44 protein-coding genes (2 of these 44 only partly in view) are annotated in these 57,671 nt (G+C 67.9%); 28 read left to right on the top strand and 16 right to left on the bottom strand.

Annotated elements, in window-relative coordinates; genetic code table 11:
* On the top strand, positions 1-775 hold the 3' portion of the coding sequence (locus tag BLW48_RS25270; RefSeq protein WP_093178147.1) for an L-idonate 5-dehydrogenase. 299 nt of this gene lie to the left of the window's left edge; the window shows 775 of its 1,074 coding nt (coding positions 300-1,074); its start codon lies beyond the left edge, outside the window; the stop codon is at positions 773-775.
* A gap of 26 nt (positions 776-801) precedes the next feature.
* Here BLW48_RS25270 and BLW48_RS25265 read toward each other — a convergent pair whose 3' ends face one another.
* Both BLW48_RS25265 and BLW48_RS25260 read right to left on the bottom strand, forming a co-directional pair.
* Positions 802-3,132: a sensor histidine kinase gene (locus BLW48_RS25265; protein WP_093178146.1), complete on the bottom strand. Its 2,331-nt coding sequence runs from the start codon at positions 3,130-3,132 to the stop codon at positions 802-804.
* An 18-nt stretch (positions 3,133-3,150) separates the two neighbouring features.
* On the bottom strand, positions 3,151-4,002 hold the full coding sequence (locus BLW48_RS25260; protein ID WP_093178144.1) for a response regulator transcription factor: 852 nt from the start codon (positions 4,000-4,002) through the stop codon (positions 3,151-3,153).
* 224 nt (positions 4,003-4,226) lie between these two features.
* On the opposite strand from BLW48_RS25260, the gene BLW48_RS25255 reads away from it, so the two are divergent.
* From BLW48_RS25255 to BLW48_RS25245, 3 genes are read left to right on the top strand one after another with little or no spacing between them, the layout of a single operon-like run.
* The gene (locus BLW48_RS25255) at positions 4,227-12,284 is read left to right on the top strand and encodes an SdrD B-like domain-containing protein (RefSeq protein WP_093178142.1); all 8,058 of its coding nucleotides are present in this window, start codon (positions 4,227-4,229) and stop codon (positions 12,282-12,284) included.
* Complete coding sequence (locus BLW48_RS25250) at positions 12,281-16,555, top strand: OmpA family protein (protein WP_093178140.1); 4,275 nt, start codon at positions 12,281-12,283, stop codon at positions 16,553-16,555. Before BLW48_RS25255 ends, BLW48_RS25250 begins: the two co-directional genes overlap by 4 nt.
* 13 nt (positions 16,556-16,568) lie before the next feature.
* A complete protein-coding gene (locus tag BLW48_RS25245; RefSeq protein ID WP_093058593.1) occupies positions 16,569-16,871 on the top strand; it encodes a hypothetical protein in 303 nt (100 codons plus the stop codon).
* A 19-nt stretch (positions 16,872-16,890) separates the two neighbouring features.
* Here BLW48_RS25245 and BLW48_RS25240 read toward each other — a convergent pair whose 3' ends face one another.
* A complete protein-coding gene (locus tag BLW48_RS25240; RefSeq protein ID WP_093077247.1) occupies positions 16,891-17,901 on the bottom strand; it encodes a LacI family DNA-binding transcriptional regulator in 1,011 nt (336 codons plus the stop codon).
* Between the two features lie 278 nt (positions 17,902-18,179).
* Between BLW48_RS25240 and BLW48_RS25235 the strand changes: the two genes are divergently transcribed.
* The 4 genes from BLW48_RS25235 to BLW48_RS25220 are packed head-to-tail and all read left to right on the top strand — an operon-like array spanning position 18,180 to position 22,855.
* On the top strand, positions 18,180-19,103 hold the full coding sequence (locus tag BLW48_RS25235) for an SMP-30/gluconolactonase/LRE family protein (protein WP_093178139.1): 924 nt from the start codon (positions 18,180-18,182) through the stop codon (positions 19,101-19,103).
* A complete protein-coding gene (locus tag BLW48_RS25230) occupies positions 19,100-20,626 on the top strand; it encodes a sugar ABC transporter ATP-binding protein (protein WP_093178137.1) in 1,527 nt (508 codons plus the stop codon). Before BLW48_RS25235 ends, BLW48_RS25230 begins: the two co-directional genes overlap by 4 nt.
* A complete protein-coding gene (locus BLW48_RS25225; RefSeq protein ID WP_093058597.1) occupies positions 20,623-21,711 on the top strand; it encodes an ABC transporter permease in 1,089 nt (362 codons plus the stop codon). Before BLW48_RS25230 ends, BLW48_RS25225 begins: the two co-directional genes overlap by 4 nt.
* A gap of 28 nt (positions 21,712-21,739) precedes the next feature.
* A complete protein-coding gene (locus BLW48_RS25220; protein ID WP_093178136.1) occupies positions 21,740-22,855 on the top strand; it encodes an ABC transporter substrate-binding protein in 1,116 nt (371 codons plus the stop codon).
* 36 nt (positions 22,856-22,891) lie between these two features.
* Here BLW48_RS25220 and BLW48_RS25215 read toward each other — a convergent pair whose 3' ends face one another.
* The 3 genes from BLW48_RS25215 to BLW48_RS25205 form a co-directional block, all read right to left on the bottom strand.
* Positions 22,892-23,836, bottom strand: coding sequence for an alkaline phosphatase D family protein (locus BLW48_RS25215; protein WP_093077243.1), 945 nt, complete (start codon positions 23,834-23,836; stop codon positions 22,892-22,894).
* Positions 23,837-23,953: 117 nt separating this feature from the next.
* Positions 23,954-24,355: a phage holin family protein gene (locus BLW48_RS25210; protein ID WP_093058600.1), complete on the bottom strand. Its 402-nt coding sequence runs from the start codon at positions 24,353-24,355 to the stop codon at positions 23,954-23,956.
* Complete coding sequence (locus tag BLW48_RS25205) at positions 24,349-24,747, bottom strand: VOC family protein (RefSeq protein ID WP_093178134.1); 399 nt, start codon at positions 24,745-24,747, stop codon at positions 24,349-24,351. The genes BLW48_RS25210 and BLW48_RS25205 overlap by 7 nt, the downstream gene beginning before the upstream one ends.
* A 125-nt stretch (positions 24,748-24,872) precedes the next feature.
* Between BLW48_RS25205 and BLW48_RS25200 the strand changes: the two genes are divergently transcribed.
* On the top strand, positions 24,873-26,264 hold the full coding sequence (locus BLW48_RS25200) for a surface-behavior sensor histidine kinase ShkS (RefSeq protein WP_256216781.1): 1,392 nt from the start codon (positions 24,873-24,875) through the stop codon (positions 26,262-26,264).
* A gap of 63 nt (positions 26,265-26,327) precedes the next feature.
* On the opposite strand, the gene BLW48_RS25195 is transcribed toward BLW48_RS25200, so the two are convergent.
* The 8 genes from BLW48_RS25195 to BLW48_RS25160 form a co-directional block, all read right to left on the bottom strand.
* Positions 26,328-26,930, bottom strand: a complete 603-nt coding sequence (locus BLW48_RS25195; protein WP_093058637.1) for a LuxR C-terminal-related transcriptional regulator — start codon at positions 26,928-26,930, stop codon at positions 26,328-26,330.
* A 74-nt stretch (positions 26,931-27,004) separates the two neighbouring features.
* Positions 27,005-28,336, bottom strand: a complete 1,332-nt coding sequence (locus tag BLW48_RS25190) for a tryptophan--tRNA ligase (protein WP_093178133.1) — start codon at positions 28,334-28,336, stop codon at positions 27,005-27,007.
* Positions 28,337-28,352: 16 nt separating this feature from the next.
* Positions 28,353-29,024 carry a site-2 protease family protein gene (locus BLW48_RS25185; protein ID WP_093178131.1) on the bottom strand — a complete coding sequence of 224 codons (672 nt, stop codon included), beginning with the start codon at positions 29,022-29,024 and terminating at the stop codon, positions 28,353-28,355.
* Positions 29,025-29,065: 41 nt separating this feature from the next.
* The gene (locus BLW48_RS25180) at positions 29,066-29,701 is read right to left on the bottom strand and encodes an L-threonylcarbamoyladenylate synthase (RefSeq protein ID WP_093058605.1); all 636 of its coding nucleotides are present in this window, start codon (positions 29,699-29,701) and stop codon (positions 29,066-29,068) included.
* Between the two features lie 15 nt (positions 29,702-29,716).
* Positions 29,717-30,694: a DMT family transporter gene (locus BLW48_RS25175; RefSeq protein ID WP_093178130.1), complete on the bottom strand. Its 978-nt coding sequence runs from the start codon at positions 30,692-30,694 to the stop codon at positions 29,717-29,719.
* Positions 30,691-31,548 (bottom strand): 3',5'-nucleoside bisphosphate phosphatase, encoded by an 858-nt coding sequence (locus BLW48_RS25170; protein WP_093058607.1) that lies wholly within the window; start codon positions 31,546-31,548, stop codon positions 30,691-30,693. Before BLW48_RS25170 ends, BLW48_RS25175 begins: the two co-directional genes overlap by 4 nt.
* A gap of 97 nt (positions 31,549-31,645) precedes the next feature.
* Positions 31,646-32,698, bottom strand: a complete 1,053-nt coding sequence (locus BLW48_RS25165; protein WP_093077234.1) for a transporter — start codon at positions 32,696-32,698, stop codon at positions 31,646-31,648.
* Between the two features lie 9 nt (positions 32,699-32,707).
* On the bottom strand, positions 32,708-34,339 hold the full coding sequence (locus tag BLW48_RS25160; protein WP_093178128.1) for an inorganic phosphate transporter: 1,632 nt from the start codon (positions 34,337-34,339) through the stop codon (positions 32,708-32,710).
* Positions 34,340-34,485: 146 nt separating this feature from the next.
* Here BLW48_RS25160 and ppk2 point away from each other — a divergent pair, with 146 nt between their 5' ends.
* Both ppk2 and BLW48_RS25150 read left to right on the top strand, forming a co-directional pair.
* Positions 34,486-35,412 carry a polyphosphate kinase 2 gene (gene ppk2 / locus BLW48_RS25155; RefSeq protein ID WP_093058610.1) on the top strand — a complete coding sequence of 309 codons (927 nt, stop codon included), beginning with the start codon at positions 34,486-34,488 and terminating at the stop codon, positions 35,410-35,412.
* Between the two features lie 77 nt (positions 35,413-35,489).
* Complete coding sequence (locus tag BLW48_RS25150) at positions 35,490-36,542, top strand: extracellular catalytic domain type 1 short-chain-length polyhydroxyalkanoate depolymerase (protein WP_093178126.1); 1,053 nt, start codon at positions 35,490-35,492, stop codon at positions 36,540-36,542.
* A gap of 15 nt (positions 36,543-36,557) precedes the next feature.
* Here the strand turns inward: BLW48_RS25150 and BLW48_RS25145 are convergent, their stop codons facing one another.
* Complete coding sequence (locus tag BLW48_RS25145) at positions 36,558-37,487, bottom strand: AraC family transcriptional regulator (RefSeq protein ID WP_093058612.1); 930 nt, start codon at positions 37,485-37,487, stop codon at positions 36,558-36,560.
* Between the two features lie 124 nt (positions 37,488-37,611).
* On the opposite strand from BLW48_RS25145, the gene BLW48_RS25140 reads away from it, so the two are divergent.
* The 9 genes from BLW48_RS25140 to BLW48_RS25100 all read left to right on the top strand — a co-directional run bounded on the left by BLW48_RS25140 (position 37,612) and on the right by BLW48_RS25100 (position 47,112).
* Complete coding sequence (locus tag BLW48_RS25140) at positions 37,612-37,998, top strand: nuclear transport factor 2 family protein (RefSeq protein WP_093178125.1); 387 nt, start codon at positions 37,612-37,614, stop codon at positions 37,996-37,998.
* A 64-nt stretch (positions 37,999-38,062) separates the two neighbouring features.
* The gene (locus BLW48_RS25135) at positions 38,063-39,526 is read left to right on the top strand and encodes an MFS transporter (protein ID WP_093178123.1); all 1,464 of its coding nucleotides are present in this window, start codon (positions 38,063-38,065) and stop codon (positions 39,524-39,526) included.
* 53 nt (positions 39,527-39,579) lie between these two features.
* Entirely contained in the window at positions 39,580-39,903 is a 324-nt protein-coding gene (locus BLW48_RS25130) for a nucleotide pyrophosphohydrolase (protein WP_093178122.1), read from the top strand.
* A 123-nt stretch (positions 39,904-40,026) separates the two neighbouring features.
* A complete protein-coding gene (urtA, locus tag BLW48_RS25125) occupies positions 40,027-41,295 on the top strand; it encodes an urea ABC transporter substrate-binding protein (protein ID WP_093058616.1) in 1,269 nt (422 codons plus the stop codon).
* A gap of 92 nt (positions 41,296-41,387) precedes the next feature.
* Complete coding sequence (urtB, locus tag BLW48_RS25120; RefSeq protein ID WP_093178120.1) at positions 41,388-42,935, top strand: urea ABC transporter permease subunit UrtB; 1,548 nt, start codon at positions 41,388-41,390, stop codon at positions 42,933-42,935.
* Positions 42,932-44,152 (top strand): urea ABC transporter permease subunit UrtC, encoded by a 1,221-nt coding sequence (urtC, locus tag BLW48_RS25115; protein WP_093077222.1) that lies wholly within the window; start codon positions 42,932-42,934, stop codon positions 44,150-44,152. The genes urtB and urtC overlap by 4 nt, the downstream gene beginning before the upstream one ends.
* Positions 44,149-45,027 (top strand): urea ABC transporter ATP-binding protein UrtD, encoded by an 879-nt coding sequence (urtD, locus tag BLW48_RS25110; RefSeq protein WP_093178118.1) that lies wholly within the window; start codon positions 44,149-44,151, stop codon positions 45,025-45,027. The genes urtC and urtD overlap by 4 nt, the downstream gene beginning before the upstream one ends.
* 12 nt (positions 45,028-45,039) lie before the next feature.
* Positions 45,040-45,732 (top strand): urea ABC transporter ATP-binding subunit UrtE, encoded by a 693-nt coding sequence (gene urtE / locus BLW48_RS25105; protein WP_093178116.1) that lies wholly within the window; start codon positions 45,040-45,042, stop codon positions 45,730-45,732.
* Between the two features lie 132 nt (positions 45,733-45,864).
* Positions 45,865-47,112: an MFS transporter gene (locus tag BLW48_RS25100; protein WP_093178114.1), complete on the top strand. Its 1,248-nt coding sequence runs from the start codon at positions 45,865-45,867 to the stop codon at positions 47,110-47,112.
* On the opposite strand, the gene BLW48_RS35480 is transcribed toward BLW48_RS25100, so the two are convergent.
* Positions 47,102-47,257 (bottom strand): hypothetical protein, encoded by a 156-nt coding sequence (locus tag BLW48_RS35480; RefSeq protein WP_177142396.1) that lies wholly within the window; start codon positions 47,255-47,257, stop codon positions 47,102-47,104. The two genes, BLW48_RS25100 and BLW48_RS35480, sit on opposite strands and share 11 nt — an antisense overlap.
* Here BLW48_RS35480 and BLW48_RS25095 point away from each other — a divergent pair.
* The 8 genes from BLW48_RS25095 to BLW48_RS25060 all read left to right on the top strand — a co-directional run.
* On the top strand, positions 47,232-48,086 hold the full coding sequence (locus tag BLW48_RS25095) for a plastocyanin/azurin family copper-binding protein (RefSeq protein ID WP_256330911.1): 855 nt from the start codon (positions 47,232-47,234) through the stop codon (positions 48,084-48,086). The genes BLW48_RS35480 and BLW48_RS25095 overlap by 26 nt on opposite strands.
* Positions 48,087-48,146: 60 nt before the next feature.
* On the top strand, positions 48,147-49,706 hold the full coding sequence (locus BLW48_RS25090; protein WP_093178113.1) for an alkaline phosphatase D family protein: 1,560 nt from the start codon (positions 48,147-48,149) through the stop codon (positions 49,704-49,706).
* Positions 49,707-49,818: 112 nt separating this feature from the next.
* The gene (locus BLW48_RS25085) at positions 49,819-50,829 is read left to right on the top strand and encodes an aldo/keto reductase (RefSeq protein WP_093178111.1); all 1,011 of its coding nucleotides are present in this window, start codon (positions 49,819-49,821) and stop codon (positions 50,827-50,829) included.
* Between the two features lie 72 nt (positions 50,830-50,901).
* Positions 50,902-52,386, top strand: coding sequence for an efflux transporter outer membrane subunit (locus BLW48_RS25080; RefSeq protein ID WP_093178109.1), 1,485 nt, complete (start codon positions 50,902-50,904; stop codon positions 52,384-52,386).
* Between the two features lie 4 nt (positions 52,387-52,390).
* Positions 52,391-53,617 carry an efflux RND transporter periplasmic adaptor subunit gene (locus tag BLW48_RS25075; RefSeq protein WP_093178107.1) on the top strand — a complete coding sequence of 409 codons (1,227 nt, stop codon included), beginning with the start codon at positions 52,391-52,393 and terminating at the stop codon, positions 53,615-53,617.
* On the top strand, positions 53,614-56,784 hold the full coding sequence (locus BLW48_RS25070; RefSeq protein WP_093058626.1) for an efflux RND transporter permease subunit: 3,171 nt from the start codon (positions 53,614-53,616) through the stop codon (positions 56,782-56,784). The genes BLW48_RS25075 and BLW48_RS25070 overlap by 4 nt, the downstream gene beginning before the upstream one ends.
* Positions 56,785-56,835: 51 nt before the next feature.
* On the top strand, positions 56,836-57,558 hold the full coding sequence (locus BLW48_RS25065) for a heavy metal response regulator transcription factor (RefSeq protein ID WP_093058627.1): 723 nt from the start codon (positions 56,836-56,838) through the stop codon (positions 57,556-57,558).
* Positions 57,555-57,671: the 5' portion of a heavy metal sensor histidine kinase gene (locus tag BLW48_RS25060; protein ID WP_093077206.1), read on the top strand. Its footprint extends 1,281 nt past the window's final position; the window shows 117 of its 1,398 coding nt (coding positions 1-117); the start codon lies at positions 57,555-57,557; the stop codon falls past the right edge of the window. Before BLW48_RS25065 ends, BLW48_RS25060 begins: the two co-directional genes overlap by 4 nt.

Here is a 57,671-nt window from a genome sequence, read left to right as displayed (position 1 = left end):
GTTCTGCCTCGAAGGCCTGCCCAACCAGTGCCTCGACATGCGCTTCTACGGCAGCGCCATGCGCACGCCGCACGTGCAGGGCGCGTTCCGCAACAGGCTGCTGTGCGAGGCCACGCAGTGCGTGAAGGTGGCCGAGCATGTGCCGCTGCGCCTGGCCGCGCTGGCCGAGCCGTTCTCGGTGGGGCTGCACGGCGTGTCGCGCGCCGGTCCGCTGCTGGGCAAGCGTGTGCTGGTATCGGGCTGCGGACCCATCGGCGTGCTGGCCATTGCGGCGGCGCGCGCGCATGGCGCAGCCGAGATCACCGCTACCGATGTGGTCGACGAGCCGCTGGCCATCGCGCGTGCCATGGGCGCCGACAACGTCATCAACGTCGCGCAGGACAAGACCTGGGTGTCGCGTTATTCAGCCGACAAGGGCACCTTCGACGTGATGCTCGAATGCTCCGGCAACGAGCGCGCACTGCGCGACGGGCTGGAGGTGATGCGCCCGCGCGGCGTGGTCGTGCAACTGGGCCTGGGCGGCGACGTGAGCATTCCGCAGAACATGGTGGTGGCGAAAGAGCTCAGCATCTGCGGCTCGTTCCGCTTCCACGCGGAGTTCGCGCTCGCGGTGCGGCTCATCAACGAAGGGCGCGTGGACCTGTCGCCCGTGGTGACGCACACCTTCCCGATGCTGCAGGCGCGGCAGGCCTTCGAGCTGGCGAGCGACCGTCAGAAGGCGATGAAGGTGCTGATCGACTTCGCGGACGTGGGCGCGGAGGCCGTCGCGGCCTGACGGGTTTTCCGCAGACGCCCGCAGCGTCATCGGCTCGCGTTAGGCGTTGCGCGCGCCAGCAGGCGGATGTGTTCGAAGTCCAGCATGTCCAGCGCATGCCGCACCGCGTCGACCAGCGCCGAGTGGCGCGCGTCGGCCGCGAGCCGGTCGGCCCATTCGTGCAGGTCGCTCCAACGGCCGTCGCGCGCGAGCGTTTCGAGTTCGTCGCGCACCGATGCGGGAAGCGGCGCGATCGCGGGCACCGGTGGACGTCTCACCCTGTGGCCCGGTACGGGCACGGGCGGTGCATGGCGCGGCTGCTGCGGCTGCTGTGACTTGGTGGCCAGGGGCAGCAATTCTTTCGGCGCGTCCTTCACGATCACCGAGAAGTGCACACGCGTTCCCAGGTTGCGGTGGCTCTCCAGCAGCAGGCGCCCGCCCATGTGCTGCACGATGCGCCGCGCGATCGCCAGCCCCAGTCCGTGGCCGTTGGCGCTGGGCGCGCCCTGCGCGATGGCCTGGACGATGCGCGCCTGGTCTTCCTTGTCGATGCCGATGCCGCTGTCCCACACGTCGAACCTGAGCCGCCACGAGTCCGCGCGCGGCCGGGCCTGCACGCGCAGGCCGATCTTGCCGTCGCGCGTGAACTTCGCGGCGTTCGACAGTAAGTTCAGCAGCAGTTGCTGGAAGCGCTTGCTGTCGAGGTACACCGCGACCGGCAGCGCGCCCAGCACCTCCAGCTCGAACCGGTTGTGCTGCCGCTGCGCGAGCGTGTCTGCGTACTGCGCGATGTCGTCGATCAGCGCGCGCAGGTGCACCGGCCGGGGCTCGAAGGCGAAGGGCAGCAGCTCGCTCTTCGCGTAGTCGAGCAGGTCGTCGATCAGCGCGAGCTGGTAGGCCACGCTGCGCTCGATGGCCTGCAGCCGCTCGGGCGGCGGCGAGCTGTCGCCATGCAGCAGGCGCGCGTTGCCGATGATGGTCGACAGCGGTGCGCGCAGGTCGTGGCTGATGTAGGCCAGCAGCTGCGTCTGCTCGCGCGCCTGGTGCTCGGCCTGCTCAAGCGCGGCGTTCAGCGCGTGCGTCTTGCGCTTCACTTCTTCCTGCAGCCGTTGCTGTTCCTCGGCCTGCCAGTGCACCAGCGTGCGCTGCGCGACGCGCTGCTGCCGCGACAGGTGGTGCGCCCACGCCGCCAGCGCCACCAGGCCGACCAGCATGCCCGGGAAGCCCAGCGCATAGGCGTCGAAGCCGGGGATCGTGTGCGCCGGCATCGCGAGTTCGGTGAGCCGCAGGCACACCCCGACGGCGACGATGCTCATCACCGGAAAGGCCAGCCGCCCGCCCGGCCCCGCGCGCCGCATGTAGATGAAGGTGCCGACGGTCAATGCGAGAACCACCACCGGCGCGCTCAGCGTGCCGGCCAGCGCGAAAGGCGCGTACGGCCCCAGCAGCGTGCCCAGCACCACGACGCATTGCCCTGCCGCGAGCACCACGAAGAGCGACAGTCCGGGCGCGCGCACCGGGCTGCGCCGCGACACCGCGTACAGGTAGAACATCAGCGAGAGCACGCAGCAGCCCGCGGTGACGCCGGCCGCGCGGTAGCTCCATTCGAGGCTGTCGGGCCACAGCGCCAGCCGTGCATGGCCGCGGTAGGCGCCCTCGTAGAGCGCCACGAGCGCGAAGCCCAGGCTCTGCAGCGCCGTTGCCAGGTCGCGCGAGATGAACCACAGCGCCAGCGAATACACGGAGAGCACCAGCAGCCCGCCGATCAGCAGGCCGTCGAGCAGTGCATGGCCGCTTTCTGCTTCGCGCCAGGCGTCGGCCGAATACAGCGCCGGCGCGAGCTTGACGCTGCTGTTCGTCTGAACCCGCACCAGCACGCGAGCCTGCTCGCCGGGCTGCAGGTCGAGGGCCAGCGTCGGTACGCGCTCGCGGTCCCGTCCGGTGCGTGATCGCACCGACACGCCGGTTTGCTCATGTGTCCACGTGGCCCAGCCCGCCAGCTCGCGGCGCGCATGGAAATCAACGTGCTGCAGCCACGTGGCGTCGAGCACCAGCCGAAGCGGCTGGATCGCGCCGGTGTCGTTCACCAGCGTGAGCCGCAGCCAGAAGGCCGAACGCGAAAAGCCCGGCCGCATGCGCGCTGCGTTGCCGGGCTGGAAGCCGCCGGGCACGCCGCTGCTTTCCAGGGCATCGATTTCGTCGAGCGACAGCCGCGTGCTGGTGTCCTCGAACACCTCGGCGCGCGTGTCGAGCGCCACCGGCCAGCGGGTCGCGTCGTCGACGTGAAGCACGCCCGCCTGCGCTGTGGCCGACCCCGCCAGCCAGAAGGCGCAGCACAGCAGCAACGTGCGGATGCCGCGCAGGGCCGGGGTGGTCACCGCCTTCTCAACGCCGCATCAGGCCGACGGCACCGATGGCGGAGAGGTCGAGGCGGCAGGCGCCTGGCGAAACGCCGTGGGCGTGCGGCCGAAGCGCTCGCGGAATGCGGTCGAGAAGTTGGCCGCGCTGGAGAAGCCCACGGCCAGCGCGACTTCTTCCACGCTGAGCGCCGACTCCGCAAGCAGCCGCTGCGCCTCGGCGAGGCGTGCCTCGCGCGCGAACTCGAACACCGTGCGGCCGGTCTGTTCGCGGAACACGCGCGACAGCCGCTTTTCGTGCGTGCCCACGCGCGCCGCCAACTCGGGCAGGGTGGGCACGTTCGCCAGGTCGGCGCGCACCAGGCGTTCGATGGCCTGCGCGAGCACGCGGTCGGTGTGGTCGGCGCCCGGGGTGCTGGTGCCGCATTCCCGTTTCGCGTTTTCCACTGCGCTCTCGGCCTGCGCGATGCAGGCCTGCGCCTGTTGCCGGCTGCTTGACAGTGCAAGGTGCACGGCCACGCGCGCCAGCACTTCCGCGGGTTCGAAGGGCTTCAGGATGTAGTCGACCGCGCCTTCGCGCAGGCCGGTGAGCCGCTCTTGCACCGAGCTCGACGAGGTCACGAAGATCACAGGAATGCGTGTCGTCGCGCGGTCGGCTTTCAGCAGCCGGCAGGTCGCGAAGCCGTCGGTGGCGCCCATGCGCACGTCCAGCAGTATCAGGTCGGGCTGCAGCGCCGTGGCCCTGCGGTAGCCCTCCAGCGCGTTGAACGCCAGGCTGATGCGGTGCCCGGCTTCGCGCAGTACTCCCAGCAGCAACTGCAGTTCTTCGACGTTGTCGTCGATGACGAGGATGTGCGCGCGCCGGGGTGGCGTGGTCGACCAGTAAGACATGGACGTCGAGCGTAGGAGTGCGTCGCCGAAACGCTGTGTGATTTAGTTCACATTATGTTGCATTCGTAAACAAATGTCATTAACGGCAAAGCTTTTGTCCTGAATGCCAAAAGTGCACCGGTGAGTGGGGTCCAAGAATCGCGCCCTTTCCGGAGCACCCCGCCGCATCGAGCGGCGACAAAAGAAACGGTGCCCGGTCCATCAGAGCAATCACGAGGGACGGGATGTTCAGGACCCCAACGAATCTGTCGCACGCATCGGCGCGTCGCGACGTGCCTTCCAACGCCGCGCGCTTGCGCCGCTGCCTGACGCGCCTGGCAGCGCCTCTGGCGGGGCTGCTGTTCGCTGCGGCCGCGCATGCCGTGCCGCAGGTGTCGAGCCTTGTCCATTCACCCGACATCCTTCCCGCCGGCGGCACGGTGACCAGCACGATCACCATCGCCGAGACCGACAGCCTGCCGATCGGCGCGCCGGGCGCCTCCTTCACCTACACGATCCCCGTGGACACGGTCTACATGGGTACTGGCACGGTCCCCGTGGGCAGCTGCTCGTCCGGCGTCGCGGTGGGCGCAGCCGGCCCGGGCACGCTGACCTGCTCGGGCATCACGTTGGGTGCGAACGAGTTACGCGATTTCCAGGTACTGCTGCGCACCACCGTCCAGGGCACGCTGAGCGTCACCGCCGCGATCAGCGGGGGCAGCTCGAGCGAAACCAAGATCATCACGGTGAACCAGGGCGCCGACGTGTCGGTGGCCATCAGCGCACCGGCCACCGCGCCGAGCGGCAGCACGGTGCCGATCGTCTTCACGCTCACCAACAACGGCCCCGACACCAGCTCGGGCTCGAGGCTGACCTATTCCGTTCCCACGGGGTTGTCGGTCTCGGGCTCCGGCCTGCCTTCGGGCTGCTCGATCAGCGGCAGCCTGCTGACCTGCAACGTGCCGGCCACGCCGGCCACCACGGGCAGCAACACGCGCACCTTCACCGTCAACGGCGTGGTCACCGCGGGCGCCGGCTCCACCATCACGCACCAGCCGGCCGTGGCGCCGGCGGGTTCGATCGGCGATGGCGTTTCCACCAACAACAGCGCCACTGCCAACACCACCGTGACGGCGGGCTACGTGCTCGCGCTCGCCAAGAGCCATGACGGCGGCCAGCTGCTGGTGGGGCAGCGCTTCAACTTCCGCCTGAGCCCGAGCTTCAGCGGCACCGCTCCCACGGGCGTCACGCTGAGCGACACGCTACCGGCCAACTTCACGATCCAGCCGTTCTCCGCGGGCGGCGGCTGGACCTGCTCGGTCGCCGGCCAGACGGTCAGCTGCACGCGCACCGACATCGGCGGCACCGGCGGCGCCAACGTGGCGCTCGGCGACATCCTCATCCCCGTGATCGCCTCGTCTGCCGGCACCGGCGTCGTCAACCAGGCCACCGTGAGCGCGACCGGGCCCATCGCCAACTCCGCCACGGGCAGCGTGCCCGCCGACGTGGCGGTCTCCGCCACCGACTTCCGCGCCGACAAGCGACGCGGCTGGCCGCAGAACAACGTGCCGCTGGGCCAGGCCTTCGACTACCAGGTCGGCAGCACCAACCTCGGCAGCACGCGCCTGCTGGCGGGCAGCACCATCCAGCTGGTGGACGACCTGCCGGCCGGCGTGCAGATCAACAGCGTCACGCAGCGCGACGGCTACACCTGCACGGTGACCCAGGGCGGCACCACCGTCGTCCCGACGCCCGCCACGCCGGTGCCCGGCCCCGCGACCGTGACCTGCACGCGCACGCTCGCCACCGACATCGATGTCGACCTGTCGAACGGTGCCAGCGCGCGCAATGGCGGCTACATCATCGTGAACGCCACCATCCCGGCGCTGCCGTCGGGAGGCGGCCAGATCGTCAACAGGATGTGCGTGAACGTGGCGTTGCCCGCGAGCGCGCCCACGCTCGGCACCGACCCGGACGCCAACACCGGCAACGACTGCGTGAACCTCGGCACCGGCGTGGACGACGTCGCCACCGCCGCTGACGTGAAGGTGCTCAAGCGCGTGGTGGGCATCGGCGACAGCGCCGGCAACCGCCAGATCGCGGGCCAGGACGTCACCTGGCAGATCGAGGTGGTCAACGCCGGCCCCTCCGAGGCGCAGAACGTGGTCGTCACCGACAGCTTCGCTCAGGTGATCGGCGCAGGCAGCGTTTCGCAGACGCCCAACGGCGGCACCTTCGCGGGCACCTGCGCGCTGCCGGCCAACGGCGGCGGCTTCGGGCAGGCGTCGCTGTCGAACTGCACGCTGTCGACCCTGCCGGTCTGCCGCGCGAGCACCGACCCCGCCAGCGCCCTGCCGCTGTGCCCGGTCATCCAGGTCGTCGCCAAGCACTACGGCGACGGCGCCTCGGCCACCGACCACGGCTTCCAGATCAACAACACCGCCAATGCACTGGCGACCACGCCGGCAGATCCGGACCTGGCCAACAACAACGGCAGCGCCTCCGCCTTCCTGCTCGCGCGCACCGACGTGACGGTCACCAAGTCGGCCAGCCCCACTTTGGCACCGGTCGGCCAGGTGCTCACCTACACGTTGACCGCCGTCAACCGGAACGTGCCGCAGAGCCTGAGCCGCGCCTATGCCGTGAGCCTGACGGACACGCTGCCAGCGAACCTGATGTTCATTGATGCAATCCCGTCCGGCGGCGGCACCTGTGGCACGACACCGACGACGACGAGTCCCACCGGCGCCACGAACAACCAGCTCGTGTGCACCTGGAACTCGCTCAACCGCAACGTGCAGCAGACCGTCACGGTGCGCGTGCGGCCGCTGTACGCGCTGCTGGGAGAGCCGCCGCCCGTGACCAACAACGTGGTCGTGAAGACGGAAACGCCCGAACTCGACATGACTAACAACGCCGCCAGCGCCTCGACCTCGGTCTCCGCACCGACGTACGACCTGGCGGTGACCAAGCACGACGATGCCGACCCGGTGAACGTGGGCGACGACGTCGGCTACACCATCACCGTGTCGAACAACGCCGCATCGACGGCGGAAGGCGTGCGTCTGGTCGACACCCTGCCGCAGGCCCTGCTCTCCGGAGAAGCCGCACCCACTTTCGTGTCCGCGAGCGCGCCGGCGGGGATCCTCATCACCAGCCCGGCGGTTGGTACGTCAGGCGGGCAGGTCACATTCACCATTCCTGCGCTGGGCGGCAAGCAAAGCGAGAACGGGGCAACCGGAGAGCCCGATACGCTGCAGTTCCGCGTGGTACTGCGCGGCGTTTCGCGCGGCACCTTCCAGAACAACGCCAAGGTCGATTTCGTCCTGGCCGCGCAGAACGCCTACGACACGAAGCAGGCCAACAACGCGGTGGCCGAGAACACCACCTTCCGCTTCAAGGCCGACGTGCAGGTGGTCTCCAAGGCCGCTGTCTCCTCTGGCACTGCCACGCCGCTGGCCACCGTGTCGTCGGCCCAGACCTTCGACTGGCTCGTGCAGCTGCGCAACAACGGCCCCGACAGCGCAGAAACCACCAGCTTCACCGACACCCTGCCCGCGCCGCTGGTGCTGGCCGGCACGCCGGTCTTCACCGTCACCGGCGGCAGCTTCACGCCCGCCGCGCCCACCTGCACCGGCGCGGCCGGCAGCACGGCCGTGAGCTGCGCCATCACTTCGATGCCGGCCAACGGCACCGCCACCGTGCGCATCCCGGTGCGCTTCAGCGGCGCGGCGCCGGCCAACGGCACGGTGCTCACCAACCGCGCCCACATCGTCACCACCGGCTCGGGCGACACCAACGGCGGCAGCGATGCGGACAGCGGCAACAACTTCAACGACGGCAGCGTCACCGTGCAGAACAGCGCGCTCTCGGGCCGCGTCTATGAAGATCTGAACGGCAGTGGCGTGATTGATGCCGGCGAACCCGGCATCGCCGGCGTCACGATGCAGTTGAGCGGCACCGACAGCCTGGGCAACGCCGTCACGCAGACGACCACCACCGACGCCAACGGCAACTGGTCCTTCACCGTGCAGGCCGGCACGTACAGCGTGGTCGAGATCCAGCCTGCGGGTTACCTGCCCGGTATCACGCGCGCGGGCACTGTGGGCGGCATCACACGAGGCACAGTGCCAAGCGCGGGCGCGGGCGTCACCAATGGGCCGAACGGCTCGAACGCCAATCGCATCGACGGCATCGTGCTGGCCCAGGGCGAAGCCTCCATCGCCAACAACTTCGGCGAGGTGCGCGCGGCCAGCCTGGCCGGCCGCGTCTACCAGGATGCCGACTACAACGGCTCCAGCGCGGGCGACCCCAGCATCGCCGGCGTGACTGTCACGCTCACCGGCACCGACATGTTCGGCAATGCGGTGTCTCAGACCACCACCACAGCGGCGGGCACCGGCAACTACGCCTTCAACAACCTCGCGCCCGGCAACTACGTGCTGACCGAAACGCAGCCCGCGGGCTTCGCCGACGGCAGCGACGCGGCCGGAACCTCCGGCGGCACCGCGGGCAACGACGTGGTGAATGGCATCGCGCTGCGCTCCAACGCGAACGGCACCGGCTACGACTTCGGCGAGCAGCTCACCCGCATTTCGGTGGTCGTGTTCTCCGACGTCAACAACAACGCCAGGCCCGACACGGGCGAAGCCGGCATCGCTGACGTCAATCTGCGTCTGACAGGCACGGACGCGGCAGGCAACCCGGTGAACATCGTCGCGGTGCCTACCGGCACGGTGGGCGGCTACGAGTTCCGCAACGTGCCTCCTTCGGGCGCTGGCGGCTACACCATCACCGAAACCCAGCCATCTGGCTACGCGCCCGGGCAGGCGAGCAGCAACGGCCATCCGGGTACGGCGCAGGCTGGAGGCAACGTCATCACCGGCGTGACCGTCTCCGGCACCACCGTGCCGCTCACCCAGGGCGACTACCTCTTCGGCGAACTGCTGCCTGCCGGCATTTCGGGCCGTGTCTACTACGACCGCGACGGCAACGGCGCGCAGGGGGCACCCGCCACTGAACCCGGCATCGCGGGCGTCACGATCACGCTCACGGGCACCGACATCAATCAGCAGCCGGTGTCGCGCACCACTACTACCGACGCCAACGGTGACTACAACTTCCAGGGCATCGGTGCGGGCTCGTACACCGTGACCGAGACGCGGCCCACGGGCTACGGACCAGGCCTGACGCGTGCCGGCACCGTCGCCGGCACGGGCAGCGTGCGCGGCACCGTGCCGACCACTGGCAGCGGCGTGACCAACGGACCCAACGGCTCGACCGCGAACGTGATCCAGAAGATCGTGCTGGGCGCCGGCGTCGCCGACGCGAGTTCCACCGGCAACAACTTCTCGGCCGTGAAGCCCGCCAGCCTCTCGGGCTACGTATACGCCGACGTGGCGCCTTCCAACGGCACACGCGACACCGGCGAGCCCGGCATCGCAGGCACCACCATCCGCGTGACCGGCACCGACTTCCTGGGCAACCCGGTCGACCGCACGGTGCAGACCGCTGCCGACGGCCGCTACCTGGTCGACGCGCTGACGCCCGGCACCTACCAGATCGACGAGACGCAACCCGCCGGCGTGGCCGACGGCCCCGAGTCGCTCGGCACTGTTGGCGGCGCCGCGCGCGGCACCGTCAACCCCGGCGGCACCAACGACCGCTTCGGCGGCCTCGCACTGGTCTCGGAAGACGTGGGCATCGACTACAACTTCGGCGAGCGCGGCGGCCAGATCGCCGGCTGGGTGTACGTCGACACCAACAACGACGGCGTTCGCCAGCCCACCGAGGTCGGCATTCCCGGCGTGACGCTCACGCTCACCGGCCGCTCGGCCAGCGGCCTGGTGGTGAACGCCACCGTGGTCACCGACGCCAGCGGCCGCTACGTCTTCACCGGCCTGCTGCCGGCCGACGCGGCGGGCTACACCATCCGCGAGACGCAGCCCGTGACGTATGCCGACGGCCTCGACGCCGTGGGCACGCTCGAGGGCACGGCCAGCGGCACGCTGGGCAACGACGTCATCGGCGCCATCGCGTACCGCGGCGGCAACGGCGACAACTACAACTTCGGCGAACGCGGCGCATCGCTGGCGGGCACCGTCTACAACGACGCCAACCGCAACGGCACGCGCGAGCCGCAGGACTTGCCGATCCCGGGCGTGACCATCACGCTCACCGGCACCGATGCCGCGGGCCAGCCGGTGACGCGCACCGCCGTCACCGACGCCAATGGCCGCTACGAACTGCCCGGCCTGCCGTTGCCCGGCAGCGGCGGCTACACCGTCACCGAGACGCAGCCCACCGGCTACGACGAAGGCATTGCCGTGCCCGGCACGCTGGGCGGCACCGCGCAGGGACCGAACCAGATCCGCGTGAACTTCACCGGCCTGGACGCCCACGGCACCGGCTACGACTTCAACGAGCACAGCAACCAGCCCGCCTCGCTCACCGGCACCGTGTGGTTCGACCAGAACCACAACCGCACCCGCGAGTCGGGCGAAGGCCAGGGCGAAGGCTGGACGGTCGAGCTGCTGCGCTGCGCCGACGGCGGCAACGCCTGCGCGGAAACCGCGGCCACCGTGCTCTACACCGTGACCACGAGCGCCAACGGCAGCTACCGCTTCGGCGACCTCGTGCCCGGCGAATACCGCGTGCGCTTCCGCGCGCCCGACGGCCGCGTCGTGGGCGGCGTATGGCCGACCGATGCGTCGCAGAACGGCGCGAGCGGCCCGTATCCCACGCCCGCCGCGAGCGATCCGCGCTTCACCATCAAGGTGCGCGTGAACGCGGGCGCCAACGTGCAGAAGCAGGACCTGCCGTACGACCCGGGCGGCGTGGTGTACGACAGCGTCAGCGGCACGCCGGTGCCGGGCGCCGTGGTGCGCCTGGTCGGCCCGCCCGGCTTCGACCCCGCGCAGCACCTGCTGGACGGGCGCGACACCTACACGACCGGCCCCAACGGCTACTACGACTTCTTCCTGCTGCCGGGCGCACCGGCCGGCGACTACCGCCTGGCCATCACGCCGCCGGGCGCCTACCTGCCGTCGTCGATGTACCCGGCCGCGGCCGGCGCGCTGGGCACGCAGTCGTGCGCGGCGCCCGCCAACGGCCCGGCACCCGCGCAGACCAACCCCTGCGTGGTGAGCCCCGGCGCAGCGCTGGTCACCGGCGCGGGCTACTACCTGATGTTCAAGATGCCGGGCGGCGGCGGCCAGCACGTGGTGGCCAACAACATCCCGCTCGACCCGTCGGACGCCACGCTCATCGAGCTGCGCAAGACGACATCGAAGCTCACCGTGAAGAAGGGCGAGCTGCTGCCGTACCGCATCACGGCGCGCAACACGCGCGGCAACCCCGTGCCGGGCGTGGCCGTGGTCGACACGCTGCCGCCGGGCTTCCGCTACATCCAGGGCTCGCTCACCGTGCGCACCATGCCCGGCGGCGTGGCGCTGCCGGTGGTGCCGCAGATCAACGGCCGCCAGGTCGTGGTGCCCGGCCAGAACTTCGCGCCCAACGAGACCAAGGAATACCTGATGGTCGCGGGCGTGGGGGTCGGCGTGGGCGAGGGCGAGTTCGTCAACCAGGTCGTCGCCCTGCAGGGCGTGGGCGGCCGCACGCTGTCGAACCTTGCCACGGCCACCGTGCGCGTGGTACCCGATGCGCTGTTCGACTGCACCGACGTGATCGGCAAGGTCTACGACGACAAGAACGCCAACGGTTACCAGGACGACGGCGAACCGGGCCTTGCCAACGTGCGCATAGCAACGGTCAACGGCGTGCTGGCCACCACCGACGCCGAGGGCCGCTACCACATCGCCTGCGCCGCCATTCCGAAGGAAGGCACCGGCAGCAACCTGGTGCTCAAGCTCGACGAGCGCACGCTGCCTTCGGGCTATCGCACCACCAGCGAGAACCCGGCGGCCGAGCGCGCCACGCGCGGCAAGGTGCTGAAGATCAACTTCGGCGCCACCGTGCACCGCGTGGTGCGCCTCGCGCTGCAGGGCGCGGCCTTCGAAGACGGCAACAGCGCGCTGCGCGCCGGCTTCGCGGGCGAACTCGACCGCACCGTGAGCGTGCTCGCCGAAAAGACGGCAGTGCTGCGGCTGGCCTACAAGGCCGCGCAGGGCGAGCCCGGATCGCTGGGCCGCCAGCGCACCGACGCGGTGAAGGCCGCGGTGCTCGCGCGCTGGAAGCAGCTCGGCGAACAACGCGCCGGGCGCAACGAGCCGCCGCTTTTCAACCTGGACATCGAGGTCGAGCTGGTGCCTGCCACCGCCGCCTCGGACGAGGCGAAGCCATGACCCGCCCACAGACACCGAACCCGATCCAGCGAGCCGACATGAGAAGAAGAAAGACGCTTCCGAAGCGCATGGCCCTTGCAGGCGCCGTGACTGCCGCCTGCCTGAGCATGGGGCTGGCCGCCGCACAGGAGACCGCGGTGCGCGGCCGCATGCTCGACCAGGCCACGGCCGACCCGCGCGCCGTGGATATCGACGGCGCACGCCGCCTGCCGCGCAGCAGCGAGCGCGAGCTGCCCAAGGCCACCTTCGTGCTCGGCGATGCGGTCGAGCCCCGCGCGGCGACGGCCGCCGTGGCCGCATCGCCCGCCGAACGCAGCAACGCCAGCACGCCGCATTTCGATTCCGGCGCAGACGGCCTGCTGCCCGCCGACCGCGCGCAGCTCGACCGCATCGCCGACCAGGTGAAAGGCCGCGACGGCCTGCGCTTCGAGATCGTCGGCCACACCGACACGCAGCCCCTGAGTGCGAAGTCGCGCGAGCGCTTTGCCGACAACCACGCGCTGGGCCTGGCCCGCGCGCAGCAGGCCGGTCGCTATCTCACGCAGCGCCTGGGCCTGCCGGAGGTCGCGGCCTCCGCCACGTCGCGCGGCCCCGATGCACCCGTGGCCACGCCTGCAACTGACCCCGCCAACTGGGCCGCCAACAGGCGCGTGGAAGTGCGCGTGTACTGGCGCGATGCTGTCGTTGCGCCGGCACCCGCACCGGCCGACCCCGGCGTGTGCCGCACCTTCACCGCCTTCGGCACCGACGACGCACCGCTGCGCCTGAGCGTGGACGGCCAGCTGTTGTCCGCAGACGGCAAGCTCCCGTCCGCCGAAGGCACGACGAGTGCCGACCGCCAGCGTTGCGTCGACGTGCAGCTGGAGCGCAACCAACTGCGCCTGCAGTACGACAACCTCTCGCAGCCGCGCCGCCTGAGCGCCAGCGCATGGCCCACCACCGTGGTGGCGGGCGACACCGTGCGCTTCGCCGGCTACAGCAACTACCTGCTGTTCACCAGCAAGGCAGAACTGCGCGTGTTCACCGCCAACGACGTGATGCAGCGCCGCCTGGTCGCAACCGTGCCGCTGGACGCCGCATTGCGCGGCGAATGGCAGGTGCCCGAAGGGCTGCTGAACCGCCTCGCCGAAGGCGCGAGCGGCAAGCTGTACTACCGCGTGCGCGTGTACGACCGCCAGGGCCGCTTCGACGAAACCGACGACCTCTCGCTCACGCTGGCCCAGCGCCACAAGCCCGAGACCGGCACGCCGCCCGACCCGGTGCGCGAGCTGCTGCGCGGCTATGGCCAGAACAACATCGCCATCGCCAACATTCCGTTGAGCGCCGGCACCGTTACCGCCAGCGGCGCGGCCATTCGCCCCGGCGAGAGCGTGCGCGCGCTCGGCTTTGCGGTGCCGGTGGACGAGAGCGGCCGCTTCGTGTTCCAGCAGCTGGTGCCGCGCCGCGTGCAGACCGGCGAGATCGCCGTTACCGACGCTCAGGGCGCCACGCGTGCCTACCGCCGCGACTTCGAACTGCCCGCGAGTGACTGGTTCTTCGTGGGCCAGGCCGACCTCACCGTGGGCAGCAACAGCGTGAGCGGCCCGGCCGCGATCATGACCAACGACAAGAACCGCTACGGCGGTGGCGGCTGGAGCGAAGGCCGCATTGCCGGCTATGCGAAGGGCCAGCTCAACGACCGCTGGACGCTCACGGCCAGCGTCGACACCGAAGAGCGCCCGCTGAAGGAGCTGTTCCGCAACCTCGACCGCAAGGACCCGACCTCGCTGTTCCGCCGCTTCGACCCCGAGGATTCGTGGAGCACCTTCGGCGACGACTCCACCACCATCGAGGACGCGCCCACGCAGGGCCGCTTCTACCTGCGCGTGGACGACGGCCGCTCGCAGGCCATGTGGGGCAACTTCAAGCTCAACTTCGGCGACACCGAACTCACCCGCGTGAGCCGCGGCCTCTACGGCTTTCATGGCCGCTACCTGGGCGAGGAGTCGACCGCCTTCGGCGAGGCGCGCCTGAAGGTCGACGCCTTCGCGGCCGAGCCCGGCACGCTGGCCGCGCGCGAGGAATTCCGCGGCACCGGCGGATCGCTCTACTACCTGCGCAACCAGGACATCACGCGCGGCGCCGAGCGCGTGACGCTGGAAATCCGCGACAAGGACTCCGGCTTCGTGCTCAAGCGCACGCAGCTCGTGCCGAGTTCCGACTACGAGATCGACTACCTGCAGGGCCGCGTGCTGCTGTCGGCGCCGCTGCCCAGCCTGTCGGACGACGGCTCGCTGGTGCGCGCCGGCGGCTTTACCGGCATGCCGACCTACCTGGTGGTGGACTACGAATACACGCCGCTGACTTCCTCGCTCGACACGCTCGCCGTGGGCGGCCGCGTGTCGTGGTGGGCCAACGACCACGTGGGCGTGGGCGTGACGGCGTCGCGGCAGGACCAGATCGGCGGCGACCAGCGCCTGGCCGGCACCGACATCACGCTGCGCAAGACCGAGAACACCTACTTCAAGGGCGAGTTCGCGCGCAGCAAGGGCCCGGGCACCAGCCAGCTCGACTCGCTGGACGGCGGCTTCAGCTTCACGGGGCGCAACGGTGCCATCGGCAACACGCTGGGCAACGGACCCACCGGCAACGCAAACGCATGGCGCCTCGAAGGCCAGGCCGACCTGGGCGACTTCGACATCCGCGGCGGTGGGCGCGTGAGCGCCTACGCGCAGTCGCGCGACGCGGGCTTCTCGGCGCCGGGCCAGTACGCGAGCAACGCCACGCGCCAGACCGGCGTGCAGGCCACCGTGCCCTTCGGCGAGAAGGGCCAGAGCGGCGCAGGCGAGCTGCGCCTGAAGGCCGACCGCCGCGACGAGCGCGACGGCTACAACAGCAGCGTGCTCGACGCGCAGTACGCCCTGACCCTGTCGCCCGAGTGGAAGCTCGGCCTCGGCCTGCGCTACGACGACAAGACCGGCGACGCGCTCATCACCAGCCCGTCGCTGCCGACCACGCAGGCGGTGTCGGGTGAGCGCGCCGACGCGGCCGTGCAGCTCGAATACATCGGCAGCGATCGCTGGAGCGCCTACGGCTTCGCGCAGAAGACGCTGCGGCGCACCGGCACGCGGCTGGAGAACGACCGGCTGGGCTTCGGCGGGCGCTACCGCGTCAACGACAAGCTCGCGCTGCGCGGCGAGGTCTCCACCGGTGACGGCGGGCTGGCCGGCAAGGCCGGCGTCGACTACCAGTACGACGACCGCTCCAACCTCTACATGACCTACGTGGCCGACACCGGCCGCACCGACGAGAACCTCATCGGCCGCGGCGGCAGCCTCGTGACCGGCGTGCGCTCCCGCGTGGGCGACGGCCTCACCATGTTCACCGAGCACCGCCAGGCCACCGGCACGCAGCCGGGCCTCACGCATGCCTACGGCGTGCAGTACGCGCCCGACACGCGCTGGACCTTCGGCGTCAACTTCGAGAACGGCTGGATCGGCGCCGAGACCCTGGGCGCCACGCGCCGCGAGGCCGTGGCCTTCACCACCGGCTATTCGAGCGAGCGCATGAAGTACAGCGGCGGCCTCGAATACCGCAAGGACCGCACCACGGCCGAGACACGCACCAGCTGGCTGGTGAAGAACTCCTTCAGCTGGAAAGTGGACGACGATGCGCGCTGGGTCGGCAAGTTCAACTGGGCCGACAGCGACAGCACCACCGGCACACTGGCCGCCGCCAAGTACACCGAAGCCATGCTCGGTTACGCGCTGCGCCCGGCGCTGAACGACCGGCTGAATCTGCTCTTCAAGTACACCTACCTGTACGACCTGTCGTCGCCGGGCCAGGTGGTGTCGGGCGGGGTCGACTCGAGCCTGGGCACCGTGTCGACCACCGGCATCGACTACCAGCAGCGCAGCCACGTGTTCGCGATCGACGCCACCTACGACATCGACCCGCGCTGGACCCTCGGCGGCAAGTACGCCTGGCGCCGCGGCGAACTGCGCGCGAGCCGCGACAACTCGTCGCCGTGGTTCAAGAGCTCGGCCGAGCTTGCCGTGCTGCGTGTCGACTGGAAGCTGGTGCGCAACTGGGACTGGATGCTCGAGTGGCGCACGCTGCGCGCCAAGGAACTCAAGGACCGCAAGAGCGGCTGGGTCACCGCCGCGTACTACCACGTCAACGAGAACCTGAAGGTGGGCGTGGGCTACAACTTCACCGACTACTCAGACAACCTCACCGACATGAGCTACCGCAGCAAGGGGTGGTTCCTGAACGTGCTCGGCAAGTTCTGACGAAGCCCGTGCCATGCGCGAAGGACACGACATGCCCATCACGGTTCCGCTGGTCGACATCGCGCAGGCGCTGGCGCGGGCGGGCTGCCCCGGCAACCGTTGCGACCGCTACCGGCTCTACGAGGAGTGGGCACGCGATTTCCAGGCCGACTTCGAGGCCCGCGCCGCGGCAGGGCGCAAGCCAGGGCGCACCTACCTGCACGACGTGACGGCCTTCGCGCTGCGCCGGGCGGCGGCGTACGGGTTCGACGTGCGCTGCGAAGACTTCGGCGCGCGGCTGTGCAGCGAGGCGCGGCTGGTTGCCGGCGTTCGCTGACCCTGGAAGAACCCGGTAGCTAGGAGCTTTCGCGCTGCTCGATGCGGAACGGGATCATCACCGTCTCCGCGGGCGGCCGGTGCCCTTCGCGCGCACCGTCGATCACACGCAGCAGCAGTTCGCCCGCCGCCTTGCCGATGCCCACGCAATCCACCGCCACGGTGGTGATGCGCGGGTGGCAGGCACGCGCTACTTCGAAATCGCCGAAGCCCGCGATCGCGATGCGGCCCGGCACGTTCCAGCCGCGCCGCTGGCATTCCATCAGCGCGCCGAAGGCCGAGAGGTCGGACACGCAGATCACCGCATCCACGTCGGGCCACTGCCGCACGAGTTGCACCACCGCTTCACCGCCTTGCGCCATCGAGATCGGCGGCTGGCCGAAGCTGATGACGCGGCCGTCGGGCAGGCCCAGTTCGCGGATCGCCTCCGCATAGCCGCGTTGGCGGTCCGCGCCGCGCGTGTCGCGGTTCGAGGTGCCGCCGATGAAGGCGATGCGCCGGTAGCCCTTGCCGTGCAGGTGCCGCACCATCGCGGCCGCGGCCTCAGCGTTCGAGAAGCCGACCGTGTGTTCGATGGGCGTGGCGGGCAGGTCCCAGGTCTCGACCACCGGCACGCCGGCGGCCTGCAGCATCGAGCGCGCGGCGGGTGTGTGCGAGCCGCCCGTGAGGATCACGCCTTCGGGCCGGCGCGCGAGCATGGCGCGCAGCAGGCGCTCTTCGGTTTCCACGCGGTAGTCGGTGTAGCCCAGCAGCAGCTGCAGGCCGCGCGCTTCCACCGCCGCGGTGATGCCCTGCGCGGTTTCCGAGAAGTTGGAGTTGTTGAGCGACGGAATCAGCACCGCGATGAAGCCCGAACGCTTGCTGGAGAAGGTGCGTGCCGTCTGGTCGATGACGTAGCCCATTTCCTCGCAGGCCTGCAGGATGCGCTGGCGCAGCGCCTCGGAGGTCACGCGGTCGCTGCTCGCGCCGCGGTTGAGCGCGCGCGACACCGTCATCTTCGACACGCCGACGCGCGCGGCCACGTCGGCCATCGTCGCGGGGCGGGTGAGGGGGGCGGCAGCAGCGGTGGCTTTGTTTGGAGGCAAGGGCTTCTTTCTCTCTCGGAAATGCGGGTTCGAGGATATGCGACGCGAGGTCAGATACCGATAACCTGTAAATCGCCGATTTAGGTATGTAAAGAATACAGCGATTGATTCTTTTACAAGAATGAAAAATAGCGCAATCAGCGTACGGGAAAAGCCTAAGTTACCGGTATCTTTTCCAGTGCCACACTGCAAACCCCAAGTTCAGGGAAACCAGCGCCGTGGCCATGACCATCGAAGTCTTCGATTCCCGTTTCGCCCCCGTCGCCCGCGATGCCGGTCCGCTCGAGCGCCTGTGCACCGGCGCCGCCTGGAGCGAAGGCCCGGTGTGGATGCGCGAAGACGGCGCGGTGCTGTGGAGCGACATTCCCAACAACCGCATGCTGCGCTGGCATGCCGAAGACGGCATGAGCGTGTGGCGCGAGGGCGTGGAGTTCACCAACGGCCACACCCGCGAGGCCGACGGCGCTTTGCTGCATTGCTCGCACGGCCAGCGCGCCATCGTGCGCACGCGCTTCGGCCCGGGCCTGCTGCCGCTGGCCGACGAGGTGGTGGTCGACCGCTATCAGGGCCGCCGGCTCAACTCGCCCAACGACATCGTCGTGAAGCGCGACGGCAGCATCTGGTTCACCGATCCGCCGTACGGCATCGTGTCCGACCATGAAGGGCACAAGGCCCAGAGCGAACTGGGCCGCAACCATGTGTTCCGCTTCGACCCCGCAAGCGGCGCGTTGCGCTCGGTGAGCGATTTCGTCGAAGAGCCCAACGGGCTGGCCTTCTCGCCCGACGAAAGCGTCCTCTATGTGAGCGACACATCGCCCGCCTTGCGCACCGACGGCTCGGGGCATCACCATATCGTCGCCTTCGAGGTGATCGGCGGGCAGGACCTTGCCAGCCCGCGCGTGTTCGCGGTCGTGAACCCGGGGCTTGCGGATGGCTTTCGCATCGACGTGCACGGCTTCGTCTACACAAGCAGCGCCGACAGCGTGCAGGTCTATCACCCTGACGGCACGCGCATGGCGCGCATCGCGGTGCCGGAGAAGGTGGGCAACCTGACCTTCGGTGGCAATGACGGCAACGAGCTGTTCGTGTGCGCCTCGACATCGCTCTACCGCATTCGCCTGAACACCCGCGGGGCGGTGCGCGCATGAACGCCGCTTCTGCCTTGCTGCAGTTCCAGGGCATCAGCAAACGCTTCGGCGGCACGCAGGCGGTCGACAACGTCACGCTCGACGTGCGCGCCGGAGAAATCCTCGCGCTGCTCGGCGAGAACGGTGCGGGCAAGTCCACGCTCATCAAGCTGCTCGCGGGTATCTATCCCGCGGACCAGGGAGAGATTCTTTTCGACGGCCGACCGCAAGCCGACTGGCGGCGCAGCGACCGGCGCGAGCAGCCGGTTGCGTTCATCCACCAGGACCTGGGCCTTGTCGAATGGATGACGGTTGCCGAGAACGTGGGTCTGGGCACCGGTTATCCGCGCCGCTTCGGCCTCATCGACTGGTCCGCCGCGAACGACACGGCGCGCCGCGTGATGGCGCGCGTGGGCTGCGACATCGATCCAGGCCGCCGCGTGTTCTCGCTCACGCGCGCCGAGAAGTCGCTGCTGGCCATCGGCCGCGCGCTTGAAGTGAAGGCGCGGCTGCTGGTGCTCGACGAGCCCTCGGCCAGCCTTCCGATGAGCGACGTGGAGCGCATGTTCGGCGTGCTGCGCGAATTGCGCCGGCAGGGCATGGCAATGCTGTACGTGTCGCACCGGCTCGACGAGGTGTTGGCCATTTCCGACCGCGCGGCCGTGATGCGCGACGGCAAGCTGGTGGCGGTGAAGGACACGGCGCAGACGAACGAGGGCGAACTCGTCGGGCTGATCGTGGGCAAGGCGCTGTCGGCTTCGGTGCAGAAGGCGAAGGCACCTGAACCCGGGAGCAGCGAGCCCGTGCTGCAGCTCGACGGCGCGGCCAGCGGCAACGCCGGCCCGTTGAGCCTCGCCGTGCACCGCGGCGAAGTGCTGGGCCTCGTCGGCCTGCGCGGCGCGGGCCACGAGGCCATCAGCCGCGCGATCTTCGGCCGCGAGCCGCTGTCGGCCGGCCGCATGCGACTGCTCGGCAACGCATGCGCCTTCACGTGTTCCGCCGACGCCATCCGCGCCGGCGTGGCCTACGTTGCCGGCGAGCGCCTTGAAGAAAACCTTGCCGGTTCGATGACCGTGCTGGAGAACCTCTTTCCCAACGCCGCATTGCATGGCGACCGCGGCCTTGCCTTCGACCGCCCGCGCCGGGAGAACGACCAGGCACTCGCGCTCATCCGGCGCTTCGACGTCAATCCGCCCGCGCCGTCCGCCGAAGTGCAGCAGCTCTCCGGCGGCAACCAGCAGAAGGTGGTGCTGGCGCGCTGGTTCCACCTGGACAAGCCGCTGGTAGTGCTCGAAGAGCCCACCGCAGGCGTGGACGTTGGCGCCAAGCGGCAGATCTACGGCGTGCTGCGTGAGCGCGCCGAGGCTGGCACGGCGCTGGTCGTGGTCTCCACCGACTTCGAGGAAATCGCGACCGTGTGTACCCGCGTGCTCGTGTTCCGCGACGGCCTGATCGCGGCCGAACTCGCGGGCGACGCGATCACGGTCGAAAAGCTATTGGCATTGGCAGCAGGCGCGGCAACGCGCGAGGAGATTCACGCATGAGCAGTTCCATCCGGTCCACGGCGCTGGAGCCAGACAAGTCCCTCGACGGCGAGGCCATTTCCCTGGCGCAGAGCATCGGCCGCGCAATGCCGGTCTACGGGCTCGTGGTGCTGATGGCGGCGCTGGCGCTGCTGTTCTCGCTGCTGCTGCCCGACACCTTTCCGACGCTGTTCAACCTGCGCGCGATCCTGGCCGACAAGTCGGTGATTGCACTGCTGGCACTGGCCGCGACCATCCCGATGATCACCGGCAAGATCGATCTCACGGTGGGCTACGGCATTGTGCTGTGGCACATCCTCGCGATCAGCCTGCAGACGCAGCTCGGCCTGCCGTGGCCGGCGGCAGTGCTGGTGGTACTGGCGTGCGCGGCGCTGTTCGGCGTGCTCAACGGACTGCTGGTCGAACTGGCGCAGATCGATTCGTTCATCGCCACGCTGGGTACGGGCACCGTGATCTACGCGGTGGCCATGTGGCACAGCGGCGGGCGGCAGGTGGTGGGCGAGTTGCCCGACGGTTTTGTCGGCATCGCGGGCGGCAACCTGCTGGGGCTGCCGGTGGGCGCGTTCTATGTGCTTGCGGTGAGCGTCACGCTGTGGGTCGTCACCGAGTTCACGCCGCTGGGCCGCGCGCTGTACGTCATTGGCGCGAACCCGAAGGCGGCGCAGCTCAACGGCATTTCGGTGCGCAGGCATGTGATGGGCGCGTTCGTCGCGTCGGGGCTGCTGTCGGGCTTTGCGGGCGTGCTGCTGGCTTCGCGGCTGCAGATCGGGCAGGCGAGCGTGGGGCTCGAATTCCTGCTGCCTGCGCTGGTGGGTGCGTTCCTTGGTTCGACCACCATCCGGCCCGGCCGCGTGAACGTGTGGGGCACGCTGGTTGGCGTGGCGATTCTTGCCATCGGCATCTCGGGCATCCAGCAGTTCGGCGGCGCCTTCTATGTGGAGCCGCTTTTCAACGGCCTGACGCTGCTGGTGTCCATCGGCATCGCGGGCTGGGCGCAACAGCGGCGCAACCGTTCGATCAAGCGGCGCATTGCCGAGCGGCAGCTCGATCACGCGCAACCCGTTCCCTCAACGCCGTCGGAATGACGGCTCATCACAACGACTGGAGACAAGCATGAAGAAGAGTGTTCCCGCACGCACCGTCGCCGCTGCCGTGCTGGCCCTGTGCGCCGCCACGCTGGCACCCAAGGCCATGGCCGATGACTTTCTCGATGTTGCGAAGAAGAAGGTCGAGATCGCGACCATGACCAAGGAAAAGTGGGACGGCCCCACCACCGGCCCCAAGGCCAGCGCCGGAAAGACCATCGTCTTCGTCGCGGGCGACATGAAGAACGGCGGCATCGTCGGCGTCAGCAAGGGCGTGGAAGAAGCGGCCCGCGCCATCGGCTGGACGGTGCGCGTCATCGACGGGCAGGGCACCGTGAGCGGGCGCACCGCCGCGCTCAACCAGGCGCTGGCCGTCAAGCCGGCGGGCATCGTGGTCGGCGGCTTCGACACCACCGAGCAGAAGGCTGCGTTCGCGGGCGCCGCGAAGTCGGGCATTCCGCTGGTCGGCTGGCACTCGGGCGAGCAGCCGGGCCCGAACGACAAGGCGGGCCTGTACGCCAACGTGACCACCGTGACCGACGACGTGGCCGACGTCGCCGCCTCGTGGGTGGTGGCCGATTCGGGCGGCAAGGCCGGCGTGGTGATCTTCACCGACTCGCAGTACGCCATTGCGCTGTACAAGGCGCGCGCCATGGAGGCCGTCATCAAGAAGTGCGGCGGCTGCACCGTGCTGAGCTTCGAGGACAGCCCCATCGCCGAAAGCTCCACCCGCATGCCGCAGCTCACCACCTCGCTGCTGCAGCGCTTCGGCGACAAGTGGACGCACTCGCTGGCCATCAACGACCTGTACTTCGACTTCATGGGCCCCTCGCTCACGGCGGCAGGCAAGAAGGGCGACGGCTCGCCCAAGGCCGTGTCGGCCGGCGACGGCTCCGAGGCGGCCTACCAGCGCATCCGCACGCAGCGCTTCCAGGCCGGCACGGTGCCGGAGCCGCTGAACATGCAGGGCTGGCAGATCGTGGACGAACTCAACCGCGCCTTCGCCAAGGAGAAGTGGTCGGGCTACGTGCCCAAGGTGCATCTGGTGACGGTGGGCAACGTAGGCAAGGACGGCGGGCCGAAGAACGTGTTCGACCCGGACAACGGCTATCGCACGCAGTACAAGGCCGTGTGGGGCAAGTGACTGCCGCAAGGGTGCCGAGAGGCACCCCAGGTGCCTTCACCGGATCTCCTTGTGCACGAAGGTGGCGTTGTCGATGACGTTGTGCCTTCCGAGCCCGCGCTTGTCGAACAGCTTGATGTCGGTGCTCGCTGGCGAGTATTCGAGGATGCCGAAGTTCTCGCGCTCGCCGGTGTAGTAGTACTTGGTGACGAAGGCGCCCGAGGAGACGACCTCGAACATCTTCGTCTCGCCGGCCGGCGGCAGGAACGCGTTCTCGTGGATGTCGCCGGTCAGGAAGATCACGTTGCGCTTGTAGATGATCTCGCGGAACTTCGCGTAGTCGTCGCGGTAGCGCATCCAGCCGTTGCCGGTTGCGCGGATCGGCATGCCGGCGCAGATCAGCACGTAGCCTTGCTCGTTGGCCAGTTCTTGCTTGAGGTAGTCGAGCTGCTTCTGCCCAAGCAGCGGGCTCGCGTCGCCGGGGTCTTTGCTGTACCAGCGGGTGTCGAGAAAAATCGCCTTGCCGATGCGCTGCTGCTGGTGCATCAGGGGCACCGAGTAATAGATGCCGTCGATCTTGGGGTCGAGGTGCGCGGGGTTGCGCAGCTGCTCGATCTCCATGTATTTGGTGAACAGCCGGCGGGTTTCCTGCTTCACCGGCGCCTTGACGTCCGAGCCGTGCGCGTTGTTCCAGGCGAAGTCGTGGTCGTCCCAGGTGCCGTACACGCCGCCGCCGTTGTCCTGCCGCTGGCGCAGCGCGGTTCGCAGTGCCTTGAAATTCGGCACGTTCCATTGCGCTTCGTACTTTCCCTGCATCACGTCGGCGAACTTGGCGGCGTCCCACTTGGACGGTTCGCCCAGGTCGGGAAAGAAATCCATGTAGATCTGGTCGCCCAGCAGGAACAGGTAGTCCGGCTGCTCCTGCGCGATGCGGTCCCAGACGTGCTGGTAGCCGTCGGGGCCGGACTTGAAGTTCATGCACGACGTGAAGGCGATCTTCATGGGGGCTCCTCATTCACCGGTCTGTATGCCGGGTGAGGCGGATCATAGGCAGCCCTTGCGCGTTGTCTCTCCGCAAAACATGGGATGGCGCCGTGTGCCCAGGCGTGCGCGCTCAGTTCAGAGCCAGTTGCCGCTCTGCGGCATCTGCACCTTCTCGGCCGGGTCGTCGCTCGTCACGAACGAGCCGATGGCGATGCTCAGCAGCGAGATGAAGATGCTCGCGAACAGCGCGGTCCAGAAGCCCGACACCTTGAAGCCTTTCACCAGCGCCGCCACCAGCAGGATCATCAGCGCGTTGATGACCAGCAGGAACAGCCCGAAGGTCACCAGCGTCAGCGGCAGCGTGAGCACGATCAGCAGCGGCTTGACGACGGCGTTGGCCAGGCCCAGCAGCAGCGCCGAGACCACCAGCGCGCCGGTGCTGTCGAACTTGAGTCCGCGAAACAGGTGGCTGGCCACCCACAGCGAGATGGCGGTGATGGCCCAGTGGATGAGGAAGGGAGTCAGGTTGTTCAGCATGGGTTTGGTGTGTGGCAGCAGACGCAGAGTTTGTTTCCGTCCGGATCGCGGAAGTAGGCGCCATAGTAGTCCGGGTGGTAGTGCGGCCTGAGGCCGGGCGGGCCTTCGCACACGCCGCCGTGCGCGAGGGCGATGGCATGGGCGCGGTCCACGGTGGCCCGGTCGGCGGCCATCAGCGCCACCATCTGTCCGTTGCCGGGCGAGGCGGCCTGGTCGTCGTACGGGGTACCCACCAGGAAGAGCGGGCGGGGCGCATCAGGGCTTTGCCAGCCGGCCCATGGCTTGCCGTCATCGCGAAACCTCAGCTTGAGGCCGAGCTCGCCCATGAGCGCCGAATAGAAAGAAAAGGCGCGTTCGAAATCGTTCGCGCCGATGTAGACATGGGAAAGCATGCGAGTGAATTCTTCCTGGTTAGCGTTTGAATTGTTGAACGCTGTTTTCGATTGTTACCCTAGGAAACAACGGCGAGGACGCCGTTAAGATCGCCGCTCTTATGGCCAACGCGTCTATCGCCAGCATGACCCCCGCCCCGGCTTCGGCCGACGAGGCCGAATCGTGGGTGCGCGGCGAGCTCATCCGCAGCCTGATGCGCTCCGCGCGGGGCTCGTATTTTGTCTCGGCCGCGCTGATGCCCGCGATGGTCGGCCTGAACTGGGCCTATGTGCCCCGCTGGGAGCTGCTCACGTGGCTCGTAGCCGGCCTCATCGCCACCGCGTGCCGCGCATGGGGCGCGCGGGTCTATGCGGTGCGCTATGCCGGGCGCAGTGCGGCGGCGCAGCAGCAGTTCACCGAGCGCTACGGCTTCGTCTGGAGCACCAGCGCGGTGGTGTGGGGCTTGTCGGTGCTGCTGTTCTTCGAGCGCACGCCGCAGGTCAACCAGTTCATGAGCTGGCTCATCGTGGCCGGTGTGGGCACCTTCCCGCTCAACGGGCTGGCGCTGCATCCGCCGCTGCTCAAGCGCTACGTCAACACGCTGTTCATCACGATGCTGGGCGCGGTGGTGATACGCCTGGCGTCGATCGCGCTGCACCATCCGCAGTTCCAGTACGGCTACCTGATGCCGATCTTGCCGATCCTTCACTGGTTCCTGCTGCTGCGGGCGGGGCGGCACATTCACGAGACGGCGCGCAACAGCCTGGAGCTGCTGTTCCACAACCACATCCTGATCAAGTCGCTGACCCAGCAGCGTCAGGCGGCGGTGTCGGCCGTGGCCATGAAGAACCGCTTCCTGGCCAGCGCAGCGCACGACATGCGCCAGCCGGTGCTGGCACTTTCGTTGTACGCCGATTGGCTGCGCAACGAGCCTGAGCTGGTGCTGGAGCTCGCGCCGAAGATCGTGCGCGCCACGCATGCGGTGAATGCGCTGTTCGACTCCATGTTCGACCTGGCGCGCATCGACTCGGGCCAGGTGCGCCTGCATGTCGAGCGGGTCGACGTGCCCGAGCTGCTGCACGACCTCGAACTGCAGTACCGCCCGGTGGCCGAGAGCCGCGGCCTCGACTTCCGCGTGCACGTGTGCGAGGGCTCGTTCCTGACCGACCCGATCCGCGTGCGCCGCATGATCGGCAACCTGCTGGCCAACGCCATCAAGTACACGGCCGAAGGCGGCGTGCTGCTGGCGGCGCGGCAGACACGCGACGGTCTGCGCGTGGAAGTGTGGGACACCGGCATCGGCATCGCGCCCGAGCATCTGCGCGACGTGTTCCTGGAGTTCTACAAGGTAGCGGACCATGCCGGCACCTCTGATGGCTTTGGCCTGGGCCTGGCCATCGTCGCGCGGCTGTCGCACGTGCTGGGCCACCCCGTCAGCGTGCGTTCGCGCCTGGGCAGCGGCAGCGTGTTCCGCGTGGCGCTGCACGACGCCGACGAGGCTGTGGCGCAAGCCCGCGTGAGCGCCTCGGGCGGCTGAGAGCGACATAAAAAACCGCGCACAGGGCGCGGTTCTGGAGGTCGTCAGGCTCGCCGGCGGGAATCAGCCTGACAGCAAACCGTTGGTGCGTGCGTAGTGCAGAGCTTGGGTACGGCTCTTCACGCCGAGCCTGCGGAACAGGCGCCACAGGTGCACCTTCACCGTGTGCTCGCTGATCTCCAGGTCGGTGGCGATGTCGCGGTTGCTCATGCCCTTGTCGAGCATGGCGATCAGTTGCGTCTGCCGTTTCGACAGCTTGCCGCTGTTGGCGGCTGGCATCTCGTCGGCTTCATCTTCCGAGCCTGCCATCAGCAGGCCGCGCAAGGCAGCCGCCAGCTCGTTGGAACTGGCCGACTTCTCGATATAGGTGTCTGCGCCGGCTTCGATGCAGGCGTCCTCCATGTCCGCGGAAGGTGCTGCCGAATACACGGCAATGGGCACGTTCGGATAGACCTGCTTGACCGCGATCACGCCCGACACGCCATTGGTGTCCGGGAGCTTCAGGTCCAGGCAGAAGAGGGTGGGCGCACCACGCTGCTGCACCGAGCTCGCGAGCTTGTCGAGGCGCTCGAGCTCGACGATGTTCTCGGCCGGACGCAATCGCCGCAAGACCATCACGATCGCGTCGCGCATCAGGGGGTGGTCGTCGATGACATAAATGCTCATGTTTTCTTCCTTTGTGATCGCACCGTCTTCTCTCTTCCTGCTCATCGGCGGATAAGCCGATGGGCTTTGCCGGATCAACTCCCGCTCGTTGTGGGTGTTGCCTCCGTCAGGGCCTCCAGCGCCTCGGTGACGGCGCGTGTTCCTTCTGTGTCGATGGGTTCCAGCTGGCTGGCCAGCGTGGTCAATGCTTCGCCGCGCTGCGCCTGCAAGACCGCGATGGTACGGCCCGCTTCCTGCGGCGACGTGAATCCACGGCTTTGCAGCAGGGTTTCGCCGCGCGCATCCAACAGCTTGAAATAGAAAAGCCCGTCCGCCTTTTCGCGGTACTGCTTGAAACTTGGCTTCGCGACCTTGGCAGCCTTGGCTGCGCCCTTGTCCTTGCCGGCCGCGAGATTGCGCAGGCCGACCGCGTGGCGCAGGCTGGCCATGAACGGCTTCGACAGGGCCTGCGCTTTCTCGGCGCCGATGAGCAGGATGCGCTCGATCTCTGCCGGGTCGTTCATCAGCGCGTCGTAGCGCGCGCGCAGCGGCGCCACTTCATGGTCGATGCGCTCGAACAGCAACTGCTTGGCATCACCCCAACTAATGCCATTGGCGTACTCCTTGCGCAGCGACTCGGTTTCTTCGGCGCTGGCAAAGGCCTGGTAGATCTGGAACAGGGCCGAGCCCTCGGTGTCCTTGGGCTCGCCGGGCGCGCGCGAGTCGGTCACGATGCTGGAGATCTGCTTTTGCAGCTGCGCGCGCGGCGCGAACAGCGGGATCGTGTTGCCGTAGCTCTTGCTCATCTTGCGGCCGTCGAGGCCGGGCAGGGTGGCCACGGCGTCGTCGATCTCGGCCTCGGGCAGCGTGAAGTGATCGCCGTACAGGTGGTTGAAGCGCTGCGCCATGTCGCGCGCCATCTCGATGTGCTGCACCTGGTCGCGGCCCACGGGCACCTTGTGGGCGTTGAACATCAGGATATCGGCGCCCATGAGCACCGGGTACATGAAGAGGCCGGCCGTCACGTCGGCATCGGGGTCCTCGCCCTTGGCCACGTTCTTGTCGAGCTGTGCCTTGTATGCATGCGCGCGGTTGAGCACGCCCTTGCCGGTGACGCAGGTGAGGAACCAGGTCAGCTCGGGGATCTCGACGATGTCCGACTGGCGGTAGAAGGTGACGCGCTCGGGGTCGAGCCCGCAGGCCAGCCAGCTGGCGGCAATCTCGAGCGTGGAGCGCTGGATGAGTGCCGGCTCCTGCACCTTGATGAGCGCGTGGTAGTCGGCCAGGAAGAAGAAGCTCTGCACACCGGGCGCGACGCTTTGCCGCACCGAATGGCGGATCGAACCGACGTAGTTGCCGAGGTGAGGCGTGCCCGACGGCGTGATGCCGGTCAGGACGCGCAGGGGAGCTTGAGGAGACGGAGCCATGGGACGAAGGAGGAACTTAGCGCAGCAAAGCCACGAGCGGAATGAGGAACGTGTTGATGATGGCGTAGCCCGCAGCCATCAGCGGCTGCAGCCAGAGCTTGCCGAGGACTCCGGCCAGCACCAGCGCCATCACGATGAAGAAGCCGTAGGGCTCGATGCGCGCAAGAAAGTTCGGCACTGGTCCATTCGGCAGCAACCCGACGAGGATGCGGCCGCCATCGAGCGGTGGCAAGGGGAACAGGTTGAAGGCCCACATCACGAGGTTGACCAGCACGCCACCCTGCGCCATCTGTACGAAGAAAGGTTCGTCGATGCCCGCAGCGCGTAGCAGGACGAAGAGGATGGCCCATATGAGTGCCATTGCGAAGTTCGCGGCCGGCGCTGACAGCGACACCCAGAGCAGATCCCGCTTCGGATTGCGCAGGTTGCTCGGATCGAACGGAATCGGCTTGGCATAGCCGAACAGCAACGCACCTGAGGTCGCAAAGTACAGCACCAGCGGGATCAGCAGCGTGCCGATGGGATCGATGTGCTTGATCGGGTTGAGTGTGAGCCGGCCCATCATGGCTGCCGTCTGATCGCCGAAGTGGCTTGCCACGCGGCCCCGGACCACGGCGGGCACCGTAATGGCGAACAGCACCGGCAGCGCCAGGATCAGGACGGTTTGAATCTGACTTGAAATATCCACTGGGCGATTGTGTCAGACGGGAGTGGTTCTCAGCCCCGATTTCAGAGGCCGAGCACAGCCAATGCACCGCGTCCCTGGCGCACCACGACCGGCTCGTCGCCAGTGCCCATGGGCGTGAGGTCGACCACCGTGGTCGGCTGCGACGGGCAGGCGCCTGCGTCGATGACGCCGGCGATCTGCTTCTCGAAGCGCTCGCGGATGATCTGCGCGTCGTTCAGCGCCTCGGTCTCGCCCGGTGCGATCAGCGTGGTGGCCAGCAGCGGCGCGCCGTGCAGCGACAGCAGCTCCAGCAGCACCTTGTGATCAGGCACGCGCAGGCCGATGGTCTTGCGCTGCGGATGGCTCACGCGGCGCGGCACTTCCTTGGTGGCTTCGAGCAGGAATGTGTAGGGGCCGGGCGTGGCCGCCTTCAGCAGGCGGTATTGCTTGTTGTCGACGCGTGCGTAATTGGCCAGCTCGCTCAGGTCGCGGCACAACAGCGTGAGGTGGTGCTTCTCGTCGACCTGGCGGATGCGGCGCAACTGGTCGACCGCGTCCTTGTCGTCGAGGTGGCAGGCCAGCGCATAGCTGGAGTCGGTGGGCACCGCAATGATCTCGCCGCGCTCGAGCAGCGTGACGGCCTGCTTCAGCAGCCGCTGCTGCGGGTTCTCGGGGTGGACTTCGAAGTACTGGGCCATGAAAAAAACTCCGGATCAGGATTCGGCGGGCTCGATAGGCACGCGGCGCTCGCGCACCGTAAGCCACGCACCGGCCGCACCGCAGACCGCGATCATCGCCATGCCGATGAGCGAGTAACGGTCGGGCAGTTGGGAAAAGATGAGCCAGCCGCCGAGCATGGCAAAAGCGATCTGGGCATAAAGATAAGGCGTGAGCGTGGATGCCTGCGCGCGCTGGTAGGCCAGGATCAGGATGAAGTGACCCACCGTGCCCATGAAGCCCATCAGGCACAGCAGCGCCCACCAGTGCCACGAGTCCAGCTCGGTCCACACGAAGGGCACTGCGAGCGATGCAATCAGCGCGCCGACCCAGCCGGTATAGAAATGCATCGTGAGCGGGTTCTCGGTCTGCGCGAGCTTGCTCGTGAGCACCTGGAACCATGCATTGGTCAGCACCAGCCCGATCGGCAGCAGGATGGCCCAGCTGAAGGCCTCGCCGCCCGGTCGCAGGATGACCAGCGTGCCGATGAAGCCGCCCGCCACCAGCACCCAGCGCAGCGGCGACACATATTCCTTGAGCGTGGTGGCGGCCAGCAGAGTGATCACCAGCGGCGCAATCAGCACGATCGACGTGAACTCGGCCAGCGGCATGTAGCGCAGGCTCAGGAAGGCCAGCGTGCTCGACACCAGCAGCAGCGCACCGCGCAGCAACTGGTAGCGCGGGTGCCGCGTGCGCAGCAGCGCCGTGCCATGCAGCGGCAGGAGCACGGCCGTGGTGGCCACGGCCTGGAATGCGTAGCGGAACCACACGCCCATGAGGATGGGCACGCCTGCGGTGGAGGCCTTTGTCGCGGTGTCGAGCGTGGCGAAGCAGGCCACGGCCACCAGCACAAGGCCGATACCCGCGAGGATGCGGCCCGATTCGGTGTCGCGCGTCTTTTGCGCCGCAAGGCGCGCATTCGCCAGCGCAACGGTTGCCGCGTTGTCGATGCCGGTCCCGGGGTTCTGGCTCACTGCTGGATGCGGTCGCCGAGCAGTTCCCACACAGGAGTGAGCGCGCCAGGTAACGGCGGCAGCTTGCCGAGATCGCAATGACTCTCGTCGGGGCTGTGGAAATCGCTGCCGCGCGAGGCGGCGAAATCGAATTCGAGCGCCTTGTCGGCGTACTCGACATACTCAGCCGGCGTGTGGCTGCCGGTGACGACCTCGATCGCCTTGCCGCCATGCGCCTTGAATTCGAGGAACAGCGCGTACTCCTCGTTGGCCGTGAACTTGTAGCGGCCCGGGTGAGCGATCACGGCCATGCCCTTGGCTGCGGTGATCCAGTGCACGGCGTCCTTCAGCGAGGCCCAGCGGTGCGGCACGTAGCCGGGCTTGCCTTCGGTGAGGAACTTGCGGAACACCTCGGGCGTGTCGCGGCAGTGGCCCTGCTCGACGAGAAAGCGCGCGAAGTGCGTGCGCGAAATGAGTTCGGGGTTGCCGACGAACCTGAGCGCGCCTTCGTATGCACCGTGGATGCCGACCTTGGCCAGACCTTCGGACATTTCCTGCGCGCGCTTGCCGCGGCCGCCGCGTGTGTCGTAGAGGCCTTGCGACATCGCTGCGTCGTTGGCATCGAAGCCCAGGCCGACGATGTGCACCGTTTCGCCCGCGAAGGTCACCGAGATCTCGGTGCCGGTGAGGTAGCGCATGCCGTTTGCACGGGCTGCTGCTGCTGCGCGGTGTTGGCCGCCGACCTCGTCGTGATCGGTGAGGGCCCAGAGCTCGACCCCGTTGGCGGCCGCGCGCGCGGCCAATTCTTCGGGCGTCAGTGTGCCGTCGGAGACCACGGAGTGGCAGTGAAGATCGGCATTGAGAATGGAGGACACCCTCGCATTCTATGGGGTCTGGAACATCGATGCGGGCGCATGGATGCTGCGCAAGTTGCTATTAAATAAATAGCATTACTGTGCCGCTGCATGCGGCTCAGCGCTTCTTGCGAAAAGCCGCCCAGGCCGCCACCGCGGTGAAGCTTGCGACGATTGCCACCACGATCCAGAAGCCGTGCTTGTGGTCGGCCAGCGGAATGCCGCCCACGTTCATGCCGAACAGGCCGGCCAGGATGTTGATCGGCAGCGCCAGCACCGTGACTACCGTCAGCACGAACAGGCTGCGGTTGTTGTCCTCGTTCACGTTGGCGGCAATTTCTTCTTGCAGCAGCTTGATGCGCTCCTGCAGCGCCTGCATGTCGCGCAGCACCACCGAGAACTCCTCGGTCGAGCCGCGCAACGCCTGCGCGTCGGGCTCGGCCATCCAGGCGGGAGGCCCTTGCAGCAGGCGGAACAGCGCGGCAGGCTCGGGCGCGAGCAGCCGCTGCAGCCGCACCAGCAGCCGCCGCAGCACGCCCAGCCGCGCGCGCTTGTGGTCGAGGCGACCGGCCAGCAGTTCGTCTTCGATGCGGTCGATGCGCGAAGTGACGCCGCGCACGATCTTCACCAGCACGTCGGCCTGCGCGCGCAGCAGGTGTTCGAGCAACTCGGTGCTCGAACGCGGCGCGTCGCCGGCCTTCACGGCCGTGCGCAGCGTGTCGACCGAGCGCAGCGGCTTGGTGCGCGCCGTGACCACGAGGCGCGGGCCCACGCTGATCCACAGCGTGGAAATGTCGGAGGGCTCGAAGCTGAATTCGAAGTGCACGTCGTTGATGACGGCGATCAGCGAGTCGTCGGCGCGCTCGATGCGCGTGGAGGGCAGGCCTTCGTGCAGCGTCTCGTAGAAGGTGTCCGGGAGGTTCGCGTGCCGTACCAGCCAGCGCTCGGCATGCGCGTGGCTCAGGTTGAAGTGCAGCCAGACGTAGGACGGGTTCTCTTCGCCGCTGCCTTCATCGCCTTTGTCGCGTTGCTCGACCAGCCATGCCGCCGCCTGCGCGGAGTCGATGACCCGCGCTGGCTCGGGTGCGGAGGCGTCGAACAGATAGCCGGAGATCAGGCCGGCTTCGTCGCCTCCGTAAGACTGGGAGGCGAGGTCATGGAATGCCGACAAGATGCGTGATCAGAAAATGCGGGTGAACAACCAGTAGAGCGACCCCGACAGCAGCATCGCCACCGGCAGCGTCAGCACCCAGGCCAGCGCGAGGTTGCGCAGCGTGGACATCTGCAGGCCCGAGCCGCTGGCGGTCATGGTGCCGGCCACGCCGGACGACAGCACGTGCGTGGTCGACACAGGCAGCCCATACATGTCTGCTGCGCCGATGGTGATCATTGCCACCACTTCGGCCGAGGCTCCCTGCGCGTAGCTCAGGTGCGTCTTGCCGATCTTCTCGCCCACGGTGACCACGATGCGCTTCCAGCCGATCATCGTGCCCAGGCCCAGTGCGATGGCCACCGCGACCTTGACCCACAGCGGGATGAAGCGCGTGGCGCTGTCCAGTTCCTGGCGGAACGTGTTGACGCGCAGTTTTGTCTCGTCGTCGAACTTGGCCGCGCCGCTCTTGTCGAGGTGGCGGATGGCCTCGGAGGCCAGGTACATGTCATTGCGAACGTTGGCGACGGCATCCGCGGGAACGCCGGCCAACGAGCCGTGCTCGCGCACCTGCCGTCCGATGCTGCCGGCGGTCGCTGCCAGCGCGGGCACCACCGAGGGACTGAACTCGCGGGTGCGCACATACATAGAGAGCGTGTCGCGCGCCGCGGCGGGCTCCAGCGCGGGCAGCGAGGTCGGCACGCTGCGGGTCAACGCGGTCTGCGCCATCTCGGCCACGGCCGCGAACTTCACGGTCTCGTTGGCGGGCATCGCGCGGTTCAGCGCGTAGGCCATCGGCACCGTGCCCACGAGGATCAGCATGATCAGCCCCATGCCCTTCTGGCCGTCGTTGGAGCCGTGTGCGAAAGACACGCCCGTGCAGGTCAGGATCAGCAGGCCGCGGATCCACCATGGCGGCGGCTCGCTGCCCTTGGGTTCTTCATACAGTGCGCGGTTCTTCACGAAGGCCCGCAGCGCCAGCAGCAGCAGCGCGGCGCAGCCGAAGCCGACCATCGGCGACAGCAGCAGCGAGTAGCCCACCTTGGTGGCCTGCGCCCAGTCGACGCCGCTGGTGCCGTCGCGACCGTGCATCAGCGCATTGGCCACGCCCACGCCGATGATCGAGCCGATCAGCGTGTGCGACGACGAAGCCGGCAGCCCCAGCCACCACGTGCCCAGGTTCCAGATGATGGCGGCGATCAGCAGCGCGAACACCATCGCGAAGCCGGCGCCCGAACCCACCTGAAGAATGAGCTCCACCGGCAGCAGCGCGATGATGCCGAAGGCCACCGCGCCGCTGGACACCAGCACGCCCAGGAAGTTGAAGAAGCCCGACCACACCACAGCGAAGTTGGGCGGCAGCGAATGGGTATAGATGACGGTCGCCACGGCGTTGGCCGTGTCATGGAAGCCGTTGACGAACTCGAAGCCCAGCGCAATCAGCAGCGCCACGCCAAGAAGCATGTAAGGCACCCAGGTGGTGACGGGCGCCCCGGAGGAGGTCACGTCGCCCACCAGGCTCCAGGCCGTGAAGAGCAGGCCGGCGGCCAGCAGCCCCACGAAGGTGATCAGCGTGAGCGGACCGGGCTTGGAGTCGAGCTTGGGCCGTTGCGCGGCGGGCGCGGACGGCAACTCGGCATGCGGGGCTGCAAGCGTGTTCATGGGCGTTTCTGGGGTGTTGGAATAGCTGCAGATGGTGTTCGCGGTGTGTGACAACTCCGTGTCAACGGGTCCAAAACCGTCACGCAGCCGTCATATACGGCGAGCAGCATGCTTTTTCCTGCCCCTTTCACTCTTTCCGCCCCACCATGCCGACCAGCGCACTTCCCGACCACGAAGACCTGATGCAACGCATCGCCCGCGACCTGATCGACAGCTACGACGAAGAGCTCGAGCTGGAGATCGAAGACCGCAACATCGACGGCCTCGACCCCGCCTCGGCAACGCCGACCTCCGCCGACAAGGCCGCCCGCCAGGCCTACTTCAAGGAGCTGTTCCGCCTGCAGGGCGAGCTCGTCAAGCTGCAGGACTGGGTGCAGCACAGCAAGCAGAAAGTCGTCATCCTGTTCGAAGGCCGCGACGCGGCGGGCAAGGGCGGCGTCATCAAGCGCATCACACAGCGCCTGAACCCGCGCGTGGCCCGCGTGGCCGCGCTGCCGGCGCCCAACGACCGCGAACGCACGCAGTGGTACTTCCAGCGCTATGCCGCGCACCTGCCGGCAGCGGGCGAAATGGTGCTGTTCGACCGCAGCTGGTACAACCGCGCTGGCGTCGAGCGCGTGATGGGCTTCTGCACCGACGAAGAGTACGAAGAGTTCTTCCGCACCGTGCCCGAGTTCGAGAAGATGCTCGTGCGTTCGGGCATCAAGCTCATCAAATACTGGTTCTCCATCACCGACGACGAGCAGCACATGCGCTTCCTCGGCCGCATCCACGATCCGCTCAAGCAGTGGAAGCTCAGCCCGATGGACCTCGAAAGCCGCCGCCGCTGGGAGGAATACACCAAGGCGAAGGAAATCATGCTGGAGCGCACCCACATCCCCGAGGCGCCGTGGTGGGTGGTGCAGGCGGTCGACAAGAAGAAGGCGCGGCTGAACTGCATCAGCCATCTGCTGGGCCAGATGCCGTACCAGGAAGTGGCGCATCCGCCGGTCGAGCTGCCCGCGCGCGTGCGGCACGACGACTATCTGCGCCAGCCTGTTCCGGCCAACATGATCGTTCCGGAAATCTACTGATGCGTGCCGGGGCGGTAAGGCCGCCCCTTGTCGGGTGTTGTTAGGCCGGCCGGCGCTTTGCGTTCACACTGCGCGCCATGGCCCGTTCTTCCACCGCTTCCGTCTTTGCCCGCGCCTACGAGCGCAACCTGCGCGCGCTCACCAAGGCCACGCTGAGCAACAGCAAGCGCATCGCGGGACAGGTCCAGCGCGCCGCGGCCAAGCGGCTCAAGCCGCCGCCCGGCAAAGGCGACTGGCTCAGCGGCATGGCGATGGGCCCGGGCGGTGCACGCGGCTATCACCTGTTCCGGCCAGCCGGCTTGCAGCTGAAGCCGGGCGAGCGGCTGCCGCTCATGGTCATGCTGCACGGCTGCGGCCAGACCGGGCGCGACTTTGCCGCGAGCACGCGCATGAACGCGCTGGCCGTGCGCCAGCGCTTCCTGGTGCTCTATCTCGAGCAAGACCGGCTCGCCCACCCGCAGGGCTGCTGGAACTGGTACGAGCGTCGCTCCGGCAAGGCCGACGCCGAAGCCGCGACGCTGATGGCCGCCATCGACCAGGCCTGCATGCTGTACCCCGTGGACCGCGATCGCGTGGCGCTGGCGGGGCTCTCGGCCGGCGCGAGCATGGCGGCGTTGCTGGCCACGCGCTACCCGAATCGCTTCCGCGCCGTCGCCATGCATTCGGGCGTGGCGCCCGGTGCGGCGAAATCGCCGGCCACGGCCCTTGGCGCAATGCGCGGACAGAACGTGCCGCCGATGCCCTCCACGGCAGTCGGCAAGGCGATGGGCGCCGCGGCTGTCTTCGCCACCTTGCCGCCGATGCTGGTGCTGCACGGCGATGCCGACGCGGTGGTCGCGCCGAGCAATGCAGTCAACAGCGCCGCGGTGTGGGCCACCGCGCTGGGCGCGAAGCCCGGGCTGTCGCGCAACATGCAGCGCGGCAAGCGCCGTTCGATGCGCGTGACCGACTTCAAGCGCAAGGGCCGCACGCTCGTCACGCTGTGCGAGATCGCGGGGCTGGGCCATTCGTGGAGTGGCGGCGCATCGAAGCTGCTGTTCAGCGACCCCGAGGGGCCTGACGCCACGCGCATGACATGGGCCTTTGCGGCCGCGCAGTTCAAGGCTGCTGAAGGTCCGAAGAAGGTCTGAAGAGAAGAAGGGCGGCTATGCAGCGACAGCGCCTTCGCGCGCCGCTGCCCGCCAGGCACCGGGCGCCATCCCTTTCTCTCGTTTGAAGGCTTTGCTGAACGCCGCCTCCGACTCGTAGCCCACCGCCCCGGCGATCGCGCCCAGGGCCGCGTGGCCTTGCCCCAGCATGTTGCCGGCTTTGAACATGCGCCACTGCGTGAGGTACTCCAGCGGCGCCTGCCCCACCCGCTCGCGAAAACGCTGCGCGAAGGCCGAGCGCGACAGGCTCGCGACGGAAGCAAGAGCCTCTACCGTCCAGTCGCGCGCGATGTCCTTGTGCATCGCACGCAAGGCCGGGCCAATGCGCGCGTCGGCCAGTGCGGCGAGCCAGCCCGTCTGAGATTCGCCGTTGGCCGCGACGTGCGCGCGCACGGCCTGCACGAACACGATGTCGGCCAGCCGGCTCACGAGCAGGCTGGAGCCCAGGCCCGGCTCGCCGGTTTCCATGGCCAGCAGCTGCAGAGTGCCTTGCAGCGCAAGGGCGCGGGCCTGCTCCATCTTCACGTGCAGCAGCACCGGCAGCAGATCGAGCAGCGGCCGCGCGGCGCGCTGGTCGAAGTGGAACCAGCCGCAGATCACCGATGCCGCCGTACCCGTGCCGCCAAGCTCCACCAGCCCGCCAATGCGGTCGCGCACGACGGAGGCACAGCTTACCGTCGGCGTGTTCGGATGGTCGCGCAGGATGTAGGGCGTGCCATGCGCCAGCACATAGCAGTCGCCCGTCGCCAGCGCCACCGGCTGCGCCATGCCCTCGATCTCCAGCAGGCAGCCGCCGCGCACCACCAGCCCGAAGCGCGCACTCTCGCCGCCCGCCAGGCTCACGCCCCAGGGAGCGCCGGCTTCGAGGCGGGCATACAGGGCGCTGCGCACGCGCATGGCGGCAAAGACGTCGTCGAGCGGATCCATGAAGACTCCTGTGGCGGTGGACGAATGGACAAGATTGTCGGTTTCTCAGGCATTCACTGTCCACCGGCGGAGGCAGAAACTGCAGCCTCACTCTTCCCAGACACAGAAACAACAGGAGCAGACCATGAACGCCAGAACCGAATTTGCCGAACTCGCCGACCGCTACGTCGCCGTCTGGAACGAACCCGATGCCGATGTGCGCCGCGCCGCCATCGCCGGCCTCTGGGTGCCCGACGGCGAGCACTACGTGCGCACGCTGCAAGCCAAGGGCTACGAGGCGCTGCAGCAGCGCGTTACCGGCTCGCACGAGAAGAACGTGCGCGACGCCGGCTTCCGCTTCGTCTCCGCAGGCGACGCCCAGTTCCTGCACGACGCGGTGATGTTCCATTGGCACATGGTCCCGGCCGCCGGTGGTCCGGTGGCCGCGCTCGGGCTGGAGTTCCTGGTGCTGGCCGAGGACGGCCGCATCGCCACGGACTACCAGTTCATCCTGCCGACGCCCGCTGTCTGAATCCCGGCGATGACCTCCGGGGTCATTGCCGCCGTATCGCTTGCTCCCAACACTCGAGCCCATCATGACGCAGTCAAACATCGCTGCTTCGGCAGCATCGCTTTCTTCCACAGGAAGCCAGAGCACGGGCGCGACGAAGCCCGGGCGGCTGGGCTTGTGGGTCATGCTCAGCGGCACCTTCCTGGTGGTGCTGGACTTCTTCATCGTCAACGTCGCGCTGCCGTCGATGCAGCGCGAGCTGCTGGCGAGCGCGGGCACCTTGCAACTGGTGGTGGCCGGCTACGGCCTGGCCACCGCAGCGGGCCTGATCACCGGCGGCCGGCTCGGCGACCTGTTCGGTCGCCGCCGCATGTTCATGCTGGGCCTGCTGTTGTTCACGCTGGCTTCGGCCGCCTGCGGCTTTGCGCCGAACGCCGAACTGCTGGTGGCGGCGCGCGTGCTGCAGGGGCTGGCCGGCGCGCTGCTGCAGCCGCAGGTGCTGGCGATGATCGGCTTGGCCTATGCCGGCGAAGACCGGGCGCGCGCCTTCGCGGCGTACGGGCTCACGCTGGGGCTGGGTGCCACGCTCGGGCAGCTGGTCGGCGGCTTGCTGATCCATGCCGATGTGGCTGGTCTGGGCTGGCGCAGTTGCTTCCTCATCAACGTGCCGATCGGCCTGCTGGCATTGATGCTTGCACCGCGCGTCATTCCGCCGCTGGCGAACAACGGCAGCAGCAGGCTCGACCTCCTCGGCATGCTGCTGGTGGCCGCGGGTTCGGTGGCCGTGGTGCTGCCGCTGGTGGAAGGCCGCGAACAGGGCTGGCCACTGTGGAGCTGGGTGTGCCTTGCAGCGGCGTTGCCGCTGCTCGCAGCCTTTGCATATCACCAGCGCCGGCTCGCTGCACGCGGAGGTGCGCCGCTCGTGGCACCGGCGCTGCTGGCCAACGGTCGCTTCGTCACGGGCCTGCTCACCACGCTGGCCTTCTATGTGGGCAATGCCTCGCTGTACTTTGTGCTCGCGCTGTACCTGCAGCAAGGCCTGGCGCTCGATGCGCTCACCTCGGGCGTCGTCTTCACGTCGCTGGCGATCGGCTTTTTCGCGACGTCAATGGCGGGTGCGCGCCTCGCGCGGCGCTTCGGAGGCAAGCCGCCCATCGCGCTCGGTGCACTGGTGCTTGCTGCAGGGCACGCATTGCAGTTCGTCAACGTGGCGGGCTGGGCGGGGCATTCGCACGTTGCGGCGTGGATGGTGCCGCTGCTGCTGTTGCAGGGCGCGGGGCTCGGCATGGTGATGGCGCCGCTGGTGTCCACCGTGCTGGCAGGGCTGCCGCCGCAACATGCGGGCGTGGCCTCGGGCGTGCTGTCGATGGTGCAGCAGGCGAGCAATGCGCTGGGGGTGGCGTTGATCGGCATCCTCTTCTACGGGCGGCTGGGTCATGGGGCCGATGCGGCGGGGTATGCGAGCGCGTTCGGGGCGGCTCTGATCTATCTGACGGTTTCAGCGCTGCTCGTGGCTGCGCTCCACCATCGCGGAAGCCGGCGGGCCTGATCGGGCGCGGCGGTGGCCGTGCCAAACTCTCCTGTCCTCACGACAGGACAGACATGGCCACCGATATCCAGCAACTGACCCAAGACCTGCGCGACTTCGCCCAGGTGCGCCAATGGGAGATGTTCCACTCCCCCAAAAATCTGGCCTCCGCGCTTTCCGTGGAGGCCGCCGAACTGCTTGAACACTTCCAGTGGATGAGTGAAGCCAAGAGCCGCAATCTGACCGCCGCCAAGCGCACCGAGATCGGCACAGAGATCGCCGACGTCTTCCTCTACCTGCTGCAGCTCGCCGACAAGCTCGATATCGACGTGATCGAGGCCGCAAAGAGCAAGATGCTCGTCAACGCCAGCAAGTACCCCGTGCCGCCGCCTGCCTGAGCCCTGAGTACCTCCGTGTACGCCACCCGGCGTATTTCCCCTTCCTGGTGCATTCCGCAGACTCCCTCCCACGCCAGCAAAGCGCTGGCGACAAGGTTCAACCAACCCGGAGCAGGAGTCCACATGCAACGTCGTTTCACACTCAAGGCGCTCACCGCCGCCGTCGCGCTGGCCAGCATTTCTGCTGCGCCCGCTTTCGCTGCCGACACCATCAAGGTCGGCGTGCTGCACTCGCTGTCGGGCACGATGGCCATCTCTGAAACCGTGCTGAAAGACACGGTGCTGATGGCCATCGACGACATCAACAAGAAGGGCGGCGTGCTGGGCAAGCAGCTCGAGCCCGTGGTGGTCGACCCGGCCTCCAACTGGCCCCTGTTCGCTGAAAAGACCAAGCAGCTGCTCGGCCAGGACAAGGTCTCGGTGATCTTCGGCTGCTGGACCTCGGTGTCGCGCAAGTCGGTGCTGCCGGTGGTCGAGGAAATGAACGGCCTGCTGTTCTACCCGGTGCAATACGAGGGTGAAGAGCTCTCGAAGAACGTGTTCTACACGGGCGCCGCGCCCAACCAGCAAGCCATTCCGGCCGTCGACTACCTGATGAGCAAGGAAGGCGGCGGCGCCAAGCGCTGGGTGCTGCTGGGTACCGACTACGTGTACCCCCGCACCACCAACAAGATCCTGCGCGCCTACCTCAAGAGCAAGGGCGTGAAGGACACCGACATCGACGAGAAGTACACCCCCTTCGGCCACAGCGACTACCAGACCATCGTTGCCGACATCAAGAAGTTCTCGGCCGGCGGCAAGACTGCAGTGGTGTCGACCATCAACGGCGACTCCAACGTGCCCTTCTACAAGGAACTCGGCAACGCCGGCCTGAAGGCCAAGGACGTGCCCGTGGTTGCCTTCTCGGTGGGTGAAGAAGAGCTGCGCGGCGTGGACACCAAGCCGCTGGTCGGCCACCTGGCCGCATGGAACTACTTCATGTCGATCAAGAACCCGACCAACACGGCGTTCATCAAGCAGTGGAGCGACTACGCCAAGGCCAAGAACATCGCCGGCCACAAGGACAAGCCGCTCACCAACGACCCGATGGAAGCCACCTGGATCGGCATCCACATGTGGAAGCAGGCGGTCGAGAAGGCCAAGTCGACCGACACCGACAAGGTGATCGCAGCCATGGCCGGCCAGACCTTCACGGCTCCCTCGGGCATCGTGTCGAAGATGGATGAGAAGAACCATCACCTGCACAAGAGCGTGTTCATCGGCGAAATCAAGGCCGATGGCCAGTTCAACGTGGTGTGGAAGACGCCGGGTCCTGTGAAGGCCAAGCCGTGGAGCCCGTACATCGAAGGCAACGACAAGAAGCCTGACTACCCCGCTGGCAAGTCGATGTAAGTGTGTTTCTCCCTCCCCAGTGGGGGGAGGGAGCCAACCCAACTTCCATTCTCATGATGCTTCGACGAACCCTTCACTGCGCACTCGCCGCCATGCTGCTCATGGCATCGGCCGCCCACGCGTTGACCGCCGACGAAGCCCGGGCCATCGCCTCCGGCGAATCCGAAGCCCGCATCGCCGCGCTCAACAAGGCCGTGCTCACGGCCGACGACAAGACCGCCGCCTTCATCCAGGCCATGTCCGACGACGCGGTCAAGTACACCGAAGACAAGGTCTTCGTGATGAAGGACGACAAGGGCTACGACCCCGTCACCGGCGCCGAGCTGAAGGTGCCCGACACCGCCGAAGACGTCGTCAACAACAACCTCATGCGCGGCGCGCTCGATGCCGCGCAGGCCGCGCTCAAGCTCACGAGCAAGGACGACGCGGTGCGCGCCGAAGCCGCGCAGGCGCTCTTCAAGGAGCCCGACGAATCGCGCGTGCCCATGGTCGAGAAGGCGCTGGCCGCTGAGACCAACCCCAAGATCAAGGCGCAGCTCGAACTGGTGCGCGCCGCCAGCATGCTCACCAGCGCCGACAAGGCCAAGCGCCTCATCGCCGCCAAGGAGCTGGGCAACAACCGCAACCCCGACACCAAGCTGCTGCTCAACCAGCGCCTGGCCGACGAAACCGAGGCGGACGTCAAGGCCGCCATCGTCGCTTCCATTGCCAGCATCGACGGCGCGCTGGTCTGGGGCGACCGCATCAACGCCGTGTTCAGCGGCATCAGCCTGGGCTCGGTGCTGCTGCTGGCCGCGCTCGGCCTGGCCATCACCTACGGGCTGATGGGCGTGATCAACATGGCGCACGGCGAGCTGATGATGATCGGCGCCTACGCCACCTACGTGATGCAGGGCATCTTCCAGAAGTACGTGCCCGAGGCGGCCTTCGGCTTGTACCTGGTCGCTGCCATTCCGGTCTCGTTCCTCGCGTCGGCGCTCGTGGGCGCGGTGCTGGAGCGCGGCGTGATCCGTTTCCTGTACGGCCGACCTCTCGAAACGCTGCTCGCCACCTGGGGCATCAGCCTGATGCTGCAGCAGCTCGTGCGCACGCTGTTCGGCGCGCAGAACGTCGGCGTCGAAAACCCCGGCTGGATGAGCGGCGGCTTCACCATGCTGAGCAACGTCACGCTGCCGTGGAACCGCATCTGCATCATCATCTTCGCCGCGTTGGTATTGCTTGCGATGGGCTGGCTCATCGGCAAGACGCGCCTTGGCCTGTTCGTGCGCGGCGTTACGCAGAACCGTCCGATCGCCTCGTGCATGGGTGTGAACACCGCGCGCATCGACACCTACGCCTTCGCGCTCGGCTCCGGCATAGCGGGCCTTGCCGGCTGCGCGCTGAGCCAGATCGGCAACGTCGGCCCCGACCTGGGCCAGAGCTACATCGTCGACAGCTTCATGGTGGTCGTGATGGGCGGCGTCGGCCAGCTCGCGGGCACCGTGTATGCGGCGCTGGGGCTGGGCATTCTCAACAAGTTCATCGAAGGCTGGGCGGGCGCGGTGCTCGCGAAGATCGCGGTGCTTGTCTTCATCATCATCTTCATCCAGAAGCGGCCGCAAGGCATCTTCGCTATGAAAGGCCGGAGCGCTGAGGCATGAGCAAGGTCGTACTTCCAACCAAGGGGCCGCTGCTGAGCGGCAAGGGCTGGACGGCCTTCTTCGTCGCGCTGATCGTGGTGTGCGCGGTGGCACCGGTGCTCAACATCTGGGTGCCGGTAGACAGCCCGCTGCACATGAGCGACTACGCGGTGGCGCTGGTCGGCAAGATCATGTGCTACGCCATCTGCGCGCTGGCCATGGACCTGATCTGGGGCTACACCGGCATCCTCTCGCTGGGCCATGGCCTGTTCTTCGCGCTCGGCGGCTACATGATGGGCATGTACCTCATGCGCCAGATCGGCCGCGACGGCAATTACAAGAGCGACCTGCCCGACTTCATGGTGTTCCTCGACTGGAAGACGCTGCCCTGGCACTGGACCTTCAGCGACAGCTTCATCGCCACGCTGATTTTGATCGTGGCGGTGCCGGGCCTCATCGCCTTCGTGTTCGGCTTCTTCGCGTTCCGCTCGCGCATCAAGGGCGTGTACTTCTCGATCATCACGCAGGCCATGACCTTTGCGGCCATGCTGCTGTTCTTCCGCAACGAGACGGGCTTCGGCGGCAATAACGGCTTCACCGACTTCAAGCGCATCCTGAATATTCCGATCGCCACGCAGGAAATGCGCATGACGTTGTTCGCGCTCACCGGCGCCACGCTGCTGGGCTTCTTCCTGTTTGCCAAGTGGCTCATCGGCAGCAAGTTCGGCCGTGTGCTGCAGGCCATTCGCGACGCCGAAACGCGCGTGATGTTCTCGGGCTACAACCCGCTGCCGTACAAGCTCACGATCTGGGTCATCTCCGCCATCATGTGCGGCGTGGCCGGCGCGCTGTACGTGCCGCAGGTCGGCATCATCAACCCGGGCGAGATGAGCGCGGCCAACTCCATCGAGATCGCCATCTGGGCCGCCGTGGGCGGACGCGCGACGCTGATCGGCCCCATCATCGGCGCCTTCATCGTCAACGGCGCGAAGAGCTGGCTCACCGTGGCCTACCCCGAGTACTGGCTGTACTTCCTGGGTGCCTTGTTCATTGCTGTCACGCTGTTCCTGCCGAACGGCATCGTGGGGTTGGTGCGCAAGTGGGTGTCGAGGGAGAAGAAGCCGGTGTCGCCCGAGCCCGTGCAGGATGCTGCACGGCGCTCGGTTGCGGCGGAGCAGGGCGTCGAGCCCGATGCGCTGGCCTCGCTGCCCGTGGACGCGAAGGGAGCACGCGCATGACGCCCGACCTGATGGAAGCCGGCGCCGAGCGCGCGGCACGCGCCAGCGGCATTCACTACGTGAGCGGCAGCACCGAATCGGGCGGCCGCGCCGCAGATTTCGGCCGCCACGTCACGCCGGGCGAAGTCGACGTCACGCACGGCCGCATCCTCTACCTCGAAGACGTCAGCGTGAGCTTCGACGGCTTCAAGGCCATCAACAAGCTGTCGCTCGACATCGCGCCGGGCGAACTGCGCTGCATCATCGGCCCGAACGGAGCGGGCAAGACCACGATGATGGACATCATCACTGGCAAGACGCGGCCCGATTCGGGCACCGTGTTCTTCGGCAGCACCATCGACCTGCTGCGCCACCGCGAAGCGGACATCGCGCAATTGGGCATCGGCCGCAAGTTCCAGAAGCCGACAGTGTTCGAGCACCTGACCGTGTTCGAGAACCTCGAGCTCGCGCTGAAGACCAACAAGGGCGTGCGCGCCTCGATGCTCTTCAGGCTCGACTCGGCGCAAAGCGACCGCCTGGCCGAGGTGCTGGAAACCATTCACCTCGCCGACAGCGTGTCGCGCCTGGCCGGCAACCTGAGCCATGGCCAGAAGCAGTGGCTGGAAATCGGCATGCTGCTGATGCAGGACCCGAAGCTGCTGCTGCTCGACGAGCCCGTCGCAGGCATGACCGATGAAGAGACGGCGCGCACCGCCGAGCTGTTCCTCACCCTCAAGGGCAAGCATTCACTGATGGTGGTGGAGCACGACATGAGCTTCATCCGCACCATCTCCGAGATCGTCACCGTGCTGTGCGACGGCTCTGTGCTGGCGCAAGGCACGCTGGACGAAGTGCAGGCCGACGAGCGGGTGATCGAGGTCTATCTGGGCCGCTGAGGAACTGAACCCATGCTGACAGCAAAGAACATCCACCAGTACTACGGTGGCTCCCACATCCTCCGGGACGTGAGCTTCGAGGCAACGCTCGGCAAGGTCACGGTATTGCTGGGCCGCAACGGCGTAGGCAAGACCACGCTGCTGAAGTCGCTCATGGGCCTGGTGCCCATCAAGAGCGGCAGCATCGAACTCGAAGGCAAGCCCATCCACAAGGCCACGCCTTACGACAGGGCAAGAGCCGGCATCGGCTTCGTCCCGCAGGGCCGCGAGATCTTCGCGCGGCTCACGGTCGAGGAAAACCTGCGCATGGGCCTGGCCTACAAGAGCGGCAGCACGCCCATTCCGTCGGAGCTGTTCGACCTGTTCCCCGTGCTCAAGCAGATGATCAACAGAAGAGGCGGCGACCTCTCCGGCGGGCAGCAGCAGCAGCTCGCCATCGCCCGGGCCCTCGCGCCCAAGCCCAAGCTGCTGATCCTCGACGAGCCCACCGAGGGCATCCAGCCCAGCATCATCAAGGACATCGGCCGCGTCATCCGCATGCTGGCCGACCGTGGCGACATGGCCATCGTGCTGTGCGAGCAGTACTACGACTTCGCCCAGGAACTGGCCGACGACTACCTCGTGATGGAGCGCGGCGAGGTCATTGCCCGCGGCCTTGGCAAGGACATGGAAGCGCAGGGCGTGCGCCAGCTCGTCGCCATCTGAACCCCTGGGGCAGGGCTTCGAAGCCCTGCCAGTACAGGGCCTTGGGCAACTGCGTATCGGCAGGAATTCAGGGTTTACCCTAAAATCCGGCTTCTGCCCGCGGCCGCCGGGCACCTTCCCAGGAGCCTGGCCTTGAACGCCTCCCCACCCGCGCTGGACAGCGCGGACACCGATATTTCCGTTTCTTCTTCTCCCGCCGCACCCGTCAACTTCCTGCGCGCGGTGCTCGCACTTGGCGTCGGCGGCTTTGCCATCGGCACCGGCGAATTCGTCATCATGGGCCTGTTGCCCGAAGTGGCGAAGGACATCGACGTCAGCATCCCGCAGGCAGGCCACGTCATCAGCGCCTACGCGCTCGGCGTGGTCATCGGCGCGCCCGTGCTCGCGGTGCTCGCCGCAGGCTGGCGCCGCCGCGCGCTGCTGATCGCGCTCATGGCCGTGTTCGCGGCCGGCAACTTCGCCAGCGCGGCGGCCCCCAACTATTTACTGCTGAACCTGCTGCGCTTTGCCACCGGCCTGCCGCACGGCACCTACTTCGGCGTGGCCGCGCTCGTGGCCGCCACGCTCGCGCCACCGGGGCGCCGCGCGCGGGCCGTGGGGCTCGTCATGCTGGGGCTCACCGGCGCCACGCTGGTCGGCGTGCCCATCGCCGCCTGGCTGGGCCAGATCTTCGGCTGGCGCGCCGCCTTCGTGTTCGTCGGCGTGATCGCGCTGGTGGCCATCGCGCTGCTGCGCCGCGACATCCCCGACCTCGCAGCGCCCGCAGGCGCCAGCCCGTGGCGCGAACTCGGCGCGCTCAAGCGCAAGCAGGTGTGGTTCACGCTCGGCATCGGCGCCATCGGCTTCGGCGGCATGTTCTCGGTGTTCAGCTACATCAAGCCCACGCTCATCGAAGTGGCTGGCATGCCCATGGGCGGCGTGCCCTTCGTGCTGGCGCTGTTCGGCCTGGGCATGGTCACCGGCAACCTCGTGGGCTCGCGCCTGGCCGACAAGTCGCTCATGCGCACCATCGGCGGCCTGCTGGTCTATGCGGCGCTGGTGCTCGCGATGTTCACCTTCGCGGCGCACAACGTCTTTACCGCGGCGTTCAACGTGTTCCTCATCGGCACCACCGTGGCCATCGGCCCGGCGCTGCAGATCCGGCTGATGGACGTGGCCGGCGATGCGCAGACGCTCGCTGCCGCACTCAACCACTCGGCCTTCAACATGGCCAACGCGCTCGGCGCGTGGCTCGGCGGCGTGGCCATTGCCGCGGGCCTGGGCTGGACCTCGACCGGCTGGGTCGGCGCCTTACTGGCGCTGGCGGGCATGGGCGTGTTCGGTTGGGCGATTGCGAGCGCGCGTGCCGAAGCGCGCCGGCCCGAAACGGTTACTTGCTGAGGGCTGCGCCGCGTTCGCGCAGCAGCGACGCGAAGTGGCGAAGCTCCGTCGCGTTCAGGTCCGACACCGCCCACGCCTGCATGCCGCCCTGGGCCTTCGTCGACACCACGGCCCACGGCGTGAGCGCCACCGTGCCGGTGCCCAAGCCGCACACCATCGCCATCCGGCCCGACGGGCGTCAGGCCTACGTCGCGTCGCAGGAGCCCGGCCATTTCGCGCTGGTCGTGATCGACATGGCCACCCGCAGCGTGGTCACCGAGATCCCGCTCGACAAGCCGCCGCGCGACCTGGAGTTCGGCCACGACGGCAAGGCGCTGTACCTCACGCTGGCTGGCGTGCCCGCAGTGCAGGTGCTCGACCCCGCCACCAACCAGTGGAGCGCGCCGGTTCCCACGGGCGTGTCGCCGCACATCGCGCAGCACTTCGCGGGCATGGCCAGCGGGGTGGTGGTAGTGCAGGGCCCGGGCGAAGTCATGCTGTTCGACCCGGCCACGCGTGCGGCGGTGCGCAGCATCGGCGTGGGCAAGCAGCCGCATTGGCTCGACCTGTCGGCGGACGGCAAGAAGCTGTGGGTGAGCAACGAAGGCTCGAACGACGTCAGCGTGGTCGATCTTGCGGGTGGGCCGGTGCACACGGTGGCGGTGGGCAACGCGCCGCGCAAGGTCGCGGTGCAGCGCGTCGCGGCCGCCGAAGCCGCGCATGCCGGTAGCTCCAACCACGTGACTATCCGCAACTTCGCTTTCGAGCCCGCGCAGATCACCGTCAAGGCCGGTCAGCGCGTGAGCTGGCAGAACGACGACGGCGCGCCGCACGGCCTGGTCTTCAAGGACGGCTCGACGGGCATCGACCTGCTGCTGCCCGGCAAGGCCTTCGCCCGCGTCTTCGACAAGCCGGGCGTGTACGACTATGTCTGCTCGGTGCATCCGTACATGACGGCACGGGTCACGGTGGTGGGCTCGCAGCCAGGGTCCTGACTATCGGCTTTCATCCGGCCCGATTGACAGGGGCGAGCGAACCAGGGGACATTGCCCCGGATGAAGGAAGAAAGAATCTCGCGCCGACGCCTGCTGTGCGGCGGGCTGGCCGCCGCTTCGCTGGGCCATCCGTTCCTGCGGCTGAATGCGCAGCCGGCCACGGCGTCGCGCGATCCGTTCACGCTGGGCGTGGCCTCGGGCGTGCCGCGCGCCGACGGCTTCGTGCTCTGGACACGCCTGGCGCCAGAGCCGCTGCAGGGCGGCGGCATGGGCGATGCGCCCGTCGAAATGCGATGGGAAGTCGCCGACGACGAGGGCTTCAGGCGCGTCGTGGCGAAGGGCTCGGCCATCGCTACGGCCGAGCTTGCGCATTCGGTGCATGTCGAAGTACAGGGGCTGTCGCCGGGCCGCCCTTACTGGTATCGCTTCACGGTCGGCGGCGCACGCAGCCCGATTGGACGCACGCGCACCACGCTCACCGAGGACGACGGGACGCAGCAGCCGCTGCGCTTCGCCTTCGCCTCCTGCCAGCAGTACGAGCAGGGCTACTACGCCGCCTACCGCGACATGGCCGCGCAGCCGCTGGACTTCGTGGTGCACCTGGGCGACTACATCTACGAGAGCTCCTGGGGCTCGCGCCACGTGCGGCGCCACGAGGGCGGCACTCCCACGCAGCTGCCCGAGTTCCGCAACCGCTACGCGCTCTACAAGACCGATCCGCACCTGCAGGCCGCGCACGCCGCCTTTCCCTGGCTCGTGACCTGGGACGACCACGAGGTGGCCAACGACTACACGAACGACATGTCGCCGCGCACCTCGGACCCCGCGCAGTTCCTCGCGATCCGCGCCGCCGCCTACCAGGCGTGGTACGAGCACATGCCGGTGCCCGCCAGCATGCGCCCGCGCGGCGCCGATGCGCTCATCTACGGCCACCACCGCTTCGGCCGCATGCTCGACGTGCTGCTGACCGACGGGCGCCAGTACCGCTCGCACCACGCCTGTCTTTCGGGGCGCAGCGCCTCGCCGCTGGCCGACTGCGCCGACAGGCTCGCACCGCAGCGCAGCTTCTTCGGCGCGCAGCAGGAAGCCTGGCTGGCGCGCGAGCTGGCTGCGCCACCCGCGCGCTGGACCGTGCTCGCCCAGCCCACGCTGCTCGCCGAGGCCGACCGCAAGCGCGGCCCAGAGCACGGCTACTGGATGGACGGCTGGGACGGCTACGCCGCGGCCCGCGCCCGCCTGCTCGATGCGCTGGCCGCGCACAAGGCGCGCGGCGGCAATGCGCTGGTCGCCAGCGGCGACGTGCACGCCTTCTGGGCCGCCGACCTGCGGCGCGGCGACGCGCAGCAGGGCCCGGTGGTCGCCAGCGAGTTCGTCGGCGGCGCCATTACCTCCGAGGGGCCCAGCGCCGCCAGCGTGGCGAACATGCTCGCGAAGAACCCGCAACTGCGCTATGGCCGGGCGGACAGGCGTGGCTATACGCTCGCGACCCTCGACGCGCGTGGCTGCTCGATCGAGTTCCGCGTGGCGGACGACGAGAAGACGGCCGATTCGCCTGTCAGCCCCATGGCCCGCTTCTCGGTCGAGCTCGGCGCGCCCGGCGTGCACGCCGAGAGCACCTGAGTCGTAAACGCCCGGCGCCTGCAGGATTGCGCGGCCGTGCCTATGATGGCCGCCGCCGCGCAAGCCCCGTCTGCGTCTCTTTCACCCTTCCCTGAAGCGAGAACCGAACACCATGAGCATTCCCTCCACCCGCCTCGGCCGCACAGGCCTTACCGTGTCCCGCCTTGCCCTCGGCACCATGACCTTCGGCCTGCAGACCGACGAGACGGTGTCGCACCAGATCCTCGACAAGGCTGCCGAAGGCGGCATCAACTTCCTCGACACCGCCGACGTGTACCCGCTCGGCGGCACCGTCGAGACCACCGGCCGTACCGAAGAGATCATCGGCCGCTGGCTGCAGAAGCAGGGCCCCACGGGCCGCCGCCGTTTTGTCGTCGCCACCAAGGCGGTCGGCAAGGTCGGCCCCAACAGCTGGGACCAGGGCGCGTCGCGCAAGCACCTGCTGGACGCCATCGACGCCTCGCTCAAGCGGCTGCAGACCGACCACGTCGACCTGTACCAGCTGCACAGCGACGACCGCGAGACGCCGCTCGAAGAAAGCCTGGAGGCGCTCGACGTCATCGTGAAGTCGGGGCGGGCGCGCTACATCGGCGTGTCGAACTTCCTGGCCTACCGGCTGGCGCGCGCGTTGGGCAAGGCCGAGCTGCACAAGCTCACGCGCTATGTGTCGGTTCAGCCGCGCTACAGCCTGCTGTTCCGCGAGATCGAGCGCGAGCTGCTGCCGCTGGTTGGCGAAGAGGGGCTGGGCGTGATTCCCTACAACCCCCTGGCGGGTGGCCTGCTGACCGGCAAGTACAAGCCCGGAGCCAAGCCGGAGGAAAACACCCGCTTCACGCTCGGCACCGCCGGCAACATGTACCAGGACCGCTACTGGAACGAGCGCAGCTTCAACACCGTGACGCAGCTGCACGAGCTGGCCGACGAGGCGGGCGTGCCGCTGGCAACGCTGGCCGTGGCGTGGGTGATGGCGAATCCGCTGATCACCGCGCCGCTGCTCGGCGCGAGCCGGCCCGACCAGCTCGACGCGACGCTGGCCGCCGCCGAATACAAGCTCGATCCGGCGCTCAAGCAGAAGCTCGACGAGCTGACTGCCGAGTACCGCAAGGGCGATGCCCCGCGCTGACGCTGAAACTGTCAGAACTGTCAGTTAGTCGACAGCGAGGGGTTTGATGAGGGTGCCTAGAGTGCCCTCATCATGGTTCTTTCCGACGTACCTCCTCTCTCGCGCGCGGCCCTCGCGCTGGCCGTCATGGTCCTCGCAGGCTGCGCTGTCGGCCCCGACTACGTCCGCCCGCAGATGGACGTGCCGGTCGCCTACAAGGAAACCGGCGGCCCCTGGAAAACCGCTGCCCCGCAGACCATCGACGCCAGCCACCCTTGGTGGGACGCCTACGGCGACAGCACACTCAGCGCGCTGATCGTGCAGGCCAACGCGGCCAACCAGAACATCCGCGTCGCCGAGGCGCAGTACCGCGAGGCGCAAGCCATCACCGCGGCAGCGCGCGCCAACTTCTTCCCGACCGTCGGCATCAACGCCGGTGCCACCCGTGCACAAAGCAACAGCACCGGCACCGTCAAGCTAGGCACCACCGACACCCTCGGCCTCGCAGCCAGCTGGGAGCCCGACATCTGGGGCGCAGTGCGCCGCTCGGTCGAGGCCGGCAGCGCGAGCGAACAGGCCAGCGCCGACGACCTGGCCGGCGCGCGGCTCAGCATCCAGACCACGCTCGCGCAAGACTATTTGCAGATCCGCGTGATCGACCTGCAGCGCGACCTGTACGCCAGCACCACCACCGCCTACGCCAAGGCGCTTGAACTCACACAGCACCAGTACGCGGCCGGCACCGTGCTGCGCTCCGACGTGGCGCTGGCAGAAAGCCAGCTCAAGACGGCGCAGGCCCAGGCCGTGGACCTCGACGCCCAGCGCGCCCAGCTCGAACACGCCATCGCGGTGCTGACGGGGCAGGCGCCCGCGTCGTTCTCGCTGCCGGCGCTCGAATCGTCGTCGCAGCCGCCCACGGCCGAAACGCTTTCTTCGGCCGCCGCGCTGCGCGTGCAGCTCCCGGTCACGCCAACGGGCCTGCCTTCGGAGCTGCTCGAACGCCGCCCCGACATCGCCGGCGCCGAGCGCCGCGTGCAGGCAGCGAACGCCAACATCGGCGTGGCCAAGGCCGCGTACTTCCCGCAGATCGTGCTCAGCGCTAGCGGCGGCTTCAGCGCTGCCACGCTGGGCACGCTGTTCAACACGCCCAGCCGCGTGTGGTCGCTGGGCGCGGCGCTGGCGCAGACCGTGTTCGACGGCGGCTTGCGCAAGGCGCACACCGACCAGGCCGTGGCCACCTACGACGCCTCGGTCGCGCAATACAAGCAGACCGTGCTCGGCGGCTTCCAGCAGGTGGAAGACAACCTCGCCACCCTGCGCGTGCTCGACAACGAATCCGCCCTGCAGGCCGATGCCGTGCGCGCCGCGCAACTCGCCGAGCGCCTGGCCCTGAGCCAGTACCGCGCCGGCACCGCCACCTACCTCAGTGTGGTGACGGCGCAGACGCTCTCGCTCACCAACCAGCGCACGGCCGCGCAGGTGCTCGGCCGCCAGCTGGCCGCCAGCGTCTCGCTGATCGCGGCCACGGGCGGCGGCTGGAACGCCGCCGATGCCGCACAAAAGACTTCCGGAAATTGACGCCATGACGACGACCGCAGACACCACCACAACGCACCCCCTGTTCCAACGCCGCTCCACCTGGCTCGCGGCCGCCACGCTCGTGGTCGTGCTGGGCGGCGGCGCCTGGGCGCTCACCCACCACGCGGCCAACGCAGCCAAGCCCGATGCGCCCAAGACTCCGCCGGTGCAGGTGACCACCGCACGCGTCACGCCGCAGACCGTGCAGGTCTATCGCTCGGGCATCGGCACCGTCGCCTCGATGGCCACCGTTACCGTCAAGGCGCGCATCGATGGCCAGCTCGACAAGGTCGGCTTCGTCGAAGGGCAGGACGTGAAGGCCGGCCAACTGCTCGCGCAGCTCGACCCGCGCACGCTGCAGGCCCAGCTCGCGCAGGCGCAGGCCACCAAGGCGAAGGACCAGGCCACGCTCGTCAATGCACGCGCCGACCTCAAGCGCTACACCACGCTGCTCTCGCAAGACGCCGCCACGCAGCAGCAGGTCGACACGCAGAAGGCCCTGGTCAACCAGCTCGAAGCCACCGTGCAGAACGACGCGGCGCAGGTGCAATTCGCCGAAGTGCAGCTGAGCTTCACGCGCATCTCGTCGCCCATGAACGGCCGCGTCGGCGCGCGGCTGGTGGACCCGGGCAACATCGTTCACGCGACCGACACCAGCGGCCTCGTCGTCATCAACCAGATCGACCCCATCGCCGTGCAGTTCACGCTGCCTGAAGACGCGGTGCAGGACATCAACCGCGTGCAGCAGCAAAGCGCGCAGCCGCTCTCCGTGGTGGCCTTTGACCGCAGCGGCGCGCAGATGCTGGGCACCGGCAAGCTGATCTTGCTGAACAACCAGATCGACACCACCAGCGGCACCGTGCAGCTCAAGGGCAGCTTCGCCAACCCGCAGCACACGCTGTGGCCAGGCCAGTACGTCAACGTGCGGCTGCAGCTAGACCGCAGGCCCGATTCGCTCACCGTGCCCGCCGCCGCCATCCAGCGCGGACAGGACAACACCTACGTCTGGGTGGTCGACGCCGAGAACAAGGCCGAGAACGTGCCCGTGCACGTGGTGCAGATCGCCGACGGCACGGCAGTCGTCGACAAGGGCCTGACGGCCGGCCAGCGCGTGGTGGTCGACGGCCAGTACAAACTCAAGCCCGGCGCCACCATCGTCGAGCCACCGCCCGCCGCCAAGAATGCAGATGGCAAAGATGGCAAGAAGGCCGCCAGCGGGAGCAGCAATTGAGCATCTCCGCCGCATTCATCAAGCGCCCCATCGGCACCACGCTGCTGGCGCTGGCCATCCTGCTGGTCGGCGCGGCGGTGTTTCCGCTGCTGCCGGTGGCGCCGCTGCCGCAGGTCGACTTTCCGACCATCCAGGTTTCGGCCAACCTGCCGGGCGCGAGCCCGGAAACCATGGCCTCCAACGTCGCTCAGCCGCTGGAGCGGCAGTTCTCGCTGATCGCGGGGCTGTCGCAGATGACGTCCACCAGCGGCCTCGGCTCCACGCAGATCACGCTGCAGTTCGACCTCGACCGCAGCATCGACGCCGCCGCGCTCGACGTGCAGGCCGCCATCAACGCATCAACCGGCCAGCTGCCCGCCAACCTGCCGAGCCCGCCCACCTTCCGCAAGGTGAACCCGGCCGACGCGCCCATCCTGATTCTCTCGGTGCAGTCGAAGACGCTGCCGCTCACCGAGGTGAACGACTACGCCGACAACATCCTCGCGCAGCAGATCTCGCAGATCTCCGGCGTGGGCCTGGTCAACATCGGCGGTGTGCAGAAGCCGGCCGTGCGCATCCAGGTCGACCCGGCCAAGCTCGCTGCGCTTGGCCTGAGCCTTGAAGATGTGCGCACCGTGCTTGCCTCGGCCACCGTCAATGCGCCCAAGGGCACCATCGACGGGCCGAACCAGAGCTTCACCGTCTACACCAACGACCAGTTGCTGAAGGCCCAGCCATGGAATGACGTGGTGCTGGCCTACCGCAACGGCGCGCCCATTCGCGTGCGCGACCTGGGCGTGGCGGTCGATGGCCCCGAGAACGCCAAGATCGCCGGCTGGGCCTACGCAGGCGCCGCCGCGCCCGAAGGCAGCAACGTGCAGAACGGCCGCTCCATCGTGCTCGCCATCACCAAGCAGCCAGGCGCCAACGTCATCGAAACGGTAGACCGCATCAACGCCGCGCTGCCGCGGCTGAAGGCGTCGATTCCGCCCACGGTGGACGTCAACGCCATCATCGACCGCACGCAGACCATTCGCGCCTCGGTGAAGGATGTGGAGTTCACGCTGCTGCTGACCATCGCGCTCGTGGTGGCCGTGATCTTCGTGTTCCTGCGCAACGTGCCGGCCACGCTCATTCCCAGCGTGACGGTGCCGCTCGCGCTGCTGGGCACGGTGGCGGTGATGTACCTGCTGGGCTACAGCCTCGACAACCTCTCGCTCATGGCGCTGACCATCGCGGTCGGCTTCGTGGTGGACGACGCCATCGTGATGCTGGAGAACATCTACCGCTACGTGGAAGAGGGCATGTCGGCCGTCGAGGCCGCCTACAAGGGCGCGAGCGAAATCGGCTTCACCATCATCTCGATCTCGGTGTCGCTGGTGGCGGTGTTCATTCCGCTGCTGCTCATGGGCGGCATCGTGGGGCGTCTCTTTCGCGAGTTTGCGGTAACGGTCACGCTCACCATCGTGGTGAGCGTGGTGATCTCGCTCACGCTCACGCCCATGCTGTGCTCGCGCTTCCTGAAGAACGAGCACGGCAACAAGCACGGGCGCCTGTACCAACTGTTCGAGCGCGGCTTCGACGCCATGCTCAACGGCTACAAGCGCGGGCTGCACGTGGTGCTCGACCACCAGTTCATCACGCTGATGGTGTTCATTGCCACGGTGGCTGCTACCGGCGTGCTGTTCGCGATCATCCCGAAGGGCTTCTTCCCGCAGCAGGACACCGGCTTCATCTCGGGCTTTGCCGAGTCGGCTCAAGACGCATCCTTCGCGTCGATGAACGCCCGCATGCTCGAGCTGGCCGACGTGGTGCGCAAGGACCCTGACGTGACCGGCTTCGGCATGAACGGCAGCTCGTCCACCTACAACACCGGCAACTTCTTCATCAGCCTGAAGCCCAAGGACGAAGGCCGCACCGCCACCGCCGACGAGATCATCACGCGCCTGCGCCCGCAGCTCGCCAAGGTGCAAGGCGTGAACCTGTTCCTGCAGGCCGGGCAAGATATTCGCGTGGGCGGACGCGCCTCGCGCACGCAGTACCAGTACACGGTGACTGACGCCAACCTCGACGAGCTCAACACCTGGGCACCCCAGTTGCTCGCGCGCTTCAAGCAGCTGCCAGAAATCACCGACCTGGCCTCCGACCAGCAGAACGCCGCGGCGTCCGCCGTGCTCACCATCGACCGCGACCGCGCGTCGAGCTTCGGCATTTCTCCCGCCACCATCGACGCCACGCTTTACGACGCCATCGGCCAGCGCCAGGTGGCGCAGTACTTCACGCAGCTCAACAGCTACCACGTGGTGCTGGAGGTAACGCCCGAGCTGCAGCAAGACCCGTCGCTCTTCAGCAAGCTGTACCTCAACTCGCCGCTCACCGGACAGCAGGTGCCGCTGTCGACCTTCGTGAAGGTGGACACCAGCAAGACGGCCTACCTGTCGATCAGCCACCAGGGCCAGTTCCCGGCGGTGACCATCTCGTTCAACCTCGCGCCGGGCCATGCGCTGGGCGACGCGGTGAACGCCATCAACAAGGCGCAGGCCGAGATGGGCCTGCCGCAGTCGCTCACCGGTTCGTTCCAGGGCACGGCGCAGGCCTTCCAGGACTCGCTCGCCTCGCAGCCCTACCTGATCGCGGCTGCGCTGGTGGCGGTGTACATCGTGCTGGGCCTGCTGTATGAGAGCTACATCCACCCGCTGACGATTCTGTCGACGCTGCCCTCGGCCGGCGTGGGAGCCTTGTTGATATTGATGGCAGGCGGCTACGACCTGAGCGTGATTGCGCTGATCGGCATCATCCTGCTGATCGGCATCGTGAAGAAGAACGGCATCATGATGATCGACTTCGCGCTCAAGGCCGAGCGCGAGCAGGGCATGTCGCCGCACGACGCCATCTACCAGGCCTGCCTGCTGCGCTTCCGCCCGATCATGATGACCACCATGTGCGCGCTGCTCTCTGGCCTGCCGCTGATGCTGGGCCACGGCTCGGGCTCCGAGCTGCGCCGGCCGCTGGGCTACGCGATGGTCGGCGGGCTGATACTCTCGCAGGCACTCACCCTGTTCACCACGCCGGTGGTCTACCTCTACCTGGACCGTGCCCACTACTGGTACATGAATCGCAAGGAAGCGCGCAAGGCCCGCAAGGCAGCGAAGGAAGGCAAGGCCCCGGTGCCGGCCGAGGCGCACTGATGAGCGCCGGCTGACATCACGGACAGGGACGGAGACAGAGACAAAAACGCCATGAAGATCCTGATAGTCGAAGACGAGCTGAGAACCGCGGACTACCTCTCCAAGGGGTTGACCGAGCAGGGCTGCGCCGTCGACATGGCGCACAACGGCATCGACGGCCAGCACCTGGCGCTCACGCACGACTACGACGTGATCGTGCTCGACGTGATGCTGCCCGGGCAGGACGGCTTCTCGGTGCTGCGCGCGCTGCGTGCCGTCAAGCAGACGCCGGTCATCATGCTCACCGCGCGCGACAGCGTGGAAGACCGCATCAAGGGCCTGCACGAAGGCGCGGACGACTACCTCGTCAAGCCCTTCTCGTTTCTCGAGCTGCTGGCGCGGCTGCAGGCGCTGAACCGGCGTGGCCGCAAGCAGGAGCCGATGCAGCTGCGCATTGCCGACCTGCAGGTCGACCTGCTGGCGCGCAAGGCTTTTCGTGGCAGTGGTGGCGGCAACACGCGCATCGACCTCACGGCCAAGGAGTTTGCGCTGCTGGCCGTGCTGGCACGGCGCCAGGGCGAGATCCTGTCGAAGACCGCCATCGCCGAGCTGGTGTGGGACATGAATTTCGACAGCAACACCAACGTGGTCGAGGTGGCCATCAAGCGGCTGCGCGACAAGATAGACGTGCCCTTCAGCCCGAAGCTGCTGCACACCATCCGCGGCATGGGCTATGTGATGGAAGTGCGCGACGGCGACAGCAACACCGCCGAGGGGGAGGGCGCCGCACCGTGAAGCGCTCGATCACCGCGCGGCTGGTCATCATGTTCGCCGCGGCGGCGCTCGCGACCTTTGCGCTGACCGGCTTCGCGCTGCACAGGGTGCTGATTCGCGAGCTGGACCGGCAC

This window comes from Variovorax sp. YR266, assembly GCF_900107295.1.
GTDB lineage: Bacteria > Pseudomonadota > Gammaproteobacteria > Burkholderiales > Burkholderiaceae_C > Variovorax.
This window is presented reverse-complemented; position numbering and strand designations above follow the sequence as displayed.

Bases quoted from the DNA above. Each gene is read 5' to 3' on its own strand.
- BLW48_RS25260 (WP_093178144.1), bottom strand. From the start codon at position 4,002: ATGTCTTACTGGTCGACCACGCCACCCCGGCGCGCGCACATCCTCGTC.
- BLW48_RS25255 (WP_093178142.1), top strand. From the start codon at position 4,227: ATGTTCAGGACCCCAACGAATCTGTCGCACGCATCGGCGCGTCGCGAC.
- BLW48_RS25250 (WP_093178140.1), top strand. From the start codon at position 12,281: ATGACCCGCCCACAGACACCGAACCCGATCCAGCGAGCCGACATGAGA.
- BLW48_RS25245 (WP_093058593.1), top strand. From the start codon at position 16,569: ATGCGCGAAGGACACGACATGCCCATCACGGTTCCGCTGGTCGACATC.
- BLW48_RS25240 (WP_093077247.1), bottom strand. From the start codon at position 17,901: ATGGCCGACGTGGCCGCGCGCGTCGGCGTGTCGAAGATGACGGTGTCG.
- BLW48_RS25235 (WP_093178139.1), top strand. From the start codon at position 18,180: ATGACCATCGAAGTCTTCGATTCCCGTTTCGCCCCCGTCGCCCGCGAT.
- BLW48_RS25230 (WP_093178137.1), top strand. From the start codon at position 19,100: ATGAACGCCGCTTCTGCCTTGCTGCAGTTCCAGGGCATCAGCAAACGC.
- BLW48_RS25225 (WP_093058597.1), top strand. From the start codon at position 20,623: ATGAGCAGTTCCATCCGGTCCACGGCGCTGGAGCCAGACAAGTCCCTC.
- BLW48_RS25220 (WP_093178136.1), top strand. From the start codon at position 21,740: ATGAAGAAGAGTGTTCCCGCACGCACCGTCGCCGCTGCCGTGCTGGCC.
- BLW48_RS25215 (WP_093077243.1), bottom strand. From the start codon at position 23,836: ATGAAGATCGCCTTCACGTCGTGCATGAACTTCAAGTCCGGCCCCGAC.
- BLW48_RS25210 (WP_093058600.1), bottom strand. From the start codon at position 24,355: ATGCTGAACAACCTGACTCCCTTCCTCATCCACTGGGCCATCACCGCC.
- BLW48_RS25205 (WP_093178134.1), bottom strand. From the start codon at position 24,747: ATGCTTTCCCATGTCTACATCGGCGCGAACGATTTCGAACGCGCCTTT.
- BLW48_RS25200 (WP_256216781.1), top strand. From the start codon at position 24,873: ATGACCCCCGCCCCGGCTTCGGCCGACGAGGCCGAATCGTGGGTGCGC.
- BLW48_RS25195 (WP_093058637.1), bottom strand. From the start codon at position 26,930: ATGAGCATTTATGTCATCGACGACCACCCCCTGATGCGCGACGCGATC.
- BLW48_RS25190 (WP_093178133.1), bottom strand. From the start codon at position 28,336: ATGGCTCCGTCTCCTCAAGCTCCCCTGCGCGTCCTGACCGGCATCACG.
- BLW48_RS25180 (WP_093058605.1), bottom strand. From the start codon at position 29,701: ATGGCCCAGTACTTCGAAGTCCACCCCGAGAACCCGCAGCAGCGGCTG.
- BLW48_RS25160 (WP_093178128.1), bottom strand. From the start codon at position 34,339: ATGAACACGCTTGCAGCCCCGCATGCCGAGTTGCCGTCCGCGCCCGCC.
- ppk2 (WP_093058610.1), top strand. From the start codon at position 34,486: ATGCCGACCAGCGCACTTCCCGACCACGAAGACCTGATGCAACGCATC.
- BLW48_RS25150 (WP_093178126.1), top strand. From the start codon at position 35,490: ATGGCCCGTTCTTCCACCGCTTCCGTCTTTGCCCGCGCCTACGAGCGC.
- BLW48_RS25145 (WP_093058612.1), bottom strand. From the start codon at position 37,487: ATGGATCCGCTCGACGACGTCTTTGCCGCCATGCGCGTGCGCAGCGCC.
- BLW48_RS25140 (WP_093178125.1), top strand. From the start codon at position 37,612: ATGAACGCCAGAACCGAATTTGCCGAACTCGCCGACCGCTACGTCGCC.
- BLW48_RS25135 (WP_093178123.1), top strand. From the start codon at position 38,063: ATGACGCAGTCAAACATCGCTGCTTCGGCAGCATCGCTTTCTTCCACA.
- BLW48_RS25130 (WP_093178122.1), top strand. From the start codon at position 39,580: ATGGCCACCGATATCCAGCAACTGACCCAAGACCTGCGCGACTTCGCC.
- urtA (WP_093058616.1), top strand. From the start codon at position 40,027: ATGCAACGTCGTTTCACACTCAAGGCGCTCACCGCCGCCGTCGCGCTG.
- urtB (WP_093178120.1), top strand. From the start codon at position 41,388: ATGCTGCTCATGGCATCGGCCGCCCACGCGTTGACCGCCGACGAAGCC.
- urtC (WP_093077222.1), top strand. From the start codon at position 42,932: ATGAGCAAGGTCGTACTTCCAACCAAGGGGCCGCTGCTGAGCGGCAAG.
- urtD (WP_093178118.1), top strand. From the start codon at position 44,149: ATGACGCCCGACCTGATGGAAGCCGGCGCCGAGCGCGCGGCACGCGCC.
- urtE (WP_093178116.1), top strand. From the start codon at position 45,040: ATGCTGACAGCAAAGAACATCCACCAGTACTACGGTGGCTCCCACATC.
- BLW48_RS25090 (WP_093178113.1), top strand. From the start codon at position 48,147: ATGAAGGAAGAAAGAATCTCGCGCCGACGCCTGCTGTGCGGCGGGCTG.
- BLW48_RS25085 (WP_093178111.1), top strand. From the start codon at position 49,819: ATGAGCATTCCCTCCACCCGCCTCGGCCGCACAGGCCTTACCGTGTCC.
- BLW48_RS25080 (WP_093178109.1), top strand. From the start codon at position 50,902: ATGGTTCTTTCCGACGTACCTCCTCTCTCGCGCGCGGCCCTCGCGCTG.
- BLW48_RS25075 (WP_093178107.1), top strand. From the start codon at position 52,391: ATGACGACGACCGCAGACACCACCACAACGCACCCCCTGTTCCAACGC.
- BLW48_RS25065 (WP_093058627.1), top strand. From the start codon at position 56,836: ATGAAGATCCTGATAGTCGAAGACGAGCTGAGAACCGCGGACTACCTC.